The organism is Janthinobacterium sp. PSRC1-1 (genome assembly GCF_049897525.1).
GTDB classification, from domain to species: domain Bacteria; phylum Pseudomonadota; class Gammaproteobacteria; order Burkholderiales; family Burkholderiaceae_D; genus Janthinobacterium; species Janthinobacterium tructae.
The window spans coordinates 115,344-172,284 of sequence record NZ_JAFCWK010000011.1; the positions used below are offsets into that span (position 1 = coordinate 115,344).

Consider the following 56,941-nt stretch of genomic DNA (forward strand, 5'->3'; position numbering starts at 1 on the left):
CAGGTAATTGTCGGCAAAGGCGGGCACGGCAAGTACCGATAAAGCGTGTTCAGGGGAATGTGTCATGAGCAAAAGAGAAAACTGAATGGACAGTGTGGCATCCGAAAAATCCATTATAGCGCTTGATGGCTGGCTGCAGACCCCAGCCGGTCTGTACGTGCGCGCCTGGGAGCAGCAATGCCTCGACAGTTTGACCGTCGACATCTTCGGGTTTAACGCCGTGCAGATCGGCTTGCCCCAGCTCGATGCGCTGGCGGCCAGCCGCATGCCGAACAAATGGCTGCTCGATGCGCGCCTGCCGTCGCGCCCGCCGCAAGAGCGCCGTTTGACCCTGGTGTCGGCCTTCGACGAGTTGCCGTTCGACTCGCAAAGCCTGGACCTGGTGGTCTTGCCGCACGTACTTGAATTTGCCGCCGAGCCGCATCAGGTCTTGCGCGAAGTCGAGCGCGTGCTGATCCCCGAGGGGCGCGTGATCGTCTGCGGCTTCAATCCGGCCAGCCTGTGGGGCATGCGCCAGGGCCTCGGAAGAGTCACGGGACGCCATTACCTGCCGCAGGCGGGCGAGCTGATCTCTATGCCGCGCATGAAAGACTGGTTAAAATTGCTGAACATGGGCGTCAGCCAAAGCCACTTCGGTTGCTACGCACCTGCCTGCAGGACAGAAAAATGGCTGCGCCGCAACGCCTTCATGGACAAGGCCGGTGCGCGCTGGTGGCCATATCTGGGCGCAGTGTATATAGTGCAGGCGATCAAGCGTGTCAAAGGGATGCGTTTGATCGGTCCGGCGTGGACCAAGAAACCGGCGACGGCGCCCGCAGGCGCACCGGTCACGAATAAAAGGCGGGAACAGCAAGATGGATAAGGTAGAAATTTATGCCGATGGCGCATGCAAGGGCAATCCGGGCACAGGCGGCTGGGGCGCGCTGATGGTGGCCGATGGCGCCAAGAAAGAAATTTACGGCGGGGAACTCAATACGACGAATAACCGCATGGAATTGAAGGCCGTGATCGAAGCCTTGACGGCGCTCAAACGTCCCTGCCAGGTAGTGATGTATACCGATAGCCAGTACGTGCAGAAGGGCATCAGCGAATGGATCCACGGCTGGAAGGCGCGCGGCTGGAAAACGGCGGCCAAGGCACCGGTGAAGAACGTCGACTTGTGGCAGGCGCTCGACACGGCCCAGGCCGTTCATGAAGTGGAATGGCGCTGGGTACGCGGTCACAATGGCCATCCGGGCAACGAACGGGCCGATGAGCTGGCCAACCTGGGCGTGGAAACCGTGCGCGCGTAAGAATGTCCAAGGTCGCCGGTTGTCATCGCAGGGCACAGGTTTGCTATACTGTGCCCTTCGCTTTTTGCTTTTACGACTGAATCCGCCATGCGTCAAATTGTTCTCGATACTGAAACCACCGGCCTGAACCCGCGCACGGGCGACCGCATCCTGGAGATCGGGGCGGTCGAACTGAACAACCGCATGTTGACGGGGAATAATTTTCACCATTACATCAATCCCGAGCGCGATTCGGAAGAGGGCGCGCTGGCCGTCCACGGCTTGACGACGGAATTCCTTAGCGACAAGCCGAAATTCGCAGAAATCGCCGACGAATTCCGCGCCTATATCGCCGGCGCCGAATTGATCATCCACAACGCCCCATTTGATATCGGCTTCCTCAACGCGGAATTCAAGCGCCTGAATCTGCCGCCCGTGCATGAGCAAGTGCATGGCGTGATCGACACCCTGGTGCAGGCAAAGGAAATGCATCCCGGCAAGCGCAACTCGCTTGACGCCCTGTGTGACCGCTACGGCGTCTCGAACGCCCACCGCAAGCTGCACGGCGCGCTGCTCGACTCGGAATTGCTGGCCGACGTCTACCTGGCCATGACGCGCGGGCAAAACAGTCTGAGCATGGAAGAAGAAGTGGAAGTGGCTGCCGACGGCGCCGCCCTGGAAATCGTGCCGCTCGCCGAAGTCATCTTCCAGAGTGCCACGGCCGACGAGCTCGCCGCCCACGAAGCCACCATCGCCGGCCTCGACAAGGCTGCCAAAGGCCAGTGCATCTGGAGCGCCGTCACCGCGCCACCAGCGGCCGCCTGAGAAAAAAAGCGGGGCATGCTAAATTTCCTGTCGCCAGCCCTTGCAGATGCCGCAACACCTATGCGATAATTCGCCTCGCTTCGGGAGGTTAGCTCAGGGGTAGAGCACTGCATTCACACTGCAGGGGTCGCAAGTTCGAAACTTGCACTTCCCACCAAGAATTCGTTTGATATCAAAGGCTTACACTGATTTAGTGTAGGCCTTTTTTGTTTGGTATGAAAAAAGTATGAAAAATCCGCTTCGGACGCGCCTGGACGAGGCCGGACAGCGGACAATGCGACGATTGCATAAGTCCGGAGAGGAAGACTTTTCATTCAGCATTGCAAAGTCTCGGATAAGTTGATCGCATCTTTCCTTCTTCGCTTCGCACATAGCAAACATTTCGACCGAGACATTGCCAGTCTTGGCCGAGGTCGGTCATGTTGGCGTGCAGTGCTGCTTGCCCTTGCTTTCAAGGTGCCGCAGGCTTGCGGAGTCTACAAAGATTGCTAACGCGAAGACTACGGGAGACCTTCCCATTGTTCAGTTATAGAGCCGGGCATCCGAGTCGATCCAGTACGCGTGGCGCCACCGGTAACGGCGCTCGCTTCATATCTCCTGCGCCAATCGCAAGAAGCCGAACGTCAGGCCGGGCGTCGGCACGGTGCGTCTGGCACCTGACAGCGGCTCTACGGGGAGTCGTAAGGGAAGACGCAGGCCTTCAACAATCGAGTCGCACCCCATGTATCGCCTCGCTGCCCTCTTGCGCGACCTGTCTCAGAAAACATGTGGAGGTGCCTTCGCGCCCGAGATCCGATGACGTACAGGAGTTTCTTTGCACTGTCGTCTCCGGCGGCGTCGTTGAAGTGCGGTACCATCCCCTCGAGCAAGGTGTGAGCGATGACGACATCGAACTCGGCGCCTTTGACGCCGTGAATGGTGGATACCAATATCCCGGAGCGCGCCTGGAACGCTTTTTTGAAGAAGGAGACGTCGCTGGCAGCGGCGACTCCATCAGTTTGCAGTCGTTGCAATCGCGCCTCGGAACTGGCGAAGAACGCCTCGTGGTGTTCCCTCAGGCTCACGAACCCAAGGTAGGGCACTTGAAGGCGAACGAACAGGGAATCGAAGAACGTGCGCAGATAAAGGAGGCCGTCCGTCTCATCGATCACAACTGCGTTGCATTCCGCGAGAAGGTGCTTGCGGTTGAAGGCGGAAACGTCGACGCCTGCGCTGCTTAGATCCTGGATCACCTCGCCTGCCCATCGCAAGCGACGCAGATAGCCGCCAGGGGAAGGCTCGGTCAAGGCAAGCCGCGCCACTTTGTACCAAAAGTTCTCCGGGTCTCGGGCGAATGGCACGATGCCTGGGCCGTCAAACCGATATTCCGGCAACCGCACCACAAGCGCGCGCGTCATGGCCGTCAGATAAGGCCACTGGGGAGCGACGACGCAGATCTCATTGGGCGGCACACCCAGCACCTCGATGTTGTACTGAATCAAACGCGCGATTTCGTCGGCGAGATCGTCCTTATGGATGGTCGCGTCGTAGGTGATCAGGCTGGCAAAGTCTCGGTTTCGCCCCGAAGCCTCGATCACCGTCCCATACAGATTAAAGTTCCCGAAGTAATCAATGAGACGCTGGGAAGATCGATAGTTTCGCGACAACGCCCTCGGTTCGATCTCTAAACCCGTTAAAGCGCGCAGGCCGGCGAGGTCGATAGGGACGCCACCCAGCGAGCCAAAAATCGCCTGGTTGGGATCTCCCACCATCAGCAACTTGGTGGTACCACCGCCAGCTGACAGTATCCTTCCCAGAATCTCATATTGAATCTCTTTGGTGTCTTGATACTCGTCAACCAAGACAAATGAGAAAATTTTGGAAAGATTTCCACTGATCGCAGGATGGGCTGTCACGAGTCTATGCGCGTAGAAAAGGATCAGCTCGAAATCAATCTGCCGCCTGCACTTTAGCGTCGCAAAGAACTCGTCCAGGACATTTTCGATGACCGCATGCTTGTGCGTGTCGCGACACCCCAATACACGGTCGCGAGGCGTGAAGTAGTAGTCGCAATCCCAAATGGTGACGCGCTGAGCTCGGTATGGATAGCACAGCTGCTCCAGCATCTTTTCGCGCTCGTGCAAATCGATGATTCGGAATCCGTGAGCCAGATCGGGATGATAGAGACCGTAGGGCTTCAAAATCCATTCAAGGCAAAAAGCATGAATGGTGCCGATCCACAGTTGCTCAGTGTTGACTCCCAAATTCTCGATGCGCTCGCGGATCTCGTCGGCAGCACGATTGGTGTAGGTGATTGCAATGACAAACTTGCGGTCGGAGGGCAGTCGCGACAGTTCATAGGCGATCTTGTACGTCAGCGTTCGTGTCTTGCCGCTGCCCGGACAGGCAATGAGGAACTGACTGCCAGCGAAAAGCACCGCAGCCTCTTGTTCCGGGTTCAGCTCATGTCGGGACCAAGCGAACATAGACGCCCCCTTAATCCACATTCGCCAGCAATCGATGGATCTGATCGTTCGGCAGCATCTCCAGCAGCATAGCTTTGAGGTCGGCAAGAGGTAGGGTGCCGGAATGGTACTGCGCAATCCACTCATGCAATGCTTCGGCACCTGCTGCGGCTAGGACACCACTTTGCACAGCCTTGCTAACTCTGTAGCGATAGATGTTCGAGAACAACTCCTTTGACAGGGTCGGCTTGGCAAAGAAAATTGCGTCTCGAATATATAGCGGTATGACAGTGTCAGAATCCAAGCACCTGCCCAGCAGGATGGCAAACCAACCTTTACCCTGGTTAGCCGCCATCGTGAGAACGCGCCGCCCGAACAGTGCCTTGTCCCCAGATGTCAGCTCGGCGTCGGCCGCCACGAGCGTTGCTGGGTCGACATAGATGCTCGGCACCAATGCTCTAACTTTCGATGCGTTTCCAGCTGCGATGAAATCTACTTCGAACGTGTGATCGGCGTAATGGGGGGACAGCCAAGGGTTGCCTTGGACAAAGAGATCGAGAGCAAGCTTGCGTGTAAGCCCCTTCACGTCCGATCCATAGCACTTTCTTTTGTAGCGAACATCGGCATCAGAGTCGCGCGGTAAAGGGGTTGTGTCGATAATGGCTGCGTCACGATCAGTGAGGATCGCACAGCGCTTGCGGATTCGAGATTGGTGAAAGAGTACTGCCACATTCTGGAAACCTGTACTACGAATGTTGATTAGGCTGACGCCGACCTCGTCAAGGCTGAGCCCCGTCACCTGCTTGAACATCAGCGGAATCAGGATTTCTTCCGCGTCACCCTCAACCAGGATCACACTCTTGGCGAACAAGAGGTTGGTTCGAACCGCGTCTAGGTACCGCTGCACCGTGTCGATCGCGGTTGGATCGAGACCCGTTGTAGGTTGATAGGCTTCGCACGCTGCACCACATCGCCCCAGCACATTGACGCTGGAGACCTTGCTGACTTCGGAAATCTGGGTCGAGTGCGTAGAGTAGATGATCTGCGTGTCGGCATAGGCAATACGATCGAACAACGTCTTCTGGATGTGGGTGTGGATGTGCGCCTCGGGCTCCTCGATAACTAGGAAGTTGGCGATCGACTGATGCGTTCGTTGATACTGAAATTCGAGCAATTTCAGCGTCAGGAAGATCAGGTTGGCCCCGCCAAGACTCAGCTCGTGAATGGCACCCTCATAGTTCTCGTCCGACTCGCCCACGAAGAGCTTCAGCGACTGGAAAAGCTTGTCAGCCTCTTCTGGCAGGTCCGAGCGAATCGACAGGGAGCTTGGCGAATAGGTCTCGCCCGCAGCCGCCTTGATTGTGCTTCGAATGTCAGATCGGACGACCTGCACATCGTTCAGTGCCACGATCGATTCGTTGAGCTCGCGGACTCTGGCGACGATCGGATCCATGTCAGTCGCGGAGATCGCGCCGCTCTTGCTTTTTAGCAGCGTGAGCAGTGGGTTTGTTCTGTTGCTGTGGAATTCGGCCACGACGTCCCGTAACGCTTGGATGTAGGTAAACGATACCTCGCTTGCGACCGAAAGAAGGGGAGAAACGCGGGCGCCAATACGTGGATCATCAGTCTCGTCGCTGATTATGCAGTTCTCGAAGTCGCCCACGATCTCGGTGTACGTCGCGAGGTTGCCAAAGTCGGCCGTGCTTCTGCCGGTGATGACCGTTTCGTAGTCAGAAATTTCAATGGACTCCCTGACTGCAGCCAATCCAGCGATGTCTCTGTCTGCAAGTTGGGCTAGCTTGAGGCGGACATCCTTTTTTGGTCGAAAGATCAGGTTGTAGGTGGCCCGGCCTATTGGCGCTGCTCCTGCTACCACCCCTGTTCCATGTAAGAAGAGCGCCTGGATGGCCTCGTCCGGACCGATCTCGTCGAACTCAAGGCTAATGATGATCCAGTGACCACGCCAGTTGTCGAGGCCGCGGTGAAAGTCGGACTCTTCTAAGCGAGATGCTGATCGTGACATCGAGTCGTCGAGCAGCAGGCGGATGGCCCGAAACAGATTCGTCTTCCCCGACCCGTTTTCTCCGATGATGGTGTTCACACCCTTCGTGAACGTCAGGGCTGCGCTTGCGAAGTTTCGGTAATTGACGAGCGTCAGTTTTGAGATATGCATCAGAGTCGAGTCCAGGCCCAATAGTTCTTTGTTGTTGGGATCACAGTCGCGGGCCAAGCTCACGCTGCATCGCGCTGTTACGACCAAACCTCCGAATAAGAAGTTCGCTTCTTGCCGATAGCGGCACCAGAGCATAGCGGAATGTCAAGCAGAAATTCTCACACATTGTCACTCTTCTCCAAATGGTCGCTTCTGGCCGGTTGGAGGCTGCTGCATCCGGCTGCTATTGGGCCGACCTTAAGTAGGCTGGCGTCTGGCGCGCCTGTTTAAACCAGTCGCACCCACCGTTTGCATCGGAGGAGCCTGTATTGCAACAGTGACAGGATGCCGTGCGGCGACGCACAACTGCATCCAGTGCCGGATTTCACTCTTGAGCCAGGCCGATGAGCGGCCTTTAAGTTTTACCGGGGCAGGGAAGGTGCCTTCCTTGATGCCTTCATAAATGCTGCTGCGGGATTTCCCGCAGATTGCGAGTACTTCAGCCAAGCGGATGAAACGCTCTTCATTGAGCGTCGGAGCTGCGGGTGGCTCTGGGGTGGAAGGAAATGCGACTTTGGTCATGGTACGCTCCTTTTGCTCCTCAGCGAGTGAGACAGGTTCGGTGCCAGCATGGCGGCAATGACTCAGATCGGATCGTTGAGGTCGTATAGCCAGTGGCGGTCTGTCGACATTGTATTCACAATCATTATTCCGAAAATACGTAGTCAGTATCGATGGCGGATACGGCTAATGCAACTGGAATAGGTCGGGTACATCGACTAGATCAAAGGTGTTTGCAGGTGGCAGCCACAAGGGCATCTGATGGTCTGTGCAGTTTTAGCTGCTAAAAATAGGTGTATGCAAGTGCACCGGTTTAATCTAGATCAAGATGGGAGCAGCTGGGTCGCGCAACTATATATGCTGTGCTCCAGCGCGGCGATGAGTCGCGCGCAACAGGTGAGGAGGTCAGCATGGCTGACATTATTCAGTTTCCAGCTGTTACCAAGAGCAAGGGCAAGGCATGCTCGCCTGCGCCTGGACAACGATCTGCGTCACAGCCATCGGCAAATAGCCCTAGCGTACGCCAGATAATATGGGTTCTGACCGTGCTGTGCTGGCCAATGCTGCGCTTCATCATGGTGTGCGACGTGCTGTTCCAGCTGTTGCGCGCGCTGGTGCTGTGGGATACGCCGGGCGCGCATGCCGGATGGACCTTCCTGCTGCACTATGCCTTCTTCTGCTACCTGACCTGGTTCGTGGCGTACGGTAATCCGGACCAGTCGCGATGAAGAGGGCGTCCGCGCCGCCAGGTGCCGCCAGCGGCCGTGCGCCGGAGGGCAGGCCGATGGCGCTTCCGCTTGAGCATATTGATGAAGACCCGCTGCAGCCGCGCTCGGCCGAGAATCCGGGCTTTACGGCGAACAGCCTGGCCGAACTCGCCGCCTCGATCCGCCTGCGCGGCATCAAGACGCCGATCTCCGTGCGCCATCATCCCGAACGGCCCGGCCGCTACATCATCAATCACGGCGCGCGCCGCTACCGCGCATCGCGGCTGGCACAGCTGGCGACTATCCCCGGCTTTATCGACGACGACCACAGCGAGACCGACCAGGTGGTGGAAAACCTGCAGCGCAACGAGTTGACGGCGCGCGAGATTGCCAATTACATCGGCCGCGAACTATCGAAGGGGCTAAAGCGGGGCCAGATCGCCAGCAACATCAGCAAGTCCGCCGCCTTCGTGACGCAGCATGCGGCCCTGCTGGACCTGCCGGAACCCATTGCCCTGGCGTTCAACGAGGGCAGGGTGCGCGACGTGACGACCGTGAATGAATTGGTGACGGCCTATAAATCGCATCCGGGCGAGGTGGTGGCCTGGCTGCGCGAGGGCGAACCGGAGATCACGCGCAGCGCAGTCAAGCTCCTGCGCGCATTCCTCGGTGCGAAGTTTGGCGAGGAAGAAACGATTACTCCCGGTAGCGGCGACGCCACAGCCGTGCCATCTGCCGCCGGTCCGCCGACTTCCGCGCAGGCCGCTCCTGCCGCGCAGACTGGCTCCAGCCGCTGGCGCTGCACCGGCCTCCTGGTGCGCCATGGCCAGGGCGAAGGCGTGCTGGTGCTAGGGCGAAGGCCTGGCGGGGAAGGGCTGGCCTGGCTACGACGCGCCGACGGTGTCGAAGTGGAGGTGGCGCTTGCCGGGCTTGTGCCGCTCAAGCTGCTCGGTGCCGGGGATTGACGCAACCATGCCCTATGGCGCGTGTCGCGCGGATCAGGGCTGGTGCTACACTTTGGCTCTTGCGCGTTCCTGCAGCTGCCGCCAGCGTGTCTCGAAGTGCAGACGGAACCGTCCAATTATTTGCCACATGGCCATGAATGACTTGTTGACCTACATCGGTGCCATTTTCAAGCTGCCTAGCCAGGCCGTGATCGAGCGGCGCGACGTCGCGCAATCCTCCTGGCAGGAGGACGGCTTCGAAGTACGGCAGGAAGTGGCGACCTATTATTTCAGCAATGGCGTGGTGGTGCGGCGCACGTCCGAGGAAGACAGCTTTCCATCGCAGGCGGCCTGCGCGGAGTGCTGGATCACGTACGAGGTGCCATCGAACGGGCAGGCGCCGGTCGAGGTGCAGCCTGCGATCAGGCGCTTTGACAGTCGCTGCCGGGAAGCATTCTGGTTGAAATTCCACTGCGCCAACTGAGTCGCTACCTGCTTGGTGGTGTCCGCCAGCCATTCACTGGAATGTCTGTAATACAGTCTATGGGCTGTAAAATAGAATTACAGCCTGTTTCTTGTAATTGCGTTTCACAGGTCCTATACTGTAGATACACATCCCAAGACACGCCATGGACTATCCGATCCGATCCTTGCAGCAGTTGCGGCCGATTCTCGTCGGCTTTCGCAAACAGGCCGGCCTGTCGCAGCAGGCGCTGGCGGAACAGTTGGGCATCACACAGCAAAGCTATGCGCAGATCGAAGCCAATCCCGCCTCGACCAGCGTCGAGCGCCTTTACACGGTGCTGCGCCTGCTGGGGGCAGAACTGTTGCTCTCGCCAGCCGGGCAGCCATCTCCGGATGCCGCCATCGCGCAGGAAGCAGTCGATGCGGGGCCGCCCGCCGCCCGTCTCGCGCGCCAGCGTGCGCCCGGTCCCGCGCGGCCGGAAGCGCCAGCAAGGCAGGAACCTCCACCATCGGCCAGGGAGCGCTGGTAAGCCATGGGCCGGCGAGCGCATGCGCAGCGCCTGAATCTGTGGCTGAACGGGACGCCGGTCGCCTACTGGGATGCGTCCGCTGGCACCTCTTCACTGACCTACTTTGACGCCTGGATCGAGGACGAGGCCGGGCGGCCGCTGTCGCTGTCGATGCCCTTCAAGCCGCAGGGAGGCTCCTATCGCGGCCCGCTGGTGCAGAATTATTTCGACAACCTTCTGCCAGACAGCGAACAGATCCGGCGCCGCATGGCCCAGCACTTCCAGACTGGCGGCATCGCGCCATACCAGCTGCTCGCTGCGGCCGGGCGCGACTGTGTCGGCGCCATCCAGCTATTGCCGCCCAGCGAGGTTCCTACGGATCTGTTTAGCATCACGGGCGAGGCGCTCGACGAAGCTGGCGTGGCGAGGATACTGCGCAACACGGTCGCGGAAGCCCCGTTCGGGCATGCCGGCACAGAGCCGGACCTGCGCTTGTCGATTGCCGGCGCCCAGGAAAAGACGGCCTTGCTATGGCATCGCGGCCAGTGGCATCGTCCCACCGGCAGCACGCCGACGACGCACATACTGAAGCTGCCCATGGGGCTGGTGGGGAATATGCGGGCGGACATGCGCACCTCGGTGGAAAACGAATGGCTGTGTTCGCAGATCATGCACGCGTTCGGACTGCCCACGGCGCCATGCCGCATCGCCACTTTCGAGGACCTGAAGACGCTGGTGGTGGAGCGCTTCGACCGCAGGCTGTCTGGCGACGGCAGTTGGATCGTCCGGCTGCCGCAGGAGGATTTTTGCCAGGCGACCGGTACGCCGCCCCTGCACAAGTATCAGGCCGATGGCGGGCCGGGCATCAGCCGCATCATGGATATCCTGCTCGGGTCTGCGCAGGCCGAGGCAGACCGCCGCCGCTTCTTCAAGACCCAACTGGTGTTCTGGCTGCTGGCGGCGACCGATGGCCACGCGAAGAACTTCAGCATTTTCCATTTGCCGCACAGCCGTTTCCAGTTGACGCCGCTCTACGACGTGCTGTCCGCCCATCCCATTATCGGCCCCGGCGCGCACCAGCTGCCGCGCCAGAATGCCCGGCTGGCGATGGCCGTGCGCGGCGCCAGCAACCATTACCATCTGGAACAGATCCAGCGGCGCCACTGGCTGAGCCAGGCCCGCCAGGCCAGTTTCGGCGCGGCCGCGGCACAGGAAGTGATGGACGAGGTGCTAGGGCATGCCGATGCGGTGGTGGCCGCCATGTATGGCTTGCTGCCACCCGGCTTTCCCGCTGATCTTGCCGATGCGATCCTCCAGGGCATATCGCGCCAGGCGCGGCGGCTCAGGGATATGCCGGATGGCGAAGCAGGCGCTGGGCCAGTTTGATGTGTACCACATCGCAGGCATTTAGCTGCCCAGCGGCAAGTATCGCGTCTTAAAATGGCCCATCGCCGAACGATTCGGCCGCTGTCACGTCCTACCGATAAACAGGAGCGTATTGATGAAGCAAAGAGTCTTGGTCATGAACGGCCAGCGCCTGCTGCAAAACGAGCAGGGCGGACAGTGGGCCACCAGCAAGGTGGACAAGGCAGGGGCGATCAAGCCCGGCATTTACGATATTTATCTTGCTGGTGACGCGGACAAGGCCAAGACGTATGCTGGCGTCATCGTGCACGCCGATGGCGCCAGCGTGTATCAGCAAGTTGGCAAGACATTGGTCAAGCACGCCGCCAGCGATTTCGCTAAAGTACCTGGGACGGGTATTGATACCAGTGTCAGCTACGAGGACGGCCAGGCGCACAGCAGCAGCGCTAGCGTCAAACAGGGACGCAAGCTGAGCCGGTAGCGCAGAGCCCGCTGATAGGGGAGGCGGATTATGAAACTATCGATGGAGCGGCCGCAGCAAGGCAGGACTGCCAGCGCAGGCGCGCGGGGCGGCGCCGAGATGCAGGCTGACGCGCAGCGCTACCAGGCAGCGGACGAGCAGCTGGAGCAGGCGGCAATGCTGGATGCCGCCCCGCTGGACACACAGTATGGCGCGGCATTGGCGGCGCAGGTCGAGGCCAAGCACGAGCAGGTCGAGCGCATCGAGGACAGGCTGGAAAACCTGATCGAATCGCAGGCATCGCGCCTGCAGCGCACGCAGATGCAGCAGCCGGGCTTGCTGGCATTTCCCGCCACGCGCGCGCAATGGCAGCAGCAAGTGCAGCAGCAACAGAAAACCATGCAGCGCCTGCTGGGTCGCCTGGAACTGGTGCGCGAGGTCCGCGACAGCATGGGCGTGCACGCGCCGCGCATCGAGGAACTGGCCGCGCGCAAGCTGCGTACCCGGCATCCCGGGCTGGCCAGCGAGTGGGATGCGCTGCAGCAGGCACAGCGCTTGGAAAAGCTGCTGCAGCGGCAGCAGACGCAGCAGGGGGTTGAACGCAGCCACCAGCTGCAGGCCGGACGAGGCTCTCGGTTGGGCCTATCGCAGCACGGCCCATGAGGCCACGGCCGCAGCCAGCATGGCCAGGCAGCCGGCGGCGACATTCAATACCGCGATGGCATGCGCGGCGCGCACGGGACGGGCGAGCTGCAGCAGGGCACCGTCGATTTCCTGGCGCGCGGCCCTTGCCGCCTGCTGGCCTCCTTCCTGCATGGCGGCAGCGATGGCTTCCCGGGCTGTGGCCAGCGCCGCATTGACGATGCGTTCGGCCTTTTCCCTGGCGTCCGTGCTCCAGCGCCGCGACACATCTTCCGTTTCTTCCTTGAACTAATCCGGTTGGATCTGCTGGGCTCAGGCGCTTTCCTGCATCATGCCGAAGTGGTACTACTTACTCTCTTGATTTGATACCCATCAGGCGGATTGAGAATCTATTGGATGTTTCAATGCAATTTCTATTGCCAAAATGCATTATTAATGACACCATGCCATATCTTTCATTTGTTTGCTTTTAGTACAGGAAAACCATGGCCAGCATTAATATTTTTTTGCGCGAGAACCTTACGGTAATATCTAAAAAAAATCTATCGGTGGCGCCAGACATCCCAGAGAAAAAATTGAACAATGCGGTGGTGGCATTTGCTTATGCTGGGAGCGTATCGAATGTTGTTGGTCTGTACGATAACACCATGTTCGGAAGTGGGAAAGATGGATTGTTATTCACAGGGGAGCAAGTAATTTATCGGGCGGCTTTTAGTGATCCCGTCAGCATTCCCTTTGCAGAAATGGAATCTGCTGAGTATGTCGAGTTGCTAACCGGAAAGAATAACGATAAGTCGGAACCATGCGTGCGGATCCGCCGTAAAGACGGTAGAGCCATTGAACTTAAATCATTGATGGATTGCGATTACGTTGCGCTGTCGAAAGTACTGAGCGGTGCCATTGGTGGTTTCAATGAATTTAGGGAAGAGAAGCAAATTATTCCGATCTCTGAGATGCACGACGAATTGAAGGTCGCCTACGTCAAAGTGATGGTGAACATGGCCTACGATAATGACGGCGTGATCGATGAAAAAGAAATGGCAGAGATATTGTTGTTGATGACGCGAATTGATCTGCAGGTCGATTCGAGGTTGAATTTGCGTGCTTATATGGCAGACAAGATGGAAATTGTTCCAATGTCTCAGCTAATCGGCATCATCGATAGCGAGTGTCCGGAAGGCCAGATTAAGTCGGTGCATATATCGTTGGTCAAAGACTTGATTAATATTTATCTGAGTACAGAAGGTGGCGATGTCAAAAATTTCGCCTTCTTTAATAAACATCGTGATCTGCTGAAGGTCATCGACGCTGAGATAGAGTTGGCGACTCAGGCTATCACGCTTGATCGGCAGTTTTTACAGGAAGAGATTAGTGACGATCAGATCGTCGCTACGCTCAAACTGCTTTCATCAAAGGCTGCTGCTATTGGTACGCCATTGGCGGCCGTGTATTTATCTGGTTCGGTGATTGGTCTGTCGGCTGCTGGCATGACGTCTGGCCTGGCTACATTGGGTATGGGGGGTATGCTTGGCATGTCCAGCATGGCGACAGGTATCGGTGTAGCTGTATTGATTGGGGTAGGGACCTACGCAGGTGTGCGCAAGTTAACTGGTGCAGATGAACTTACCCGGTTCAAGCGCCGGGAGTTGATGCTCCATGAGGTGCTAAAACTGACGCAGTCGACCATCGCAATGCTGATCGAAGATGTTAATTTTATTACTGTCAGCTTGAATGCTGCAATTGAAATGCACGGTGCACAGGACGAGAAAATTCGTAGGCTCGCCGGTGCGCTCAAGCAACTTACTGGCGCAGGTACCGTGCTGACGGGGCGCAGTGATTCTGTGCAGGCCAGTACTGCTAAGCTTAAATGCGCTGGTCAGTTAGATGAAACCAAGCTTAAAACACTCACCCGTGATGCCACCAAGGCCGATTTATTTCAATTTATCCGTGACTTCTATGAGGAGCGCGCATTTGAAATCGAGAAGGATGGGCAAAAGCAGCGTGTGTTCAAGCTTGGGCTTAAGCCAGGGCTTCCAAAAAACAAATTGGAGGAGCTCGCGAAAGCCTTTGAGATCATCGGCTACTTTAAGGTTGGTGATGTGCTGAAAGGAGCCGCCAGTGATGCCGCGGACAAGGCAAAAGAAAAATTTGTTGGTCTTTTCTCGTGAGTGGGGAAAACCAGTTGCACAGCGAAGCTCAATTTCTCGTGGTGCAGCAGCATCAATTGAATGCCGTAGGTGATCAGTTAGGCGCGATATCGCTGACGCTCGCTCAGTTGCAGAGTAGCCAAGAGCAGAATGACAAACTGTTGGACCAGTTGCTTGCGCAGGCCTGTACTGTAGCGACTTCCGACGATGTCGTGGTGATTTTTGATAATCATGATATCGATATCGATATCGATATCGAGCCTTATACAGCCACTACGCCTCCAGTGCCGATGATAAAGCCGTTAAGTCTGCTGGATTGCGTACAAGTGGATTCCAGCGCTTGCTGGAACGATTATCTAGCCGCTGCGGACGCCTATTCTGCGCGAAATAACGTCCAGTTATTGGCGGACCCCTTCCGTCTTCTCATGAGTGATACCCAGCGCATTGCACTGGAGAAACGTATTAAGGAAGAGTTCAGCCTTAAGAATGCAAACTGCGATAAGTATGACTACATGATCGCAGGAACGTGTGGACTGATAGGCGGCTTGGTAGATATTTTCTTTGTCGGTTTGCCTGGTCAAGGTGCGGTCGGAAAAATGGCCGATGAAACCACGAATAAACTCGTGGAAAATTTTGCCAGGATGAATGGATGGGACGGGCCGCGTAATCCGGATCATGCTACGGCGAGTGCGATCGGTTTTCTGGAGCGGAATTTTAAAGTGAACTATGATCATCGCCACACCGCTGATGTAGGTGGAGCGTTCAAGATGAGTACTGGAAATCATCACATTAAGAGCCTCGCCCACTCCCCTGATCTGACCGGTTTGTTTTTTTCACTACTTAATCAGTTTACAAGTACTGCAAGTTTTATTTCGGATGGTAAGCTAATTACCATTGACACGACGACCTTCGAGTTACGTGGCACTAATCTGGTATCCAAGGTCTTTGCAGGTTTTGCCAATTGGTTGGGGCATCTGTTTTCCGATATGGCTGGGTCCTCTGGTACCTTGTCGTCGGGTGGGCGTGGAACGGGTATTCCCATGCCGTTTTTCTCTCTGCTTCAATTGCTTGAAGTAGGAGAGTTTGGGCAACATAGACAAACCTTCGCTACTATTGCTGTGCGGGTATTCGAGCAAGGCTATGACTTGCGTCATGGCTTTGCCTTGTCCATTCCGGTGCTCATTACGGAAATTTTGACTCGCCTGATGTGGACCGTCAAGCAGCGCTTCTATCACGACCAGCCATGGCTACAATGTGTGCCGTCCGCTGCGAATCCTGAATTGCGCCGTATGCTAATGATTGCGCATGGTTCATTATGCTTGGTCGACGCTGTGGATGCTGGCGTACGTTCTGGCGGAGAAATTATCCAGTTTATGTTGCGTAGTAACATGGTTGCCTGGGCTCGTTTTGGTACCTTGGCTTTGACGGAGATAAAAGCATGGTATGGAGAGGGAAACTTAGATATTGCTGCAGTTGATGATTATCTTGAGCGTGAATATCGGCGCATGGTTGCTTGACTCGCAATGTATGACCGGAATGTAGCGCGAAGTGCGCGACAGCATGGGCGTGCACGCGCCGCGCATCGAGGAACTGGCTGAGCGCAAATTGCGTACCCGGCATCCTGGGCTGGCCAGCGAGTGGGATGCGCAGCAGCAGGCGCTGCGCCTGGAAAAGCTACTGCAGCGGCAGCAGACGCAGCAGGGGCCCGAGCGCAGCCATGTGCTGCAAGCCGGTCGCGGCTCGCGGCTGGGCCTATCGCAGCACGGCCCATGAGGCCACGGCCGCCGCCAGCATGGCCAGGCAGCCGGCGGCGACATTCAACACCGCGATGGCTTGCGCGGCGCGCACGGGACGGGCAAGCTGGAGCAGGGCGCCGTCGATTTCCTGGCGTGCGGCCCTTGCCGCCTGCTGGCCTCCTTCCTGCATGGCGGCAGCCATGGCTTCCCGGGCGGCGGCCAGTGCCGCATTGACGATGCGTTCGGCCTTTTCCCTGGCGTCCGTGCTCCAGCGCCGCGACAGCTCCTCCATTTCCTCCTTGAACCGATCCAGCTGGACTTGCTGGGCCCTGGCGCTGTCCTGCATCAGGCGACTGTTGATGGTCTGCAAAACCAGGATGGGGTCGTCGCGCGCGACGGCGATGCCATGTTTCGCGGCAATTTCCCGCAGCAGCTCCTCGGTCTGGTCGCCCATCACAGCACCATCGCGGCATCGAGTTCGCCGTAGATCAGGCGCCGGATGATGCTCAGGCGCTGGCGCGTCATGATGGGCAGTGCGGGCATGGCCAGCGCCTCGTCGAAGGTCAGGCGCTGCTGCAGCATGCCGGCCAGGTCGCGTCCGAAGGTTTCCTTTTTCAAGACGGGCAGCCGGACGATGGCAGACAGGCGCTCCCTGTTGGCCAGATAGGTTTTCATCTGCTCGAAGCCATTGCCTTCGTGCTCGACCGGCCCCCAGTAGGGATTGAGCCAGGCGATGAAGCGGGTTTCCGGTGGAAACTGGCTGGCCAGGTGGGCAAAGCCGCTGATGGTATCGAGCAGGGCCTGGCCGCCCGTGATCACCGTGTGCACCACAAGCAAATGATCGAGTTCCGCCAGCAGGGCCGGGATCTGGTTGCTGATCAGGTAGTGCGACAGCGGCACGAAGGAACTGGCGCCGTTGTCGATGATGGCGTCCCCCTGGGCTTGCGCCACCAGGTCGATCAGGGCGTCGAAGCCGCGTGGATTGATTTCCTCCTCTTCCATCAGGTCGATGCGCCGGACCTGCAGCGCCTGGTAGCCATGGAAGGTGGCATTCACGGGATCGGTGTCGATGCACAGCGGCGTGCGGGCCTTGCTGAGCATGTACTGGGCGAGTAGGGCGGCGATTAGCGACTTGCCGACTCCGCCTTTACCCTGCAGCATCATATGGATATGGGCCATTACAGTAGCTCCTTTTTGTCCGGGATCGGGTTGAAATGGAAGCCGGCCGGCGCTGGCGCCGGGCGGGGTGCCACGGCGTCCGGTTTCCCGGATGCCGCGCGGGCCTGGCGGGATGACGGCCGCTGCGGCGCCACGCCTTGTCCAGCCGTCTCCTCGGCCGGTGCGGTGGCTTTCAGCATGCGGTGCACGTGCTTCAGGAACGTGTCGTAGCCGAACGGTACGCGCCCCGAGGCATACATATGGCGCCAGATGGTATTCATGGGAAAGCCCGCCGCCAGTGCGGCGCGTACATCGTCGCTGACGGCAAGGAAGGCGACCAAGTACTGGTCGCGCTTGGCCGGCTTGCTGCATTTGATCCAGTCACTCAGTTGTTCGGCATAGGGTTTCTCCATGGTATTTACTCCCCTTCACGTTATGTGGAAGATGCACGGTTACACCACAAAACTGGCACGGTTGAACCACCAATCTGACACGGTTGAAGCCTGATATGCCACGGTTCGAGGCAAATAAGGCCTTTAAAGGCCTTTTCGGAATAGTGACCGATAAAATCCGCTCCGTTTTGTGCCAGAACAAGGGTTAAATCGAAAGCCTGTCCTACGATTAAATGGCTCGGTCGCCGTGCGGGCCGGGGCAGGATAGGTGAAGTTAGCTAACCGGCGGGCCGGTTATCTCTCTTCACGGGGCCTTATTCGCGCCTGCGGCGCTCAACGGACATCCTGCTCTGCGAGGCCTGCGCGTGCCGCGCCAACCGCGAGGACGCCATGCAAGAACCAGGACACGCCACCACCCGCAAGGCCCGGCAGCTGCGCGTGCCGGTACTGCCCGATGAAGAAGCGCAGATCAAGCGGCTGGCAGCTGCGGCCGGGCTGCCGGTGGCGGCCTACCTGCGCAGGGTCGGGCTGGGCTACCGGCTGCCGGGCATCCTCGATCACCGGCGCGTCGAGGAACTGGCGCGCATCAATGGCGACCTGGGCCGACTGGGCGGCCTGCTGAAGCTGTGGCTGACCAACGACGAGCGCACTGCCGCGTTCGGTGAGGCGACGATCCGCGCCGTGCTGGCCAAGATCGCCGATACCCAGGATGAAATGCATGCCGTCATGCGCGCCGTGGTCTTGCCGCAGCAGGGGCGCGGACTTTAGCCGCTAAAAAATTGGCCGTGCCGGTCCGGGACAGGCGGCGGCAGGACAGCAGGGGGAGAGCAGCATGATTGCCAAGCATGTTCCCATGAAGGTCGCGCGGAAAAGCGGCTTTGCCAGCCTGCTGGCCTACCTGGCCGATGCGCAGGCCAAGCGGGAACGCGTCGGCAGCGTGACGGTCACGAACTGCCAGTCGGACCAGCCCGCAGTGGCTGTCACCGAGATCCTCAACACGCAGGCGCAGAACCAGCGCGCGCGGTCGGACAAGACCTATCACCTGATCCTCAGTTTCCCTGCTGGAGAGGAACCGCCCCCGGCCGTGCTGCAGGCTGTGGAAGCGCGCATCTGCCACGGGCTGGGCTATGGGGCGCACCAGCGCATCAGTGTCGTGCACCACGATACGGACAACCTGCACGTGCATATCGCCATCAACAAGATCCATCCCAGCCGCTACACGATCCACCAGCCTTACCGCGACCATGCCACGCTGGGCCAGCTGTGCGCGGCGCTGGAGGACGAGTTCGGCTTGCAGCGCGACAACCACCAGGCGCGGCAAACGGGCGCCGCCAGCCGCGCCATGGACATGGAGCGCCACGCCGGCATCGAGAGCCTGCTGGGACTGGTACGCCGCGCATGCCATGCGCAGATGCGGGATGCGGCCTCGTGGCAGGAACTGCACGGCGTGCTGCTGGTGCACGGCTTGGCGCTGCGCGAACGGGGCAACGGCCTGGTGATCCTGGCCGATGACGGCACGGCCGTGAAGGCCAGCTCCGTGCACCTCGACTGTTCCAGGGCGCGCCTGGAAGCGCGGCTGGGGCCATTCACTCCCGGGCCGGCCGGGACAGGGGGCCATCCCAGCCAGGCGGGCCAAATTCGCCAGCCGCTGCGCCTGCGCGTGGCAACGGCCGCACTGTATGCGCTCTACCAGGAACAGCAGCAGGATGCCGTCCAAGTGCGCGTTGGTGCACTGGCGGGTGCGCGCGCACAGCACCAGCGCCTGATTGCCGAGGCGAAGCGCCGGGGCAGGCTCAAGCGGGCGGCCATCCGCATGCTTGCCTGCGGCCCGTTTGCCAAACGCATCCTGCATGCGGCGGCCGCGAAGACGCTCATGGCGGACATCGAACGCATCAATAGCGGCTACCTTGCCGAGCGCCGCGCCATCCGCAGCCAGCACGGCCGCCTTGCCTGGGCGGACTGGCTGCGCACCCGTGCCGGGGCTGGCGACGCGCAGGCGCTGGCTGCCTTGAGAGCACGCGGCGGCAAGCAGGGCCTGGCAGGCAACACGCTGGCTGGCAGCGAGCTGGCAAGTGAGGCAGGCGGGGCGCAGGCGCCGAATGGTTTGCGGCAGGACAGCGTCACCAAGCATGGCACGCTCATCTATTGCGCTGGCGCGACCACGATCCGCGACGACGGGCATAAGCTGAAAATCACGCGCGGCGCCACGCAGGCGGGCCTGCTGCTGGCGCTGGACATGGCGGTATCGCGCTATGGCCGCTGCCTGCATGTCGATGGCAGCGCCGCGTTCCAGGACCAGGTCATCCAGGCGGCGGCTGCCGCGCACCTGGCGGTCACGTTCGACGACGCCGTGCTGGAGCGGCGCCGCCAGGACCTGTTGCGTGCCGTGGGCACGAAGGAGAAGCAGGATGAACAGGCAACGCACCCGCGCCGGGGCGGACAGCCCGGTGAAGGCGCAGCGCGACGCGCTGCTGGAGCAGGCGCTGGAGTCGCTGGAGCGTGCGCCGCCACCACGTCCGGCGAGCCCCGCGCCGGACCCCGGCGCGGCTCCCACTCCCAGTCCGACCCTGGCGGCGTTGGAGGCCATCCGCCGCCCGCAGCCAGGAACCGTCTGCGAAAGCTGTCCCAACTCGGTATGGTTCGCATCGGCAGTGGAACTGAAGTGCTATTGCCGCGTGATGTACCTGGTCACATGGAGCAGCAAGGAGCCGCAGCAGATCAGCGCATGCGACGGCATGTTCCTGGGCGGGGAGGCGTAGCGGACAGGCGGGATACCGGCTCGGCGGCAGTGGATGCCTTCCTCCTTGAGCAGGAACAAACAAGGCCGCGATTGTCCGATATACCGAAATTTGAACGATATGATGGTGTCAAGGGGCCGGCTGTCTTTGCCGGGCTGCGCGAGGCGGGCGGCCAGGTGCTGGCGCTGCTGGAGCGGGGCGCGGCAACGATGGTCCTGCCGGTGAGCGGCGCAGCAGCAAGGCGCTTGCGCCAGCTGGCCCCCGGTGATGCCGTCACCGTGACGCTTGACGGCGTCATCAAGACGAAAGGACGGACCAGATGAAAGACAGGTTCAATAATGCCGTCGGTCCCCAAGTGCGTAGCGCGCGGCGGGGCGCCCGCAAGGCCATCCCCGCGCTGGCCGCGCTCACCCTCGTTGGCGGCTTCCAGGCGGCCACCCAGTTCTTTGCCCACACCTTCCACTACCAGAGCGCGCTGGGCTGGCATGCCAGCCAGGTCTATCCGCCATGGGCGATCGTCGGCTGGGCTGCCAGATGGCGCGGGCAGTATCCGGATGCGCTGATGCAGGCGGGCAGCGTGGGCATCAGCGTCGCGGGCGTCGGACTGATCGGGCTGCTGGTAGCCCGCATGATCTCGGTGAATTCGGCCCGCGCCAGCGAGTACCTGCACGGCTCGGCGCGCTGGGCGAACATCACGGACATCCGCGCCGCCGGCCTGCTGCCCGCGACGCGCTCGCTGTGGCAGCTGCTGGCCGGAAGGGCGCAGCCGGCCAGCGCCGGCGTGTACGTGGGTGCCTGGCTGGACCGGGCTGGCAGGCAGCACTACCTGCGCCACGACGGGCCGGAGCACGTGCTGACGTACGCGCCGACCCGCTCCGGCAAGGGTGTCGGCCTGGTGGTGCCGACCCTGCTCGCGTGGCCGCACAGCGCCGTCGTCACCGACCTGAAAAGCGAGCTGTGGGCGCTGACCTCGGGCTGGCGCCAGAAGCATGCAGGGAACAAGGTGCTGTACTTCGAGCCGGCCGCCGCCAAGGGCAGCGTGTGCTGGAATGCGCTCGACGAGATCCGCCTGGATACGGAGCACGAGGTGGGCGACGTGCAGAATCTCGCCACCCTGATCGTCGACCCGGACGGCAAGGGGCTGGAGACGCACTGGCAAAAGACCAGCCAGGCGCTGATCGTGGGCGTGATCCTGCATGCGCTGTACAAGGCGCGTGCCGAAGGCACCACGGCCACCTTGTCCGTGGTCGACGCCATGATGGCGGACCCGAACCGCGGCATCGGCGAACTGTGGATGGAAATGATCACCTACAGCCATGCTGACGGACGCAATCATCCGGTGGTGGGTTCGGCCGCGCGCGACATGCTCGACCGGCCCGAGGAGGAAGCCGGTTCCGTGCTGTCCACGGCCAAGTCCTATCTGTCGCTGTACCGCGACCCGATTGTCGCGCGTAACGTGAGCCGCTCGGAATTCCGCATCCGCGACCTGATGCACCACGACAGTGCCGTGAGCCTGTACATCGTCACGCAGCCGACGGACAAGGCGCGCCTGCGCCCGCTGGTGCGCGTGCTTGTCAACATGATCGTGCGCCAGCTGGCCGACCGCGTCAGCTTCGAGAACGGGCGCCCCGTGGCGCGCTACCGGCACCGCCTCTTGATGATGCTCGACGAGTTTCCCAGCCTGGGCAAGCTGGACATCATGCAGGAGTCCCTGGGTTTCCTGGCGGGCTACGGCATCAAGTGCTACCTGATCTGCCAGGACATCAACCAGCTCAAGAGCCGCGAAACGGGCTATGGTCCCGATGAAAGCATCACTTCGAGCTGCCATATCCAGAATGCCTATCCGCCGAACCGGCTGGAGACGGCCGAGCACCTGTCCAAGCTGACGGGCCAGACCACGGTGGCGAAGGAACAGGTCACGACGAGCGGACGCCGCACCAGCGCCTTGCTGGCCCAAGTGTCGCGCACCATCCAGGAGACGCAGCGCCCGCTGCTCACGCCGGACGAGTGCCTGCGCATGCCCGGCCCCGTCAAGTCGGCCAGCGGCGACATCGAGAAGGCCGGCGACATGGTCGTCTACGTGGCCGGCTATCCGGCGATCTACGGCCGCCAGCCGCTGTACTTCCAGGATGCGGTCTTCCAGGCGCGTGCCGCCATCCCCGCGCCCACGAAAAGCGACAAGCTGCATCACGCGCACCGGCCTGCGGACGGGGAGGGTATACGGCTATGAACCGGACATGCGTGAAACTCGGCGCCTGGAGCGCCTCGCTGGGCGCCGCGCTGCTGGTGCTGGGCGTGGCAGCCCACCTGGCTGGCGCGCGCATCAACAGCAGCCATAGTATTCCGCGCGGCTTGTACTGGACCAGTTCAGCCCCGGTGACGCCCGGGCGCTACGTGATGTTCTGTCCGCCCCAGCTGGGGGTGTTCGAAGAGGCGCGCCGGCGCGGCTACATTGGCGCGGGTTTCTGTCCCGGCGGCTATGGCTACATGATGAAGAAAGTGCTTGGCGCGGGCAATGACGCGGTCAGCGTGGCGCCGGACGGCGTGCGCGTCAATGGGCGCCTGCTTGCGCACAGTGCGCCGCTGGCCGCCGATGGCAATGGCCGTCCCATGGCGCGCTTCCAGGCCGACCGCTACATCCTCAGCGAATTCCAGCTGCTGCTGATGGCGGACGCCAATCCCCGGTCTTTCGACGCGCGCTACTTTGGCCCCGTCCAGCGTATACAGGTCCGCACGGTGATCGTCCCGGTGCTGACTTGGTAGCACGTCCGACTTTCAACCGCGTAGAAGAGGAGGAAAACGATGAAGAATGAGAATGCACGAGACAGGCAGACCGGTGGCGCGATGGCCGAAGAACAGGCCATGGCTGCCATCCTGCGCGAGAAGCTGGGCGACGCCGCCATACCTGGCAGCCGGGCCGAGTTTGCGCCGGATGAAGCCGAACAGGCCGGCTCCTTTGCCGAGGATGCCGTGGATGAACACGATGCGGCGGCAGGCGTCATTGACCTGGCCGATGCCAGCGCGCCGCTGCCCCTGACAGGGAGCACGAACCATGAACGACCTGCCCAAGTCACTGATTGAAACGATCGCCGAGAAGCTGGTGGCGCAGCTCAGGGAAGGGACGGCGCCCTGGCAAAAGCCATGGAAGCCGGGCGAGCCGGGAGTGTTCCTGCCATTCAATCCCACCACGGGCAAGCGCTACAAGGGCATCAACGCCCTGCACCTGATGAGCGAAGGCCATGAAGACCAGCGCTGGATGACCTACAAGCAGGCTGCTTCCGCCGGTGCGCAGGTGCGCCAGGGAGAGAAGGGCACGCCCATCCAGTACTGGAAATTCAGCGAGGAGCAGGGCCAGACGGATGCCGACGGCAAGCCGGTGCTGGGCAGCGACGGCCGCCAGGCGCGGCAGTCTGTCAGGCTGGAGCGGCCGCAGATGTTTTTTTCCACGGTGTTCAACGCGTCGCAGATCGACGGCCTGGCGCCGCTGGCGCCACGGCCTCCTGCTGCCTGGGCGCCGGCCGAGCGGGCGGAGCGGATACTGCAGGCATCGGGTGCCACCATCGAGCATGGTGGTCGCGAGGGCCGCGACAGCGCGTTCTACCGGCCGTCCACCGACACCATCCACCTGCCGGGCAAGGAGCAGTTCCCCACGGCGGACAATTACTATGCGACGGCGCTGCATGAACTCGGGCACTGGACCGGGCACGCCAGCCGGCTGGGCCGCGACCTTGGCCATCCCTTCGGCAGCGAGGAATATGCGCGGGAAGAGCTGCGGGCGGAAATCGCCAGCATGCTGCTGGGCGACGAGCTGGGCATCGGCCACGATCCCGGCCAGCACGCGGCCTATGTCGGATCATGGATACGCGCGCTGCAGTCCGATCCGCTGGAGATTTTCCGCGCCGCGTCCGGGGCCGAGAAGATCCAGGCCTATGTGCTGGGGCTGGAACAGGTGCAGGCGCTGGGGCAGGCTGCGTCGCCGCAGCAGGCGCCTGTTGCAGAGGATGCTGCCAGTTTCACTGTCAGGGAGCGGGTGGGCGGCAAGGACCTGTTTTCGCAGTCCTTCGCCACGCTGGACGAAGCGGCACGCTGCTACGTGACAAAGTCGCAGGCCGCCAACCGCAGCATGGAGGCGGCAGACGGGCGGCAACTCGCCGGCGTCGCGTGGGGGCCGGATGGCGATTTCGCATGCGAGCGCTTTGCATCGCCGGAAGTGTCGCAGGCCGTGGCAGAGGCCCAGGAACAGCACTGGAAGGGGTTCGACGCCGCCAAGGTGGAGAAGCGCACGGAAGTGGAGGAAGGGGAGGCCATCGTGAAGGTCGATATGGAAAATGCAGACGACAGCGACGTGGTTCTGGCGCGGCTGCAGGTAGTGCGCGGTAGTGGCAGCGAAGCCGGTGCCGTGCTGGACGCCGCCGCCATGCGGCACCTGGGCTTTACCTTGCCGCACGACTGGAACGGCCGCGTGATGGTGCAGGGCATGGCCACTGGCGAGGTGGATGGGGAGCAGCAGGAGGCATCGGCCGATCAGCTTGGCCTCAGGCCGGAATTCTGGAGCGTCTACGCGCAGCAGGCCGATGGCCGCCACCAGTGGCTGGTCGACCGTGGCACCCAGCGCGAAGCGGCGCAGCTGGCGGGCAGGCTGGCGCTGATCGACGCGCACTCCGAAACGGATGAGCGCGAGAAGGCCGTGAAACTGGCCCGCCTACATGAAGAGCGCGTGCGGCGGGATCCCGCCAGCGCCGCGGAAGACCTGGTTGCGGCACGCGAAGCGCGCAAGAGCGCGGAACTGGCTGCCGTCACCGGCAGCGCGGACCTGCAGCGCCGGGTGGCGCAGCTTGAACAGGGCAGCGGCCAGGCCGCACTTGGCGCCGGCGTGCTGCTTGCCGTGCCGTTCAGGGAAAAGGAAGAAGCCAAGGCCCTGGGTGCGCGCTGGGACAGGGCGGCGCAAGCGTGGATGGCACCGCCTGGGGCCGATTCCGCCGTGTTCGGGAAGTGGCACCGGCAACCCGCAGCCGAGGGGGCTGGCGGACAGGAGTCGCGAGACGGTACGCCAGCCGCCCCGCGCCAGCCGCGCCAGTACCTGGCCGTGCCCTACGGCGAACGCAAGCTGGCCAAGGCGGCCGGCGCGGCATGGGACAAGGTGGCGAAGTCCTGGTACGCGGGAGCGAAGGCGAACATGGCGCGGTTGGCACGCTGGATGCCCGGCAAGACAGGTCCCCAGCAAGGGCCCGCCATGACGGCGCGGGAAGAGTTTGCCGATGCGCTGCGCAGCATGCGCTGCGTGGTGAGCGGCGAGCACCCCCTGATGGATGGACAGAAGCACCGGATCACCGTGGAGGGCGAAAAGCACAGCGAGCATTCCGGCTCCGGCTTTTATGTCGCCCACCTGGATGGCCATCCGGCAGGCCATATCAAGAACAACAAGACGGGAGAGGCGATGGACTGGAAATACAAGGGCTATGCGCTGGACCCGGAACAGAAGGCCCGGCTGCAGGCCGAAGCGGCCACCAGGCTGCAGGAACGCCAGGCCGCCCAGGCGCAGCTGCAGGAGGAGGCGGCGAGCCGCGTCGTGCGGCAGATGGCCAGCCTGCTGCCGATGGCGGAACCGACGCCGTACCTGGTGTCGAAGGGGCTACTGCCTACCACGGGTATTTTTACCGACACGGCAGGCAAGACCAGCTACATTCCGGCCACCGACGCCGATGGCAAGCAATGGAGCATGCAGTACATCGGCGAGGATGGCAGCAAGCGCTTTGCGCGCGACAGCCGCAAGACCGGCTGCTTCCACGCCGTCGGCGGCCTGGAGGCGCTGGCCCGTGCGCCTGCGCTGGTCATTGCGGAAGGCTATGCGACCGCCGCCAGCATGTCCAAGTCACTCGGCTTTGCCACCGTCGCCGCCTTCGACTCGGGCAACCTGCCACTGGTGGCGAAGGCGTTGCACGGCCGGTTTCCGGGCAAGCCGGTGATCATCGCCGGGGACAACGACCAGCACTTGGAAGCGACCCAGGGCATCAATCCCGGCAAGGCCAAGGCGCAGGAAGCGGCCCGGCTGACTGGCGGCCGCGTGCTGCTGCCCGTCTTCGCTCCGGGCGAGCAGGCGGCCGATCCGAAGGGATACACCGACTTCAATGACTTGGCCAGCAAGAGCCGGCTGGGCATGGAAGGCCTGGACCGACAGGTGCGGCCAGCCGTGCAGTCTGAAATTGAAAGCCGGCAGGCCAATGCCAATCAGGATGCCTTGTCTCTTGCGCGGGAACCGCTGCAGCGCCGGTTGGCCAGGTCGGGACCGCAGTGACAGCATGCGGTTTGCAGCCCATGCTGACGGTAGCAGGAAACAGGAAACAGGAAACGATTGAACGGAGGTCCAAAATGAATGTCTTGCCGATCAAGGCCGCGCCGCTGGTTCTTCATGCAGGCGGCGCGCGCAGCCATCCGGATCTGCCATTTTTTGACGATGGAGATCTTCAGTCATGGGCCAATTGGCTGCGATCGCATCGCTTGGAGGTGATGCGTGTATGGATGGAGGACGATGCACGAGCTAGAGATAATTACGTGAGGTACCTGTCTGGTGACTACGCTGGAGCACTTGCAGCATGGCATCCTGTGTCACCTAATGATGATATAAACTGGTTTATTCTGGCTGTTTTCTATAGTGGGAATGGCCCTTGTACATACTTTGCAAGGGGTATCCCATAAGTGCATTCTAAAATGCAGGTTCTGCAGTGTATTTTCATATAACAGTGAATGTTGTTTTATTTTTGTTTAGTTATTTAAGTGAAATACACCTGTGCTTGATGTTAAAAGAATAAACTTTAAATTTTCTTCTCCATGTTGAACGTCCTATGAAATTGCTTATTCATCCAAGTTTTCCATCTAATTTCATGTATTTTGAAAATTCCACCGCGGCTTGGTCATCTACACATTGGACCACGATTGGTAGAAGTGACGCGACAGATGTGGAAGTTTTTGAGTACGCATCGTTTTACGAACTAGTAGTAATTTGTGCTGATATTGGATTGCGGAGAATAGTATTTTCATTGCCCGCGGGATGCGCACGCGTTCTTCAGATACGAGGAGTGGGGGTGGAGTTGGATTTCACTTCCTTGAGCAGGGATGTTATGGGGGCTCTTCTGCAGATGAAAGGCGAACTGGAGTTGGGGGCAGTGGTGACGTTGACGTTTAGCCAAGTCGGAAAAAGTCTTCGGGCACTACCGTTCGGTAGACGTGCTGAAATTTCGGAAACGACCGAAGGGTCTGTGTTTGTCAGTGATGGATTTCTACCTGAAAGCTTGATGCAGCGAGCGGAATGGCCTGAGGCAGTACGATCCCTGGGTAATCTTTGTATACGTATCAATCGACTGTCGTTAATGCGATTGGGTGATGTCAAAGTGGGTGCATTCGATGCACACGCTGCGTTGTGTCTTTTACTTTTTTCCCAAGCTACAACTGGCTTTGAAGCAGCATGCTTACTTGCAGGAACTGGGATGGAGGGGGAGGCAAGAGCGCAAGCGAGGAATTGTCTTGAAGCCGCGATCATATGTTATGCCCATGCTTTCAAGCCGGAACTTGATATTGTGAAGAAGCTCGACGCTGGGTACAGACGTCACTACGTTACTTGGTTGAAGGCACTTAAGGATAATATAGGGCTTTGCGAAGGTGAGCCGCTGGAAGAACAAATCAGCGAAATTATTGCAACTGCCGCCGATTCTGGTGGAGCTTCGATTAATTTGGAACAGCTCTGTATAGCGCCATTTTTGATTTGTGATGGGCGAAGATCGTCAGCTTCACCCCAGCGCGTTCAAGTCGCAAGAAAAATATGCGCGCCACCAAGTATATGAGTGCAATGGCGTTACGTCTACGGAGCCTACATGTCTACCGTTTGATATCGCGCAACCTTATTAGCATGCAGCTCGATTTTAGATGCTATTGCAGACTGTTCTTTTTCTCAAAAACTAGCTATAACGCATTTCCATTAGTCAATATTGGATATTGTCGTATATACTTTTATAGATAATTATGTTGATTGTTGGTCGCTTCGGCCAGTTACTCAGTACCCTGTCTTGCAATGGGAACATCCACTTACGTGTCGTCGGACTGTTCATTGTTTGTTTTCTGCGGACGCATGGGGCTTAAGAAGGGATGAACTTGAATAAGTCGAAGTTGGCAAAGTCTAAACACAATGCGCCAGGCCAGTACTTAGGATTTGCGCTTCAACCGCTCAGAATGTTTTATCACCTTTTGACCGCACCGAAGGATGCATGCGTGTCCATGGAGTTAGTTGACGACGTTGCCGTGCATTACGCAAATGGCGAGATGTTGGTGGAGCAGACAAAGAGCGCTCTATCCCACAATCCTTTATCGAACTGGGCGGTTGACCTTTGGAAAACGATCGCGAACTGGATTGATGATATCGATGCCGGTCGTCTAAATGTGGAGAGTACGGTATTCCAGCTTTATGTTACCCCCGCGCACGAGGGCCAATTTAGTTCCTCGATTTCCAAGGCGAGCACTCGCGAAGATGTGGCAGCGGTTGTCGCGTCGGTCTCTGCGAGCCTTGCCGCCGCCCCACCCGCAGATGACTGCCTGAAGCACGTACAAAAGTTTCTGAGCTTTGCCGAGGACATAAGGTGGAAGTTCGTGAGGCGGATTCAGATTGCGTCGACGGATCGAGATCCAGTTGAGGCGTTGTGCCGGCTGCTAATAGCGACGACAGATGAAAATTTGCACGAACTGCTTTGTGCAACTGGCATTGGACTCGCTAAGGAACGTGCTGATTCGCTGATAAGGCAGCGGAAGCCTGCGAAGATTGAATGTGGTGAGTTCCAACGGGAGTTCAGAGCGCTCGCCCGCAAGAGTAATACGCCTGCCTATATTCATTCCATGTCGCCAGTCCCTGATCCCACAGAGGTGAATGCACTCCTTCTCAGTAGGCCTGATTTTGTAGCCCAACTTGACTTTGTGGGCGCGCAAGAGTCTCAGAAACTACGGGCAGTTAGCGACTTCTTACGTACCAAATCCGACAAGGTAAAGTGGGCTGACGACGGATTGGTATTCAAGGGAAGCTTCGATGAGTTGGATGACGATCTGCTTAGGGAGCACGAATCAATCGAGTCGTTGGTCAGTGACGAGCACTCAGGCAAAGATGAAGCCACACGAGGAAGAATGGTTTATGTCCGTTGTACCTCATTGAAGCCACCCGTCGAAGGAAAACTTGTTCCCCAACATTTTACTCCTGGTAGCTTTAACGCGTTAGCCGACTCCCGACGCCTGGGATGGCATCCTCGATATACAGAATTATTTTTGAAAGACGAAGAGTGATGAACGAAGGATTTCTGGAGTATCCCAATGAGATTGAGATGGTACAAAATCCAGTTATTGGGGCATATGCGATATGGCGGTTTATCCAGGCTTATCAAAACCGCGAAGGTATCGCTCCGTCGTTCGCTCTGGCGTTCTTAATTCTTCCCATTGTGCTCCATAAGGCGACTCGCGATGTAGCTAATTCTACCCAAAAGGCATCAGGTTTAGCGTTGTTCGCTGGGAAGCTTGGAGAGGTGCGCGAAAATCTCTTCGCGATCCATAACAGGGCGTTGGAATACCGTGCACTTACTTTGGAGTCGATTGCACTAGGTGAACAAGCTGGATTGTTTTTGATTGACGCCAACGCTGCCACAATGGCCGCGCTCAATTCAGATGGACAAGCAAGCATCCCAAAGCTACCGGTCAAAATTAAATGGCTGTTGCCAGTCAGCGAGAAGCTTGGCGACTGGTTCTCTGCACTGACAGATGAGCAGGTCTTACGAACTCTTTGCGTGGAATTCTAAATGTATTTTCAGATAAAAAAAGTGATTCTTTGGCCTAAGAAAAATGGCGAAAAACCGCGCGTGCTCCCTTTCGAAACAGGTAAGGTTAATGTTATTAGCGGCCGCTCGAAAACTGGCAAGTCTGCGGTGATTCCAATCATCGACTATTGCTTGGCAGCCGATAAATGTGCGATACCTGTTGGCGTCATACGTGAGAAGTGTGCTTGGTTTGGTGTGGTAATCGATACGGTTGAGGGCGAGAAGCTTTTAGCACGACGTGAGCCGGGCAAGCAACAAAGCACGGGTGATATGTTCGTCCTAGAAGGAGCGCAGGTAACTATCCCGGATGAAATAGTGCAGAAAAACAGTAATGTTGACTATGTGAAGTCGACATTAAATCGCCTCTCCGGCCTGTCCAATCTAGAGTTTGAACCCGGTGGAACTGATAGCTTCAAGTCCCGCCCTAGCTTTCGAGATCTGGTCGCCTTTACTTTCCAACCACAGAACATTGTCGCCAATCCGGATGTGCTGTTTTTTAAGGCAGATACGAGCGAGCATCGAGAGAAGCTGAAAACAATCTTTCCGTATGTCTTAGGTGCAATTACTCCGCAGCTGCTGCAGGCGCGCCATGAGCTTGAACAGTTGCAACGAGGCCTTCGGCGTAAGGAGGGTGAGCTGCGTACGCGGCAAGCGGCAGGAGCTCAATGGCAACGTGACGGTCAAGGATGGCTTCGACAGGCGATTGAGTACGGTCTGTTACCTGCGGAAACGGCAATCCCCAAAGAGTGGCATCCCACTCTTGAGCTGTTACGAGCGGTTTTACGCGCCGAGCCTACGGCAGGTGAAGAAACAATTGGGGCGATGGATGTAGCCTTGGCGCGTCTGAAAGAACTACGTGTCCAAGAGACTGACCTTACCGCTGAACATAACATCAACAAGGAACGTAGAGTTGAACTGCAACAGTTAGAAGACAGCACTGCTGCATATGCCGATTCACTAAAAATCCAACGAGATCGGTTATCCCTTTCAAAGTGGATTCGCGGTCTGGTAGCTGATCGCGACAACACTATATTTGAGCAGAGCGAAGAAGGGCGTTCCCGTCTCAACAATTTGTGTACGGCCCTGGATGCAACGGAGATGCGGTTGCGGTCGCATCCGCGAGCGGTCGAGAGTCTTGGGCGTGAGACGTTAAGGCAGCGCGAGGCAACCAAAGAAATTTTGTCGAAGCTGAAGGCTGTCCAAAAGGAAATCGAGGCCATTGAGGAACGATCAAAAATTGGTAAGCAGATTGCATTGCGGCGGGAGCGTAATGCAAGGTTCTTGGGGAGGTTGGAGGAGTCGGTGCGTCTGTTCGAAACGCAAGAGCCGTCATCCGACCTCAGTAAAGAGATTGCTAGCGTCAGGGGCCGTGTAGAGCAGCTTCAACGTCTTGTCGAGGAAAGCTTGATTCGTGCTAAACAAGAGCGGGCATTGGAAAAAGTTGAGGGTTTTGCTGCCAAGCTTATTCCTCAGCTCGACGGCGAGTGGCCCGAGGCGCCAATTAAGCTTATTGTTAAGGACTTGACGATTAAAGTTACGCGAGATGGCCGTGATGATTTTTTGTGGGAGATTGGTAGCGGAGCGAACTGGCTTGCCTATCATGTGGCAGTAACGCTTGCCCTTCAAGGACTGTTCCTTAACGAGCGTAATCACCCCGTTCCAGGAATGCTTATCTACGACCAGCCTAGCCAAGTTTATTTCCCCACACGTCGGGCGTTACCGGCAAATGAGAAAGCCGAATCGGATCATAAGTTTAAAGATGAGGATTTGGAGGCAATCCGAAAAGTGTTCAGACTATTTAGTAAGGTAGTGAGTAAAAAACAGACGGACTTGCAGATTATTGTTCTAGACCATGCCGATGAGGATGTATGGGGCGAACTGCCGAACATCCACCTAGTAGAAGAGTGGCGCGGAAAGGCGTTAGTGCCACTTGATTGGGAGTGATGGCTTTTTTTTGCGCGGGATTAGCCTGGCAAGCCGATCATAGCAGCAGTCGCACCAGCAACATTGTTATCGTCGCCGAGTTGACTTGGCCCTCCTGGCGCAGCTGGACGTGGCCCACGCTGAGCACGATAACCCCGGTACGCCGCTGGTGACCGGTGCTCTTGCGGGCTGGGTTTCGAGCACTGTGACTGCCACTATTTGGCTTGGAGCATTGGGGCAGGTAAGCGCCTCGTCACGGAAACGATTGCGTCAATTGAACAACTGATTAGTGTTGATCTTGAGCTCACGGGCGATCTGCGAGACGGAGGTGCCATCGACCTGCCCACGTGGCACAGCGGCACGCTTGAATGTGACGGCGATACGGCTTGCGTTTCGCCCTGGTTGTAACTGCTTGAATTATTGTGTCCATAAATAAATTTGTGGACACAATCAGTTTGTGCCCCAAATTTAATCATGTCATCGTGTGGTGCTTGAGGATAGACGGCGGTGGGCAGACGCTTACGAATCACTGATCCGCTTGGATTCATGGCGATTCACTTGAGGATGGTAAGCGGCACGAAAGGGATGTTGCATTCTAGCCAATGTTCCCATTTATCTCCTTTTTTGATCAGATCTGTCCGATAGGGTAAATTGTATTGGATTGTGCGCGAATGGTAGTTCGCTGCTCTGGCCCACAAATTTCCTTTATCGTGCAGCAAATGCTGCCTCAGCCGCCATGCTGCTAGATCATAGGGATAGCAACCTTTCATCGCCACATGGGCTGGAACGATTCCATGCTTTCTGAGCTCACGGAGATAGGCGGAGTTGAATTGCATCGGACCGATGTCATAAGTACCGTTCTTGTTAGCGATGATCATGCCTGGCTTGCCACCTTCCTTCTCGGCGATTGCCAGCATAATATTGGCGGGCACCTGGTATTTGATTGCGGCCGTGATCGAGCACACGATGCGCTCCTGCTGCAGGGGAGGGAGGTCGAGCATGCTGTTTCTCCTTTGTTCCGTTGGGGCGTACAGAGCTATTCGGGCTTGCGGTCGCGGAATGCCGCCACCTCCGCTGTTGGATCTGCGGAAGTGCTCTCCCCGGCGGAGAGGCTGCCGTCTTCCATTGCTGATGCGCCGGTATCCTGCACTCCAGCCTGATCTCGAGACTTGATGGCGGCAGCAATCTGGCCGCCGATGGTTTTGCCTACGCGCCCACCGGCCGCAGCAAGACCTTGTTTGATCTTTGCCTTGCCGACATCCCAGCTTCCCTGCGCCAGATTGCCCGCCGTGCCTGCCGCAATCCTGCCCGTTTTCGCCGCCAGTGCGGCTGCGGCGGCCGGGCTACCCATGCCGGGCGCCGTTTTTGCTGCACGTTGGCCCGTTTTGCTTTCGCTGCCAGCGTTGGCTGGTCCGTTTGCACTTTGCTGATTGGCGGGTGAGGCGGGAGGCTGCGATTGCTGTGGTGCGCTGCCTGCTGGCTGTGTTTCTGCGCTACCACTTCCAGCGTCGGCACTGCTGCTTGCCGCCTGTGCAGTGTCGCCCATGGCTGCGGCGAGCGCGCCGGTGCCGGTGCCTGGATCGGCTCCTGTTCCACCGCCGCTTCCGGCCGAGGTCATGAAGTCGCGAGTACCGCTTCCTGCGCTTTCTGCAGCATTTGCCTTGGAGACGGCCGCCATCAGCGCCTGAACCCCTCCGGCAATGTTTGCCGTACCCGCGACAGCTGCGGCACCGGCGGTTGCTGCGGCCGTCGCGGCCATGGCGGCTGCACCCAGTGCCGTTCCTGCGCCGAAGCCGCTGCCAAGTGCGCCGGTGCCACCACCCATTGCCAGCCCACCTACCAGCGACGGGACTTTGTTGACCAGGGCGAGCAAAACGATGGCGACAACCATGATGACTGCCAGTTCATTCATCTTGTAGGCAGAACTCATATTGTTATAAAACTGGTCGATGAATGACTTCCCTATGCCGACGAGTAGTACCATCGTAAAGAGCTGTGCGCCAATGCTCAGCACGGTTTTGTAGTAGTTGATGGCCATGTCTGATGTCCAGCGCGAACCGCCAAAGCCTAGAAAGAAGATGCCTGCATAGGCCAGTATCCACCCGCTGATCAGGAGCAGCAGCATGTTCACGCCGATCAGGGCAAGTGAAATGAGCGTGATCAGGCTGATTGTTACGCCGACGGCGCTGCTTAACGGGGACCAGAGCGATGATTTTTCGAGGACATTGGCGAAGAGCCCGAATCCGATGTCAACGATACCTGATGGGGATAGGCCCGCACCGGTACCAGCGGCGCCGGCTCCTATCGCGCGCATCGAGTCGATGATGGACGTTGCAAAGCTTGGGCCATTGCGCAGCAGCCACCAGTAGAAACCTGTAAAAATGGTGAAGCGCACGAACTCGGCAAAGAACTCGCCGATATCGGATTTTCGCAAGGCCATCATGCCAAACGTCCAGACCATGCTGATGGTCGCCAGGGTCCAGAACAGGCGCGTGGCATGTGTTGTGATCGTCGCCGCCCATGTCGCTGCAATGGCAGAGTACCGAGCAAGGACGTTGTCCAGCACACCTGTGTTGTCGATCTCTGCCCTGGCCGTGCAGGACAGCAGTGCCAGGCACAGCAGGAGCGCGGCACAAAGTGCTACCTTAATGAATGGGCTGGCTGCCGGAGGATTGGCTTTCATCAGAATGCCTCACCATTCACGCTTGGGGCTTGGGCGGAAGGTATTGCGCCGCACGCAGAGGTCCGTGAACTGGCTGCGCGCCGTCCGGTCCTTGATCTTCGCGATCGCCTCCGGCTCGCAGTTCTCTGCCGTCACGGGCGGCAGGGAGTCCGCGGGATCGCCAGGGGTGCAGGCCGCCAGCTGGATTAATACGGCGAACAGTATGATTGACTGGCGCATGGCTGCCTCCCTACCAGCCGCGCGCGGGGCTGGGACGATAGGTGTTGCTGAGCACTACTTCGTCGGAGGCGCGCTGCATCGCCTCGCGGTCGGCCAGGCTCTGGTAGCGCGTGGCGATGACGTTTTGCTGGGAAATCAGCAGGCCGCGTATCTGCAGCAGTTGCGTGGCTTGCTGGCTGGCCAGCTGGTTGGCGTAGCCGATGGCCTGCATCTGGCCGCTGGCGCCTTGCGCCGCCGCCTGCAGTTTCATCAACTGGCGCGCGTCCGCCTCCATGGCGTCCTGCTGGCGGTCGAGTCCCCGGAAGAGGGCGTCGGTCGAACGTTTTTGGGCGTCCGAGCCAAGGCGCTGGGCGTCGCTCATCGCATTCCACTCGGCTTGCGTGCAGCCGCGCACCGAGAAGCAAGGCGATCCGCGGTAGTCGCTGGCGCTGCGGTACTTGCGCAGATAGGCGTCAATGCTGCCCAGGCTGCTCTTGTAGTAGCCGAGGGTATCGATTTCGCGCCGTAGCAGGTTCATGGTCTGGCTGGCCTGGTCCCAGATGAAGGCGGGCGGCGCGGCGGTATTTTGCAGCATGTTCTGGTACTGCTGCAGCTGCGTGCGGTACTGCTGGATCTGCTTGAGCGTATGCGCCACGTTTTCCAGGGCGCTCACGCTGTTCTGCGACAGGTTGCTGGCATCGATGACCGGCAGCCCCGCACGTGCCGGCTGCACGGCAATCGGAATGCAGAGCACCATGCCCGCCATGATTTTAGCCGCTAAAGATTTGTCCATGATTGCTGCTCCTTGCCGTCAGTAGTCGAATGCCTTGTAGGGGCGGGAAAAGGTCAGGTCCTTGGTGACGATCACGTTGAAGCGGTAGCCGGGCCGGATTTCCAGCGTAGGTGCGACGTTCATGTTCCGGGCGATCAGCTGGGCCGTCACCTGCCCAAGCTGCTGCCCCAGCGCCTCGCTCATGGCGCTGCTGGCGCTCTGGCGCGTGCCCAGGCTCAGTGTCTGCGGCTGGCTCATGGCGATGCCCGCCGTGATGCCTGACATCAGGAAGGCCGAGGAAAACAGGCGGAAGTAGTGGTTGTTGACCTGGTCGCGGAAGCCCGCATAGCCGGCGCTGTCCGCGCCGGGCATGCTGCCGATGTCCATGGCCTTGCCATCGGGGAAGACGATGCGCTGCCACGCGACCAGCACGCGCGACTGGCCATAGGCGATGTCGCTCGAGTACTGGCCCACCAGGCGCGAGCCCTGCGGGATCAGCCGCCATTTGCCCGTCGCGGTGTCGAACACGTCCTGGCTGACCTGGGCGACGATCTGGCCCGGCAGGTCGGAATTGACGCCGGAAATGAGGACGGCTGGGACGATGAAGCCGGCGCGCAGTTCGTACGGCGAGCGGGGCGCTTCCGCACGGGAGTCTAGACGCCAGCGGTCGCCCTGGCCCTGTACGTCGAACTGGCGGTAGTCCTTGCCGCCCGCCGCCGGTTCGGCTGGCGGCACTGGCCGGGACGCTGTGTCTCCCAGGCTTGCGGCCTGCAGCTGCTGCAGCCGGGCCAGGTAGGCAGCTGCAGGATTGTCGCGGCCCTGCGCATCGGCCTGCTGCTGCAGCGCCGCCATTTGCGTCAGGGCTTCCTCTCTGCTGAGCGGGACGCCGCCAGGCGCGGAACCCGCGCTGCGCGGAGCAGCGGCCTGCACCGTGGTGCGCGAGCGGACCGCTTCGTCGAGCTGGCGCAGTTTGTCCATGCGGCTGCGCTCGCGTTCCTCCATGCCGCGCTGCTCTTCCAGCGGCAGCGCACCGCCGGGCGGCCGCGGCGGTGCTTCGAGGTCATCGGGGCGCGCCACGATGATGGCGCCGGGCGGGGGGATCTCTGGCATTGGCGGGGCCGCGGCCTTTGCAGGCGCGACGAAGCCGTCCTTTTCGCTGCCCGCGATCTCGCTGGCGAACATGCTGGTGCTGCCTGCCTTGGCTTCCAGCTCGTCTGCCGGGCGGTTCTGCTGCGCCGAGCGGTCCCAGGCTACCAGGGCCATCACCAGCAGGAAGATACCCATGGCGCCGCCAACCACGTAGACGGGCAGGTTGTTGACCCTGCGCACGCCGGTTTTCCTGCGGACGCTGCCGGGCGAGGCATCCGGCGACATGTCCTCATCGCTGCTCATGGCGCAGCCTCTCTGCGTATCCACACGCTGGCCGGCCGCGCCGCGCCGCCTAGTAGCAGGTAGGCGCGCGTTAGTGATTCGCCGCCCGCATACAGGGTCAGGCGAATCAGATCTGGCTCGGCAGCCATGTCCAGCACGTAGCGCAGCGCGGTGGCGCCGGCTGCCGATGGCAGCGGCGGTGCGGCGTCCGGCGGCTGGTTGCTGAACTCCCCGATGGCGTAGCCCTGCGACCGCAGCCGCTCCAGCAGTTCCCTGCCGAAGCCGTCCTGCGCCGCGTGCTGCAGCGCAAAGCGCGTGCGGGCAGGCGGATAACTGGCGATGAGCCGCGTGGCAGCGTCGGCGGCGATGCCGTTTTCCTGCGCTGGCACCGGCGCGGCCAGCAGGTTGCCGTAGGCGGGCGCGTCAGCCATGCGGTTTGCGGCGCAGCCCGCAAGGCAGGCCAGCAGGAGGTGTGTAAAAATCAGGCGTCCAAGCATCAGGGCGTGCATGCTATTTCTCCCGCGTGATGGTGATCTTGTCCTGCGTGCGGCCGGCGCCGGCTATCAGGATGGCCTTGTCGAACACCGTGTCGACGATGTAGCGGTCGCCCTGCAGCCGGTAGTTCACCATGGCGGTTTCATCTTCGCTGAACAGGCCTCCGTCCCTGCGCACCACCAGCAGGGTGGGTGCTTCCGTCTGGGCCATCGCCTGCGGCATCTGTATGATGGTCTTGCTGCCGTTGTTGTACACGCGCACGGGTTTCCAGGGGGCCGACCCCGTCACGGCATAGGCGAAACTGAGGTCACCCAGATACTCGCCGGTCTGCGCGATGGTGCGTTCCTGCTTTTCCCTGGTATCGCGGGTCTTGATGGCGTCCCACTTGGCGGCTGCGTCTTCGGCATAGGTGAAGGCGATGCGCGGCATGAACTCGCTGCGGTGCGAGCGCAGGCGGAAGTGGTAGGTACGCCTGTTGGTGGTGACGATCAGGGAGGTTTCCAGCCCCACGTCGAGAGGCTTGATGATGAGGTGCTGGACTTCTGCGGGGCCGCTGCCCGTGATGGCCGGTTCTACAGTCCAGCGCGCCGTGTCGCCGAGGTGGATGGAATTGACCTGTTCACCCGCCTGCAGCTCGATATCGCATACCTGCAGCACGGCGCACACGATGCCGGGCTGCTGCGCACCAAACAGGAAGCGGATTGTGCCGTCTTCCCCCGGGACGGGCTGCATGCCGGTGCCGCTGCCGGTGCGCCAGCGCTGCGCGATGGCGATCGCATCTTTTTCCTGCCTGGTCAGTACCAGGTCCTTGCCCGAGAAATAGCTGTCGGCGACGCTCTTGCTGTCGGGCGCGGCCTGGGCCGCAGCCTGGACGGCGGCGAGTGCCAGCATCAGCAGAAAGGGGATGGGTTGCATGGCTGGCCTCCTCAGAGCTGTTTTGCCCAGGAAAAATCGCGGACATAGATGCCCAGCGGGTTGTTGCGCAGCTGTTCTTCCGTGGTCTGGGGCGTGGCGGCCACGGTGTACACGGTGAGCAGCGCGCGCATGCGGAATGGCGGCGCCTTCAATACGCCTTGGCGGTCGCGCACCGTTTCCGTCCAGTCCACCTGCCAGGTATCGGCCGTTTGCGGCAGGGCGGAAATGATCTCGGTGCTGACGGTTTCCCTGGCGGCCCGCTTGAGCGGGCTGCTTTCATCGGTGCCGTTCAACCATTCGTTGGCCTTGGCCGTCGCCGGGTCATTGGCCGCCAGCATCGAATACAGCCGGTAGACGGCCTTGCGCTGCAGCGCGATGTCCGGCGTGACCAGGCGCGCGTCGCCCACGAACGACGCGACGGCGGCGCGCACCACGCGCTGGTCTGCTGCCGCTGCCTGCTGCGCCGGTGCTACCGCCACCGGCTGACCCAGCTTGTCGACCTCGACCACATAGGGCACGAAGCGGGACTGGCTGGCGACATGGACCATGCCGCCGACGGCAGCGAGGGCGACCAGCAGCGACAGCACGGCCAGCAGCTGCCAGGCCTGGCGCGAGGACGCGGCCTGGGCTGCGTGGTCGTTCCAGGTGCGCCGCGCGGAAAGGTAGGGATTGTCGCTTTCGCCGCTGCGCCGCCCGCCGTCAAGGAATCCGTCCTGTGCAGGCGCCTTGCGGCTTCCGGCCGTGCGCAGCGATCTGAATATGCGGGCAAGGTTCATGCTGCGCCTCCATAGTCGTTGAGGTTCAGTCCCCGGCTGGCCAGCCATGCGCCGGTCCACGCAGCGCCGTGCCTGGCCTCCAGCGCCTTGACAGCCGCCACCGACTCCTTGTCCGTGGCACCGACGAAGGCCATGGCCAGCGGCCCGAGCGCCAGGTCGTACAGGCGGCGTCCGTGCTCGGAGACATAGTAGTACTGGCGCTTCGGGATGGCCGTGGCGAGGATGTCGATCTGGCGCGCGTTCAGGCCCATGCGGCGGTACAGCGCCGCCGTGTCTTCGTCGCGCGCATACACGTTGGGCAGGAAAATCTTGGTGGCCGTCGATTCCACCATGACGTCGAGGATGCCCGAGCTGGCCGCGTCGGACAGGCTTTGCGTGGCCATCAGCACCAGGCAGTTGGCCTTGGCCAGCACCTTTAGCCAGACCCGGATGCGGGAGCGGAACGCCGGGTGGCCCAGAGCGAGCCATGCCTCGTCGAGGATGATGGCGGCGGGCTGGCCCCGCAGGCTGCGCTCGATGCGGCGGAACAGGTACAGCAGGGTGGGGAGCGCATATTTTTCGCCCATGCCCATCAGTTCCTCGATTTCGAAGACGGTGAAGTCGGATAGCGACAGGCCATCGTCCTCGGCGTCGAGCAAGTGCCCCATGCTGCCATCGACCGTGTAGGGACGTATCGCCTGGCGCACGGCTTCATCCTGGATCGTCAGCGCGAATTCGGACATGGTCTTCGCGCCGCTGGCATGCATGCTCATGATGGCGTTGCCGATTTCGTTGCGCTGGGCGGGCGTCGTGTCGACATTGTTCAGGGCCAGGATGGTATCGATCCACTCCATGGCCCAGGCGCGGTCGCTGCGCGTAGCCAGGAACTGCAGTGGGCAGAAGGCGAGGCTGTCGCCGTCGCCCGCCACCGTAAAGTGGCTGCCGCCCATGGCTTTGGCCAGCGGATACATGGCCATGCCCTTGTCGAACACATACACCGACATGCCTTGGTAGCGGCGCAGCTGCGTGGCGATCAGGCCTAGGTGCGCCGATTTCCCGCTGCGCGTGGGACCGAACATCAGCGCGTGGCCCAGGTCGCGCACATGCAGGTTCAGGCGGAATGGCGTGTCGCCGTGCGTCACGCAGTGCATCAGGGCGGGCGCCAGCGGCGGATACAGGGGGCAGGGCGCCTTGTCCAGTCCTGTCCAGATGGTGCTCGTGGGGAGCAGGTCGGCCAGGTTCATGGTGTTGATCAGCGGGCGCCGCACGTTTTCCACGCCGTGCCCGGGCAGGCTGCCCAAGTAGGCATCCATGGTGTTGACCGATTCCACCCGCGCCGCGAAGCCGGTGCGGTTGATGGCTTTCTCGACCTGGCGCGCGGCGGCGTCGAGCCTGTCCCGGTCTTCGTCCATCAGGATCACGACGCTGGTGTAGTAGCCCTGCGCCACCAGGCCGCTGTTGACTTCCGCGATGGCCGCTTCCGCATCGGCCACCATCGACAGCGCATCCTGGTCGACGGGGCCGGTGCTGGTGTTGAATACCTGGTCGAAGAAGCCGCGTATCTTCTGCCGCCACTTCTTGCGGAACTTGTCCAGGTGCCTGACCGCTTCGTGGGCGTCCATGAAGATGAAGCGCGAAGACCAGCGGTACTCGCATGCCAGCTCGCCCAGCGCGGTGAGGATGCCGGGCGTGGACTCCAGCGGGAATCCCTCGATGGCGACGGCCTGGATGAACTTGCGGCCGATCCGGGGAACCACACCGCCGAACAGTTCCTGGCCACCGATGACGGCATCCAGGTACATGGGATTGCGGGGCAGGATGACCGGATGGTTGAGACCGGTGACGCAGAACTGCAGCCAGCGCAGCAGCGAGTCGTGCGTGGCGCTGCTGCCATCCTCGCCAACGACCTGCGTGCCGCGCAGGCGCTCCAGCGCCACGGCCGACGACAGGCGCGACTCGATGCTGGCGCATTCGCGGCTGAAGAAATCGATCAGGCCCTGCGTGCGCGCCCGCTGGCCGGGCACCGCCGCTTCATCGTCGAACATCAATTCGACAAACCTGCTCTGTGCCAGCAGCGGCGGAAGATAGGTGGCGCTGAGGACGAAGTAGCCTTCATACATGGTGCCCATGCTTTCGAACAGGCGGCGGCGCTCTTCATCGATGGCGGCGGAAACCGGGTCCGGGAAGTGGGACAGGCCCGCTGGCGCATAGCCGGGCGCGGGCCGCCGCACCGCGTCGACGTGGATCATCCAGCCGCTGCCCAGCCCCGACAGGGCCTGGTTGATGCGGAAGGAGACCAGTTCGCGCTGTTCTTCCGTGCTGCTGGCGTTGTCCCCGCCACGGTAGATCCAGGCCGCCATGAAGGCGCCGTTCTTGCCGACGATGATGCCATCGTCGACCATGGCGGCATAGTTCAGCAGGTCGGCCAGCCCTGCATCGCGCGAGCGGTGCTTTTTTAGGCGCATGCCGGCGCCAGCCGCGCGGATGCGCGCGTACAGGATGGACAGCATCAGGCAGCCGCACGCCGCCATGGCGATGGAAATCGTCTCGGTCATTTGTACTGCCTCCCCTGGCTGCCCGTATTGACGCGGAAGGGCGTGCTGCGCGCGGCATAGTAGCGCCGGTAGCGGCGGTGACGCAGATACACCTGGCGCAGCCGCGGATCGTGTGCCGCCATCAGCCGGCAGGCGAAGAGGGCGCCCGTCCACAGCAGCAGCCCCACCACCGATGCCCGCAGCTCCTGCGCGCCGAAAATGAGCGCGAAGGCCAGGAGGCCGGAAAACATGACGAGTTCCCGGTCTCCACCCATGAACAGGTTATGCCGGTTGCCTGCCCGGCGGATGGGGATGGCGCGCAGGGCCATGGCTATGCCATCCGCGTGCCGGTGCAAAGAATGGCATGGCGGATGCCGCCGCACAGCGCCTCGCCTGCCGCCGCGATTTCTGCGCCGCGCCCGAAGAAGGTGCTCATCACGTTTTGCGCACCCACCAGCAGCGCCATTACCAGCACGATGAAGATCAGGGTACGGAAGAAACCATTCAGGTCGCCGCCGAAAATGAGCACGCCGCCAGCGATGACGATGCCGATGATGGACAGCGCGAACGCCACGGGGCCGGTGACGGAGTTGCGCAGGTTTTCCAGCCAGCTCTCATAGGGCAGCGAGCCGCCGGTACCGGCAGCGGCGTAGGCCTGGTGCGGCAAGGACAGGAACAGCAGGACAATGACGGCAGCGCACAGCCAGAACTGCGCCTTGGCGTGCATGTGGCCCGGCGGGCCAGGCAGGAATGTAGGCATCGGGAGCTCCTCAGAGTAGGTGGGTGAGATAGCGGCCGTCCGCGTAGCCGGAAACCTCTAGGATTTCCTGCACGCGGCGGCCAGCGGGTGTACGGGCGATATGCACGACCATGTGGACCACCTCGCCGATCAGTGGCTCAATGTCGGCCGGGGCCGATGCGTTGCGGGTGATGAGGGACTTGAGGCGCACTGGGCCTGCCGCCGGATTGTTCGCATGCAGGGTGGCGGCGCCTCCCTCGTGGCCTGTATTCCAGGCGTCGAGCAGGTCCAGCGCCTCGGGGCCGCGCACCTCGCCGACCAGGATGCGGTCGGGACGCATGCGCAGGGCGGCTTTCAGCAGGGCCGTCATGGAGACGTCGAAGGAGGTGTGGTACTGCACGAAGTTCTCGGCGGCGCACTGGATTTCCCCCGTGTCTTCGATGATGAAGACGCGTTCGCCGGGATCGCAGGCCACCATTTCGTTGATGATGGCGTTGACCAGCGTGGTCTTGCCGGAGCCGGTGCCGCCCGTGACAAGGATGTTGCGGTGGCCGGCCACTGCCTGCCGCAGGATGCTGCAGTGGTGCGCTGTCATGGTGCCAGCAGCGGCATACTCGTCCAGCGTGTAGATCGCCACGGCCTTCTTGCGGATGGCAAAGGTGGGGGAGGGGACGACAGGCGGCAATTGGCCAGCGAAGCGAGAGCCATCAAGCGGCAGTTCGCCTTCCAGCAGGGGCTTGCCGCGCGTGACTTCCTTGCCATGGTAGCCCGCTACGGTCTTGACGATGGCCTCGGCCTGCGCCGCGCGCAGGGTGCCGATGCACTGCATCCGTTCGCCGAGCCGCTCCTGCCACAGCCTGCCATCGGCATTGAGCATGACCTCCACCGTGCGCGGATCGTTCAGCGCGGCCATCAGAAGGGGACCCATGTCGCGTTCCAGCTTGCGCCGGGCCCGGTCCTTCAGTGTGGAAAAGTCTTCGGTTTCAGCCATGATCGGTATACCCCTGTTGCATTTATGCCATGCCGCATATGCAAAGGATATATCGTAAAAAATCGGCTGAATTAGACCTAGCGCAAACCCTATCGGCAAATTTCTTGATGAGTTCGGTGTTTAATGCGCGTATTGCTTGACTATTTCACGCAGGATATGGATTTCCGGCGCATTTTGCGCCTTGGGCGCTACCTGGCGTCAGCCGTCTTCCGGTTTGGCGCCAGCAATATGCTTGCGGTTCGCATCATTCCACTGGCGCACCTGGAATGCCTGGTATTCCGTGAGCACGGCTGCCACGCGCACATAGCCGGGAGGCAGGCTGCTCGGCGCCTTGCCGCCGGCGAGCATGTTCAGCGATTCTTGATCGAGGTCGGTAATTTCCAGCAGGGCTGGAAGCGCGACGTCGAGGGCCCTGGCGATCGATTCCATGATCTTGAGCGAAGGATTGGCCTTGCCGTTGGTCAGGTCGGACAGGAACGACACCGACATGCCCGCACGGTCGGACAGTTCGTTCTTGGAGATGCCCATTTCGTCGAGCACGCGCAGGACGTTGGTGAAGAAGATTTGGTTGTACATGAGCGCAAAATGCACTAGTTTTTGATTCAGAACGCAACTTTACATCAGATTCAAGGTTTGTAATCTAGTTAATACCACTATTAGGGAACCACTGACTTATTCATTGGGGCGGTTCCCTGCTGCAACATGACCTGAGACAATAGCACTACGTTCACCGCCCGCGATCCATCATGCATAATAGCTTTTTCGACCTCGAATACGCCGCAAAGAAGAAACTCATGCGACGAGACCGCTTTCTAGCCGAGATCGACAGCGTGACGCTGTGGGACATTCTACTCCCTTGTGCAACTCAGCATTTACTGCGCTACGGGTTGGAGGCGTCTATTGCATTCCCTATATTTTGGTCTGAGGCACAAAGCATTTTTTTTTGACCGTGAGCGGCTACTGATAAATGAGGCTGTCAGTATAAATGGATTCTCTAAAATTGCACTTGCAAAAAACTGGACGCAGCTATTAAATAAGTCGAGGTGCGGAAGATGAGGGATTCAGGCACACTTTTGCCACGCCGTCGTTGAAGTGCTAGTCGCTTCATGCTGTTCACCGCTGCAGGAGATTGAGTTGTGTCAGTATATCTGTTCTGTTGTTTCACGTTAAATTGTCTGGATAAATATGCATCGCAATGATTTCACAGTACTACCTTCTAAGCGTAATGAGTCCGAGATTGCGACAGAGATCTTTAAAGCAGTTCGTGGTACTCCTCCAAATCGGCAGGGTAACTGGGACGAAGTATTTCGCCTGCTAGATCAACACAACCTCCATCCCGACACAGTTTTTCAGTCGGAGGGTTCAGCAACTTCCGACTGGTCACTTTTGCTCTTTGCTGCAACGGAGGCTAGTCCGGAGGGGTGCGAGGGTCTTCTGCGGCGAGGGGCGAATCCGCGTCTGGCTAGCACGGGATGCCGGCCTCCGATTGTTGAAATGGTGAGATTGCGGACCCAGCGGTGGGGGACTGCTCAGAATGCCGTGCTTAACTTGTTGAAAGGCACCGTCAACATTGGCGACAGCGCCGGGATGACAGCGTTGATGTTTGCATCAATAGGTGCAGGTGCATTTTCTTCAAAGAGGGGCAACACTCGCCTTATTGAACGACTTATGCAATTGGGCGCTGATCCGACAATTAAAGATAATAGGGGGCGAACAGCGCTGATGCATGCTGTTCGTGCTAATAAGCAATCGAAAACTCAGGCAAATGATAGTGTTGAGGTATTGCTGAAATCACGCATGTTCACTTTTTTAGCTGAACAGAAGTTTTCAGCTGACTATTTTCAGGATTTCTCGGATGATGGAACGCTGACAGTCACGAAAAAACCTGTACTATCAATGCGGCCAGTTGTGACGCCGGGGGTGACCGAAAAAACCAAGGAAAGAGCAATCCGGGCTGATGCAGGTGTGGGTACAGTCAGTAAAAGAATAGAAAAAACATTCGGCTTGCCTGCAAATTCTGTGGCTCTCGTTGATACAAGGGGGAGGGCGTTGCAAGAACACCGAACAATCGCTGATCTCCGCAGGGGGCGTCAGTAATAAGCGAAGTTGCGAAGGGGGAGGTGTTGCTGTATGCGGTCGTCAAGTAATTTCGGACACAACGATAAGTTCACGATCTGCCATTTTCTGTTCGTAGACAGAGGGTGGCAGATTGCCCAATGCTGAATTGATGCGCTTCCAGTTGTAGAAGCCGACGATGTGGTCGGTGATGTCGGCTTTTGCCTCGGTGTGGTTGGCGTATTGACGCTGCTAGACCCGCTCCATCTTGATGTTCAAGAAGAAGCGTTCAGCGACAGCGTTAACGCTCCTATGTCAAGAAGTGCCTTTTGCTGTCGCCAAGTCGTTCAAAATGAATGGATATAGCTCCCTGATAATGTAGCGCTTTAAATAGCGCTGAATTTCATTGCTGGACATGCCTTCCGTTGTTCGCTCCTCGACTTAAGCACGTGTTCGTGGCTCACTTCTTATCCTGACCATGGCAATCCTCCACAACGCGTTGTTGGCTTGCCGGTCACCCCCCCCTCGGTTTAATCGATGGCGTATCGTTTTTCCAGGCGATGCAGGAAGTGGATTCACTCCGCATAGCGCCGCAAGCGCTGCCTCGCTGCGCAGGCATTCAGGGTTGTCACCGGCGACAGTGATCAAGATTGCTGCGGTCTGAGGTCCGACACCAAATTGTTCCCATAGGTGGGGCGCAAACTGATTCGTCAGTTTTTCGAGTGCGGCATCTAGCTCTGTGACTTCGGCCGACAGCATCAACCAGCGTTTCGCCAACAGGCGCAATGTGTTCGTTAGTGCCTGCAGGAGCGTGCTTGCCCCAAGTTGCCGAAGATGGCCACTCAAATTTACTCTAACCTTAAATCAGTAAGAATTTCTTGGACTATCTCTGCGATCATCTTGCCTAATCTTGGAGGAACCGCGTTGCCGACTTGGTGGTACTGTTCTGTACGATTACCTTCAAAGAAGTAATTGTCAGGAAACGTTTGCAAGCGAGCAGCTTCACGCACCGTAAGGCTACGACACTGAGTTGGATCGGGATGGATAAAGTAATGACCATCCTTGGCAATATGGCTAACAATGGTGTTGGCAGGTGCGTCGTAGCACTGCACGCGAAAGCGATCAGCAAATTTTCCGCTTTTCCAGTTTGCGTGGTCAGGGGACAGGCCAGCAAGTGAAAATTGGGCGTGTCCTTTGGGTGAACGCTTAAAAAGCTCCGCGTAGGTTGCTGCATAACCATAGCGCCGGAGATCGCTGGTCATGTGGCTGCGCGCGTCGTGATTAAGACACACTCGTAAATTTGGATCGAGATACCAATCTGCAGGATATGGTTTTTTGTCAGAACTCATGTTCCTCGGATAACGATTCGAACCAGACGACAAGTTCAGGGTTATATCGTCGGAGGCTCGTTTTAACCATGAAGAGAGCCTTATCATGTTCTTTTTCTTTGCGTCATCAGCCAGCTCGAGCAGGTGTCGTTTGACCGTAGCTTCCCATTTTTCTTGCGAGTCGGAGCCTCTGCTCAATTGGCTGCGCAACGCAGGAAGGTCACTTATGACATCGCGTACATGCACCTCTTTTTGATTTTTCAAACGGGTGAAGTTTGCAGCAAGATCAGCACGAACACCCAATAAAATGACGCGATGTCGCGCTTGAGGAATGCCAAATTTCTCAGACCTTACGATGAAATCCCGTAGATCCATTGTTGTTGCGTCCATTCCGCTTTTGTAAACGGTATTCGTCACGAGCGAGTGAATGTTGTAGCCGGGAACATATCCTTCGTCTCCGGATAGACCATCCGGCGCCGAAAGTTCACGCAAAATTTCAGGGAATATCTTTTTGCCACCAACTCTTGCAGAAAGTATGCCCTCCACGTTTTCCATGACAAAAACAGGCGGGCGACGACTTTTTACAATGCGAAAATACTCTTTGTACAAGAAAAACCGATGGTCATCTTCGGCGCGATAGGTTGATGTCCCCATATTTCTGTTGCGCCCAACCAGTGAATAGGCTTGGCACGGAGGACCCCCTATCAGTACCCATTGATCAAGTTCACGTAGCTTTTCATCAAGTGCATCATCAAGACTCTTGTTGTCTTCAGGCTTGCCCAGCTCAAGTTGCCGTGCCTCCAAACCAGACTCATCCCACGCGCATCTTGACTCTTCGTCGTATGCCTTGTCGACTTCGCCATTGCAAAACTGATAATAGTGCGCAAGAGCACGTTTGTCATTGCGAATCAGTCGAAAGAAGCTGCGAAGCCGCAGTGTCTTGTGAGCGGATGACTCCATTTCTGCGGAAATCAATATCTTGAAGGCATTGCCATCTGACAATGCTGAGAAGCCCTCTCCTAGTCCTCCAGGTCCTGCAAACAAATCGACAATCTTAATGGTCATGAAATAAATCAACAATCAAAGAGTATAATTTTTTTAATCAAACGGGTAGTGCATGCATATGGTTGATATTGTCAACAAAGCTGTCAGATCGCAGATGATGGCAGCGGTCCGCGCTCAGAATACTCTGCCGGAAATAATTGTCAGAAAATTTCTTCACGCGAGCGGGTTCCGATATCGATTGCACAGCCGTAGCTTACCAGGTAGCCCAGATCTAGTGTTGCCTAAATACGAGTTGGCAATTTTCGTGCATGGATGCTTCTGGCACCGCCATGTGGGTTGCCGATATGCAACTACTCCTGATCAGAATAGTGAAAAATGGCAACGTAAGTTCGCTCAGAACATCGAGAGAGACAAACGCAACATTATCCTGCTTCGTGAAAGAGGATGGCGAGTGATTGTGATATGGGAATGCGGGCTTCGAACTGCGCAAAAAAGGGCCGACTTGAGCTCACTCCCGAACCTGATCATGAACAGGAAAATTTCCTTACACGAATGGCCTCCAACATGTTCAGAAACGGAGCCAAGGGCCCGATGATCGCTGCAATTTTTTGCCCTACCTCCACTTCATTGCCACGAGACTTAGGGGCCACTCATCCAGTCGTTGCCAACAAATTTTTGACTCAATGAATTGATTATTACGATTGAGGGTTCGAGGGCCAGCCGTCACTCTGATGCAAATACTTTCTTTATGTCATCAAATTTATTATATGATATGTATTTTTGAGCATGCAATGTAATATTATAAATGAGAATTAATCCGTTTTCTTGTGCGCAACTCGTTTTATTGCATATTGGGTTTCTTGGATGGAGCCAATCTAAACACTTGGACCTCATCAAATTTCGCCTCTTTTTCTTTGGCATGGTGAGTCGCGTCCACGTCTGCAAGTGCTTCGTTGCCGATTTCGTCTCACCTTTTCGTAATTGCTCTCACGCGCAAGTTGGTGATACAAAACCAAATGCCCAACGGCACCGTAGTGCAATATCATCTCACAAAAAAATTGTTCTTTTAGCCTCGAATATTGGAAGCCGAACACAAGAATCCTTATCCGTTGCCTCTATTGACATGATTGGTGCCAGTGGGGATGCGTCTTTTTTTGCAAACTATTGCCTTCAATCAATCATGCGAAGATCCTTGTTTGAGGTTCTGTTGCCTATGAAAGCTTGCTCAATCAGGCCCGCAATTTCTTATCTTTTAAAGTCAATCATAAGCGCGAATCATCAATCTGATGGTGATTTTAGCATTCAGCCAAGCAAACAATGGTCAAAATGGTTAAGTTTCACTGCGCCGGAACTCGCGCAGCTGCAGTTTCTCCAGCATTCGAGAATTGCGGAAAGATTTCTTCCACCATCGGCAAGGCGCCAAAAAATTGCAATGCGAACAGCAGTAGCAGGACATTTACTCATGGAATTGAATAATAAGCGGTTTGCAACGTCATGTTAATAGAGATCTGTTTTTCCTCCAGTTGCGGTATTCGCGTCTCCTTTGAAGCGGAAAGTGGCGCAGCATGGGCTCTTGGACTTGTGCATATCGCGGAAGCGGACAAGTGATTTCCATGCATAAACCAAACAGGCTTAATCCTTTATTCCGCCTGGCAATCAAGACTGGAGCCATTGCTGCGGTCGAAGTGTATGTCCGTCGGGGAGAATCACTTGATGTGAAGGATGTCGGCGGAATGACCCCATTGATGATTGCGGCAGTTCATGGCCGCCATGAAATATATAGTCTTCTGTTGGCGGCTGGGGCCGACGTGACACTGACCGATCCGGACGGTAATACTGCTGCAAAGCTTGCAGAGGGTATGTGCGCCAGCGAGGCTGAGAACAATTCGCAAGAAGACAGTAGGCGAACTGCGGAGCTTGGAGTTTATGGAAATTGCGGTACCGAAATCGATTATATAGCTGACTTGCGTGAACAAGTGGTTGCCGAGCAATCTGATGATTTTTCAATCGATGAAAAATGCATGGTTTCCGAAACAGTGCAAACTTGGTGTCCGCTGGAAGGCCCTAATGTCGCGGACGCAACTTTTTCACAATTGGATCAAAATATTTATAATGTTGTTAAAATGCCATCAACATTCCGTGCTGTCGAACCCACCAAGCAGTGTGAAGTCGGGGGTGCGGGACTATTGTTGCAATCGGGAAATGCAGAGCGGATGCAAGAAGAGACGTTGAGCGAAGGAGATTTAGATATTTCCCATGGATGGCAGGCTGAAGTGCAAGTGCGGATACCGGAGCATGATGTCTCATGCTTAGTTGCTGCAGAAGCTACACAACGAACGCTAGCCCTTCATCGTCCAATTGACTCCGATGCAGACTGGTCCGACATTGAAATGGAACTTCCGGAGATCGACAACAGGATATTCACGAGGGTCGAAGGCGAGTTTACTGCGATTGCCCAATTGTTGAGTCAAGGAATGCTCAGTGGCACTCTCTCATACGGAAAAGTCTATGGGGCAATCGATGATGATTGCGGTGTAGATGCCACCATCATGCTGCCACATGTTTTGCGAATGATCCAAGATCTTGGCATCCTCATTGATGAGCACGACATGGGAGCGAAGTGTTCGTCATTTACTCTTGCTAGTTGCCAAGAGGATCTCATTGACGAGGCAATTCTCCGGCTGAAGAATGACATTTCCCAGCTATCGGATCCATTACCCAACTATCTTTCGGCGGTGAAAATCTTTGATCGATTGGATCGAGTCGGCGAGGAGCGGCTGGGGCAGCGGATGGACAGTGCACTGATTGCCTTGTCCAAGGAGTTGGTCCGATTATCCGCAGCGACATGGAAGGTTATTGAGAAAAAGTGTGTCAATGAATTTTCGAAAGTCGCCTCGGGTGAAGATTTCCCTGCTGATATGGAGGTCAGTGATGATGTCAAACCAGTCGAGCCCATCGCGCAGGGAAATTTCTTGGAGTATGTCGAGTTTCTGCGCTCAGACCGAAGGAATGGGGTAAACAACCAGCAAATTCCCCGTCCGTCGACTCATGCGCTGACTAATTTGCTGAGCATAATGGCGAACAAGGTTGACGAAAATGCAGTTCTGATTAGGAAATTAATTTTCACCTACGAAAAAGCTCGGGATCAACTGATTCATGCCAACCTTAGATTGGTAATATTCACGGCTAGGCGTTACTCCTATCAAGGACTCCTTCTGGAAGATCTAATTCAGGAGGGGAGCATCGGCTTGATGCGTGCGGCAGAGCTTTTTGATTACAAGCTCGGATTCAAATTTTCCACGTATGCGACCTGGTGGATTCGTCAGGGTATGACTCGTGCCATAGCTGATCAGGCACGCACCATTCGGGTGCCGGTTCACATGGTTGAGACCATCAATAAAATGAATCGCATTGTGCGGGAAGTCGAACAGAGGACGGGGCGGGAGCCGGACCAGACAGCCATAGCGCTGAAAATGGAGATATCTGAAGACAAGGTCCGCCAGATCATGAAAGTCGTCACGGAACCGATTTCACTTGAACTCATGGCCGCCTCCGATGAGGATTCGCAACCCGGGGACCTCATCGAGGACAGCGTAACTCCAACCCCTGAAGAAGTCGCGTTGCATGCATCGATGTACCAGACTACAAAGGAAGTACTCGATACTCTACTGCCGCGTGAAGCTAAAGTGCTACGTATGCGATACGGTATTGAGATGTCGAATGATCACACTCTTGAGGAAGTAGGCAAGCAGTTCGATGTGACACGCGAACGAATCCGGCAGATTGAAGCCAAGGCCATGAACAAGTTACGACAACCGAGTCGCTTTGATCGACTTAAGTCTTTTCTTGCCAGCGACTGAATCATCTTAGATTGTAGTTTTGGTACAGACTACATGAACACTTTGCTTGTCAATTTCACCGGACTTTGAATGAATATTGCGAATTCTCGCCACGCTCCTCCGCGAGCAAGTGCAATGATCGAGGCCCTGCGCGGTTTGGGTTATAGCGTCGCCACAGCGCTGGCCGACATAATTGATAACAGTATCGCAGCAGGTGCTCGGGTTGTCGATCTACGCTTCAAATGGAAAGGCGATGAAAGCCACGTCGAGATTCAGGACGACGGACGCGGCATGAGCGCCATCGAAATCGACAAGGCCATGCGTTTGGGTGAGAAAAACCCACTGGATACGCGTCACGCAGATGACCTCGGGAGATTCGGACTCGGGCTGAAAACCGCTTCATTTTCACAGTGCCGTCGGTTGACGGTCGCATCTATCGGAGTTGACGGGTTGCAGTGTCTGCGCTGGGACCTGGATGTATTGGCGTTGAGCAAGGACGATGGCTGGCATCTGCTCGAAGGACCAGATCCTGGCTCTGTGGAATTGTTGGCACCGTTAACGGCCGCAGGGCACGGCACATTGGTCCTTTGGGAAGTACTTGATCGAATCGTGACTCATGGTTTTGGCGAACAGGATCTGCTCGACTTGATTGATCGGGTGGAGCGGCATCTTGCGATGGTATTTCACCGGTATCTGGAAGGTACCAGGCCTAGGATGAAGTTACATATTAATGGCAAATCAGTTGTGCCTTGGGATCCATTCCTTTCGGGGCATCCTTCGAAGCCATGGCATTCGCCGGCAGCTGGCTTTCCTTCGTCACCCGGCGTTACCGTCGAATGCCATGTGCTTCCACACAAGGATATGTTGACAGCAAAGGAGTACGAATCGGCACAAGGTCCGGACGGATGGACAGCTCAGCAGGGTTTTTATGTTTATCGCAATGAGAGGTTGCTTGTAGCCGGGAGTTGGCTAGGACTCGGACACGGTCGTTCTTGGACCAAGGACGAGGCACACAGGCTGGCACGAATCCGGCTCGACATTCCCAATTCGTCGGATTCTGACTGGAACATCGACATACGCAAGTCGACCGCCCGGCCACCGGTTGCTCTGCGCGGCTGGCTGAGCCGGTTGGCCGAAGACACCCGCACAAGGGCGCGCAAGGCATTTGCCCACCGGGGTCAAGCGCCACGAGCACCTAACGGGGCACCCGTTACACAAGCTTGGAGATCGGAGAAGTTTACAGGAGGAATGCGCTATCGCGTTGATACCGATCATCCCGCCGTACGAGCAGTACTCGACGATGCGGGCAGTCTATTACCCCAGCTTAAAGCAATGCTCAGAGTGATCGAGGAAACGGTGCCTGTACAGCGTATCTGGCTGGACACTGCTGAAAATCGTGATACGCCAAGAACAGGCTTTGCAGGTGACGTTCCCGCCGCCGTGACGAATGTGCTGTACGTGATGTATCGAAATATGGTCATGCTCAAGGGAATGTCGCCAGCAATGGCTCGCGATCGTCTTCTTCACAGCGAGCCGTTTCAGAACTACCCGGAACTCATAGCAGCCTTGCCCGACCAACCTTTGACACAGGATGAAGAATGATATCAATCAGTGAAGCCAATAAGATCAGCGTGGTTAAAATCGTCCAAGAGCTCTTGCAGGGAGAGCCAGATAAGGCAGGCATCACTCCATCCCTCATCGCTGAAAAAATCACGCTTGTTCTGATGATGAATCCTCGCTGGGCGGAAGAACTTGACCGAGATGCGGTGACGGATGAGTTGATCCGGCGCTTCAGCGTTTGGCTGGGGCAGGATACCTCGCTTGTCAATACCGAGGGTCATGTGGCGTGGCTGACGCCAGAGCGCAAGTCAGATTGGCGTTATTGGCAGCGTTACCGGGAGTGGCAAGAGGCTAGTCTGCCATGGATCGCTGTGGATGGTCTTGATAGGTCCTCGGACAAGATTTTAGGCATGCTCGAGGATCCGCTCCGCGTGGGTCCATGGGACAGGCGCGGACTAGTGGTCGGCCACGTACAGTCAGGAAAAACCGGAAACTACACGGGACTGATCTGCAAGGCAGCCGATGCGGGTTATAAAATTATTATTGTCCTCGCGGGCATGCACAACAATTTGCGTTCGCAGACACAGATGCGGCTGGACGAAGGCTTTCTGGGGTATGAAACAAACCCGCTTCCAGATGACATTCGGATTATCGGCGTCGGTGAAATCGACGGTGACCCGGCAATTCGTCCCAATTATGCGACCAACCGTTCTGAAAAAGGTGATTTCAGTACCAAGGTTGCCAAAAATCTTGGAATATCTCCAGAGCAACGTCCATGGTTGTTCGTGGTTAAGAAAAACAAAACGGTGCTGCAGCGCCTGTTCACTTGGATACTGAACCACGTGGCGAACACCACAGATGTGGCAACAGGACGCAAGATAGTAGCTCACCTACCGTTGCTAATCATTGATGACGAAGCTGACAATGCTTCTGTTGACACAGGGGAGCAACTTTTCACCGAAGACGACAAGCCGGACGATGAACACCAGCCGACTGCAATCAACAGCCTGATCCGCCAGATTCTTCATGCCTTTCAGCGCAAGGCGTACGTGGGTTATACCGCGACACCGTTTGCCAACATCTTCATCCATGAGCGCGGAGAAACCCCAAATCAGGGACCGGATCTCTTTCCTGCGGCCTTCATCCATAACCTAGGCGCACCGTCCAATTACATTGGACCAGCCCGTGTGTTCGGCTTGAATACCGGTGAACGAAGGGAAGGTAGCTTGCCACTAGTGCGCGAAATCGAAGATCACTGCGCTTCAGACGGCACGATCGGCTGGATGCCGACCAAACACAAGTCGACACACAAGCCGCTGCATGTTTCATTGCATGGAATGCCTTCTTCCTTGGTTGAAGCCGTTGATGCCTTTATCCTCGCCTGCGCGGCGCGCCAGTTGCGTGGCCAGAAGCATAAGCACAGCTCGATGCTGATTCATGTGACACGTTTCAACTCCGTTCAAAAGGACGTACACGAGCAAGTCGAAAATTATGTCAGACATGTCGACCAACGACTATCGCGGGGGATCGGAGATGAGGAAGTTCTCGCCCGTCTTGAAGACCTGTGGTTGCACGATTTTGAGCAAACCACCAATCGGATGCGTGAAGCAGTGCCCGAGATCGTGCGTGACGTCGATCTCGCATGGGGTCAAATTGCTGGCATTCTGTCGTCTGTCGTAAGCGAAATTAGCGTCCGGATGATCAACGGTACTGCCAAGGATGCGCTGGATTATGCGGATAGTGCCGATGGGCTCAAAGTAATTGCAATCGGCGGCGACAAATTGGCACGGGGACTTACGCTTGAGGGCTTATGTGTCAGCTACTTCCTGCGTGCCTCGCGTATGTATGACACTTTGATGCAGATGGGGCGTTGGTTCGGTTATCGACCTGGCTATCTTGACCTCTGTCGACTCTATACGACCACTGATCTTGTCGAGTGGTTCGAACACATCGCTGATGCCTCTGAAGAATTGCGCGAGGAGTTCGACATGATGGTTGACAGCGGAGGGACTCCTCGGGATTACGGTCTAAAGGTCGTATCACATCCCGTATTGATGGTCACTTCGCGCCTCAAGATGCGCTCGGCGCGCAGTCTATTTTTGTCATTCAGTGGTCACGTCATCGAAACGGTCTCGATGCACCAAGATCCACAAATTCTTCGTACGAACACCAAGGCATTCGAAAACTTGGTAACTGCGATGGGTACACCTCAAAGTATCCCGGAACGGCAGCGCGACGGTTCAGTCGACAAATGGAACGGGGTGTTCTGGGATGGCATACGGTTCCCACACATTGCTGAATTTTTGGGAAGTTACCGAACACATCCAGAGGCCCTTAAAGCCAATAGCATGCTGTTAAAAGAGTTCATCGAGTCCATGGCAAGGGATGGTGAGCTTACTCGTTGGTCCGTTGCGGTCATCGGCGGAAGCGTTGAAGAAAACCCATGGAATTTCGAGGGTGGATATTCGGTTCAGCGTTCAGTACGCTCCAGAAAGCAAGGGATCACTGATCGTTACACATTCGGGCGACTATTGTCACCGAAAGACGAGGGTATTGATCTTGATAGAGAGGCGTGGGGAGCCGCGCTCGCCGAAACCAGAAGAGTCTGGCGTGACGATCCAGGACGTTTGAAGAACAAGACCGAGCCAGAAGTACCAAACGGTCCCGCTTTGCGCAGGGTGCGCGGCTTTGGTGCAGAGGGCGTCGCACCTCATCCGGAACGCGGGGTCCTGCTGATTTACTTGCTTGATCCTGCAGCTGCAGAAATTTCACCCGAGGCAGCTCCGATTGTAGCGTTCGGCATTAGCTTCCCCGGTAGCGATTCCGGTACCAAGGTCGAGTACAAGGTCAATAACGTGTTATGGGAGCAGCAATATGGCGCTGCCAACTAGAGAGGAAATTGCCGCTGCCTGGCGTGCATTAGCTAACGGAGGAGCGGAGGAAGGATGGCGTAGCATTGCCATATCCGGCTTGAGTGGCAACCGGCTACTGGCTGCTCGCCGTTTTCCCAGCAATGAGGAGGCATTGCTGGTCTGCTTCACATCCATTATGTTGCCGCAGGCCGGGCAACTGCCACAGGGAAGTGGCTTCAGGGTCGAACGGACGTCTCCAAGCGATTCAGGAAAATGGCTTGCATTGGTAAGGCAACCGGCTGGCAGCTTGGACCTGTTCTCGCGGATGGTGGCGGACATCGTGGCAACGCTTGTGATGGCCAATGATTTGAACGACGAACCCCGTATTTTTCAACTCTTCCTCGGACGCATTCGTGCTTGGCAGGAATTCATGAGAAACGACAGCGAAGGGCTTGAACCTGCGGCTGAGTTGGGATTAGTTGGTGAACTGGCGTGCATGGAAAAGTTGCTTGATGTTGACCTGCCCCTACAGCTTGTCGTAGACAGCTGGATGGGCCCGATGGATGGT

52 protein-coding genes, 1 tRNA gene and 2 pseudogenes (2 of these 55 only partly in view) are annotated in these 56,941 nt (G+C 58.2%); 31 read left to right on the forward strand and 24 right to left on the reverse strand.

Features of this window, described 5'->3' with window-relative positions; genetic code table 11:
- On the reverse strand, window positions 1-66 hold the 5' end (the start) of the coding sequence (gene gloB / locus ACP7DW_RS21790) for a hydroxyacylglutathione hydrolase (protein ID WP_426056605.1). It extends 744 nt beyond the left edge of the window; the window shows 66 of its 810 coding nt (coding positions 1-66); the start codon lies at window positions 64-66; the stop codon falls past the left edge of the window.
- Window positions 67-85: 19 nt separating this feature from the next.
- On the opposite strand from gloB, the gene ACP7DW_RS21795 reads away from it, so the two are divergent.
- The 4 genes from ACP7DW_RS21795 (at window position 86) to ACP7DW_RS21810 (ending at window position 2,253) form a co-directional block, all read left to right on the forward strand.
- Complete coding sequence (locus ACP7DW_RS21795; protein WP_298405751.1) at window positions 86-862, forward strand: class I SAM-dependent methyltransferase; 777 nt, start codon at window positions 86-88, stop codon at window positions 860-862.
- The gene (gene rnhA / locus ACP7DW_RS21800; protein WP_092800349.1) at window positions 855-1,292 is read left to right on the forward strand and encodes a ribonuclease HI; all 438 of its coding nucleotides are present in this window, start codon (window positions 855-857) and stop codon (window positions 1,290-1,292) included. The genes ACP7DW_RS21795 and rnhA overlap by 8 nt, the downstream gene beginning before the upstream one ends.
- Before the next feature lie 87 nt (window positions 1,293-1,379).
- Entirely contained in the window at window positions 1,380-2,096 is a 717-nt protein-coding gene (gene dnaQ / locus ACP7DW_RS21805) for a DNA polymerase III subunit epsilon (protein ID WP_298405755.1), read from the forward strand.
- Window positions 2,097-2,178: 82 nt separating this feature from the next.
- Window positions 2,179-2,253 (forward strand) — tRNA-Val (locus ACP7DW_RS21810).
- A gap of 511 nt (window positions 2,254-2,764) precedes the next feature.
- On the opposite strand, the gene ACP7DW_RS21815 is transcribed toward ACP7DW_RS21810, so the two are convergent.
- The 3 genes from ACP7DW_RS21815 to ACP7DW_RS21825 form a co-directional block, all read right to left on the reverse strand.
- Window positions 2,765-4,561, reverse strand: a complete 1,797-nt coding sequence (locus ACP7DW_RS21815) for a UvrD-helicase domain-containing protein (RefSeq protein ID WP_426056604.1) — start codon at window positions 4,559-4,561, stop codon at window positions 2,765-2,767.
- Between the two features lie 10 nt (window positions 4,562-4,571).
- The gene (locus ACP7DW_RS21820; RefSeq protein WP_426056603.1) at window positions 4,572-6,713 is read right to left on the reverse strand and encodes an ATP-dependent nuclease; all 2,142 of its coding nucleotides are present in this window, start codon (window positions 6,711-6,713) and stop codon (window positions 4,572-4,574) included.
- Between the two features lie 237 nt (window positions 6,714-6,950).
- Entirely contained in the window at window positions 6,951-7,274 is a 324-nt protein-coding gene (locus ACP7DW_RS21825) for a helix-turn-helix transcriptional regulator (protein ID WP_426056602.1), read from the reverse strand.
- A 389-nt stretch (window positions 7,275-7,663) separates the two neighbouring features.
- Between ACP7DW_RS21825 and kleE the strand changes: the two genes are divergently transcribed.
- The 7 genes from kleE (at window position 7,664) to ACP7DW_RS21860 (ending at window position 12,366) form a co-directional block, all read left to right on the forward strand.
- The gene (kleE, locus tag ACP7DW_RS21830; protein WP_426056601.1) at window positions 7,664-7,981 is read left to right on the forward strand and encodes a KleE stable inheritance protein; all 318 of its coding nucleotides are present in this window, start codon (window positions 7,664-7,666) and stop codon (window positions 7,979-7,981) included.
- Window positions 7,982-8,037: 56 nt separating this feature from the next.
- Window positions 8,038-8,925, forward strand: coding sequence for a ParB/RepB/Spo0J family partition protein (locus ACP7DW_RS21835; RefSeq protein WP_426056600.1), 888 nt, complete (start codon window positions 8,038-8,040; stop codon window positions 8,923-8,925).
- Between the two features lie 142 nt (window positions 8,926-9,067).
- A complete protein-coding gene (locus ACP7DW_RS21840; RefSeq protein ID WP_426056599.1) occupies window positions 9,068-9,388 on the forward strand; it encodes a hypothetical protein in 321 nt (106 codons plus the stop codon).
- A gap of 145 nt (window positions 9,389-9,533) precedes the next feature.
- Entirely contained in the window at window positions 9,534-9,899 is a 366-nt protein-coding gene (locus ACP7DW_RS21845; protein WP_426056598.1) for a helix-turn-helix transcriptional regulator, read from the forward strand.
- Window positions 9,900-9,902: 3 nt separating this feature from the next.
- A complete protein-coding gene (locus ACP7DW_RS21850; protein WP_426056597.1) occupies window positions 9,903-11,264 on the forward strand; it encodes a type II toxin-antitoxin system HipA family toxin in 1,362 nt (453 codons plus the stop codon).
- 115 nt (window positions 11,265-11,379) lie between these two features.
- Complete coding sequence (locus ACP7DW_RS21855; protein WP_426056596.1) at window positions 11,380-11,724, forward strand: KfrB domain-containing protein; 345 nt, start codon at window positions 11,380-11,382, stop codon at window positions 11,722-11,724.
- Between the two features lie 30 nt (window positions 11,725-11,754).
- Window positions 11,755-12,366, forward strand: a complete 612-nt coding sequence (locus ACP7DW_RS21860; RefSeq protein ID WP_426056595.1) for an IncP plasmid survival protein KfrC family protein — start codon at window positions 11,755-11,757, stop codon at window positions 12,364-12,366.
- Here ACP7DW_RS21860 and ACP7DW_RS21865 read toward each other — a convergent pair.
- Window positions 12,346-12,612, reverse strand: a complete 267-nt coding sequence (locus ACP7DW_RS21865; RefSeq protein WP_426056593.1) for a hypothetical protein — start codon at window positions 12,610-12,612, stop codon at window positions 12,346-12,348. The two genes, ACP7DW_RS21860 and ACP7DW_RS21865, sit on opposite strands and share 21 nt — an antisense overlap.
- A gap of 218 nt (window positions 12,613-12,830) precedes the next feature.
- Between ACP7DW_RS21865 and ACP7DW_RS21870 the strand changes: the two genes are divergently transcribed.
- The 3 genes from ACP7DW_RS21870 to ACP7DW_RS21880 are packed head-to-tail and all read left to right on the forward strand — an operon-like array spanning window position 12,831 to window position 16,265.
- Window positions 12,831-14,513, forward strand: a complete 1,683-nt coding sequence (locus ACP7DW_RS21870; protein ID WP_426056592.1) for a hypothetical protein — start codon at window positions 12,831-12,833, stop codon at window positions 14,511-14,513.
- 14 nt (window positions 14,514-14,527) lie between these two features.
- Window positions 14,528-16,009, forward strand: coding sequence for a hypothetical protein (locus ACP7DW_RS21875; protein WP_426056591.1), 1,482 nt, complete (start codon window positions 14,528-14,530; stop codon window positions 16,007-16,009).
- Window positions 16,010-16,040: 31 nt separating this feature from the next.
- Window positions 16,041-16,265: a hypothetical protein gene (locus ACP7DW_RS21880; RefSeq protein WP_426056590.1), complete on the forward strand. Its 225-nt coding sequence runs from the start codon at window positions 16,041-16,043 to the stop codon at window positions 16,263-16,265.
- On the opposite strand, the gene ACP7DW_RS21885 is transcribed toward ACP7DW_RS21880, so the two are convergent.
- The 3 genes from ACP7DW_RS21885 to ACP7DW_RS21895 are packed head-to-tail and all read right to left on the reverse strand — an operon-like array spanning window position 16,245 to window position 17,799.
- Window positions 16,245-16,682 (reverse strand): conjugal transfer protein TraM, encoded by a 438-nt coding sequence (locus tag ACP7DW_RS21885; protein WP_426056589.1) that lies wholly within the window; start codon window positions 16,680-16,682, stop codon window positions 16,245-16,247. The genes ACP7DW_RS21880 and ACP7DW_RS21885 overlap by 21 nt on opposite strands.
- Entirely contained in the window at window positions 16,682-17,407 is a 726-nt protein-coding gene (locus ACP7DW_RS21890; protein WP_426056588.1) for a conjugal transfer protein TraL, read from the reverse strand. The genes ACP7DW_RS21885 and ACP7DW_RS21890 overlap by 1 nt, the downstream gene beginning before the upstream one ends.
- Window positions 17,407-17,799, reverse strand: a complete 393-nt coding sequence (locus ACP7DW_RS21895; protein WP_426056587.1) for a TraK family protein — start codon at window positions 17,797-17,799, stop codon at window positions 17,407-17,409. Before ACP7DW_RS21895 ends, ACP7DW_RS21890 begins: the two co-directional genes overlap by 1 nt.
- 369 nt (window positions 17,800-18,168) lie before the next feature.
- On the opposite strand from ACP7DW_RS21895, the gene traJ reads away from it, so the two are divergent.
- From traJ to ACP7DW_RS21945, 10 genes are all read left to right on the forward strand, one after another.
- Window positions 18,169-18,546, forward strand: a complete 378-nt coding sequence (gene traJ / locus ACP7DW_RS21900; RefSeq protein WP_426056586.1) for a conjugal transfer transcriptional regulator TraJ — start codon at window positions 18,169-18,171, stop codon at window positions 18,544-18,546.
- Between the two features lie 64 nt (window positions 18,547-18,610).
- A complete protein-coding gene (gene traI, locus ACP7DW_RS21905; RefSeq protein WP_426056585.1) occupies window positions 18,611-20,839 on the forward strand; it encodes a TraI/MobA(P) family conjugative relaxase in 2,229 nt (742 codons plus the stop codon).
- Window positions 20,836-22,746: a type IV secretory system conjugative DNA transfer family protein gene (locus ACP7DW_RS21910; protein WP_426056584.1), complete on the forward strand. Its 1,911-nt coding sequence runs from the start codon at window positions 20,836-20,838 to the stop codon at window positions 22,744-22,746. The genes traI and ACP7DW_RS21910 overlap by 4 nt, the downstream gene beginning before the upstream one ends.
- Window positions 22,743-23,279, forward strand: coding sequence for a conjugative transfer signal peptidase TraF (traF, locus tag ACP7DW_RS21915; RefSeq protein ID WP_426056583.1), 537 nt, complete (start codon window positions 22,743-22,745; stop codon window positions 23,277-23,279). Before ACP7DW_RS21910 ends, traF begins: the two co-directional genes overlap by 4 nt.
- A gap of 39 nt (window positions 23,280-23,318) precedes the next feature.
- Window positions 23,319-23,597 (forward strand): hypothetical protein, encoded by a 279-nt coding sequence (locus ACP7DW_RS21920; RefSeq protein WP_426056582.1) that lies wholly within the window; start codon window positions 23,319-23,321, stop codon window positions 23,595-23,597.
- Entirely contained in the window at window positions 23,569-26,811 is a 3,243-nt protein-coding gene (locus ACP7DW_RS21925) for a zincin-like metallopeptidase domain-containing protein (RefSeq protein WP_426056581.1), read from the forward strand. Before ACP7DW_RS21920 ends, ACP7DW_RS21925 begins: the two co-directional genes overlap by 29 nt.
- Window positions 26,812-27,358: 547 nt before the next feature.
- Complete coding sequence (locus ACP7DW_RS21930) at window positions 27,359-28,354, forward strand: hypothetical protein (protein ID WP_426056579.1); 996 nt, start codon at window positions 27,359-27,361, stop codon at window positions 28,352-28,354.
- Window positions 28,355-28,661: 307 nt separating this feature from the next.
- Window positions 28,662-29,834, forward strand: a complete 1,173-nt coding sequence (locus ACP7DW_RS21935) for an ABC-three component system protein (protein WP_426056577.1) — start codon at window positions 28,662-28,664, stop codon at window positions 29,832-29,834.
- Window positions 29,834-30,340, forward strand: a complete 507-nt coding sequence (locus ACP7DW_RS21940) for a three component ABC system middle component (protein WP_426056576.1) — start codon at window positions 29,834-29,836, stop codon at window positions 30,338-30,340. The genes ACP7DW_RS21935 and ACP7DW_RS21940 overlap by 1 nt, the downstream gene beginning before the upstream one ends.
- Entirely contained in the window at window positions 30,341-32,302 is a 1,962-nt protein-coding gene (locus ACP7DW_RS21945) for a DUF3732 domain-containing protein (protein WP_426056575.1), read from the forward strand.
- A 533-nt stretch (window positions 32,303-32,835) separates the two neighbouring features.
- Here ACP7DW_RS21945 and ACP7DW_RS21950 read toward each other — a convergent pair.
- The 13 genes from ACP7DW_RS21950 to ACP7DW_RS22010 form a co-directional block, all read right to left on the reverse strand.
- A complete protein-coding gene (locus tag ACP7DW_RS21950; RefSeq protein ID WP_426056574.1) occupies window positions 32,836-33,282 on the reverse strand; it encodes a conjugal transfer protein TrbN in 447 nt (148 codons plus the stop codon).
- Between the two features lie 35 nt (window positions 33,283-33,317).
- Entirely contained in the window at window positions 33,318-34,964 is a 1,647-nt protein-coding gene (trbL, locus tag ACP7DW_RS21955; protein ID WP_426056573.1) for a P-type conjugative transfer protein TrbL, read from the reverse strand.
- A 9-nt stretch (window positions 34,965-34,973) separates the two neighbouring features.
- Window positions 34,974-35,183 carry an entry exclusion lipoprotein TrbK gene (gene trbK, locus ACP7DW_RS21960; protein WP_426056572.1) on the reverse strand — a complete coding sequence of 70 codons (210 nt, stop codon included), beginning with the start codon at window positions 35,181-35,183 and terminating at the stop codon, window positions 34,974-34,976.
- Window positions 35,184-35,193: 10 nt separating this feature from the next.
- Window positions 35,194-35,955, reverse strand: a complete 762-nt coding sequence (gene trbJ, locus ACP7DW_RS21965) for a P-type conjugative transfer protein TrbJ (RefSeq protein WP_305059332.1) — start codon at window positions 35,953-35,955, stop codon at window positions 35,194-35,196.
- An 18-nt stretch (window positions 35,956-35,973) separates the two neighbouring features.
- Window positions 35,974-37,326: a TrbI/VirB10 family protein gene (locus tag ACP7DW_RS21970; protein ID WP_426056571.1), complete on the reverse strand. Its 1,353-nt coding sequence runs from the start codon at window positions 37,324-37,326 to the stop codon at window positions 35,974-35,976.
- The gene (locus tag ACP7DW_RS21975) at window positions 37,323-37,814 is read right to left on the reverse strand and encodes a conjugal transfer protein TrbH (RefSeq protein ID WP_426056570.1); all 492 of its coding nucleotides are present in this window, start codon (window positions 37,812-37,814) and stop codon (window positions 37,323-37,325) included. The genes ACP7DW_RS21970 and ACP7DW_RS21975 overlap by 4 nt, the downstream gene beginning before the upstream one ends.
- Before the next feature lies 1 nt (window position 37,815).
- Window positions 37,816-38,715 carry a P-type conjugative transfer protein TrbG gene (gene trbG / locus ACP7DW_RS21980; protein WP_426056569.1) on the reverse strand — a complete coding sequence of 300 codons (900 nt, stop codon included), beginning with the start codon at window positions 38,713-38,715 and terminating at the stop codon, window positions 37,816-37,818.
- Between the two features lie 11 nt (window positions 38,716-38,726).
- Window positions 38,727-39,491, reverse strand: coding sequence for a VirB8/TrbF family protein (locus ACP7DW_RS21985; RefSeq protein WP_092800425.1), 765 nt, complete (start codon window positions 39,489-39,491; stop codon window positions 38,727-38,729).
- Entirely contained in the window at window positions 39,488-42,025 is a 2,538-nt protein-coding gene (locus tag ACP7DW_RS21990; RefSeq protein WP_426056568.1) for a VirB4 family type IV secretion/conjugal transfer ATPase, read from the reverse strand. The genes ACP7DW_RS21985 and ACP7DW_RS21990 overlap by 4 nt, the downstream gene beginning before the upstream one ends.
- Window positions 42,022-42,333, reverse strand: coding sequence for a conjugal transfer protein TrbD (locus ACP7DW_RS21995; protein ID WP_426056567.1), 312 nt, complete (start codon window positions 42,331-42,333; stop codon window positions 42,022-42,024). The genes ACP7DW_RS21990 and ACP7DW_RS21995 overlap by 4 nt, the downstream gene beginning before the upstream one ends.
- Window positions 42,334-42,335: 2 nt before the next feature.
- Entirely contained in the window at window positions 42,336-42,731 is a 396-nt protein-coding gene (trbC, locus tag ACP7DW_RS22000; protein WP_426056734.1) for a conjugal transfer system pilin TrbC, read from the reverse strand.
- Window positions 42,732-42,774: 43 nt separating this feature from the next.
- Entirely contained in the window at window positions 42,775-43,734 is a 960-nt protein-coding gene (trbB, locus tag ACP7DW_RS22005) for a P-type conjugative transfer ATPase TrbB (protein WP_426056566.1), read from the reverse strand.
- Between the two features lie 198 nt (window positions 43,735-43,932).
- Window positions 43,933-44,310 carry a transcriptional regulator gene (locus ACP7DW_RS22010; protein WP_426056565.1) on the reverse strand — a complete coding sequence of 126 codons (378 nt, stop codon included), beginning with the start codon at window positions 44,308-44,310 and terminating at the stop codon, window positions 43,933-43,935.
- Window positions 44,311-44,919: 609 nt separating this feature from the next.
- On the opposite strand from ACP7DW_RS22010, the gene ACP7DW_RS22015 reads away from it, so the two are divergent.
- Window positions 44,920-45,831 (forward strand): ankyrin repeat domain-containing protein, encoded by a 912-nt coding sequence (locus ACP7DW_RS22015; protein WP_426056564.1) that lies wholly within the window; start codon window positions 44,920-44,922, stop codon window positions 45,829-45,831.
- Window positions 45,832-45,873: 42 nt separating this feature from the next.
- On the opposite strand, the pseudogene ACP7DW_RS22020 reads toward ACP7DW_RS22015, so the two are convergent.
- From ACP7DW_RS22020 to ACP7DW_RS22030, 3 genes and pseudogenes are all read right to left on the reverse strand, one after another.
- Window positions 45,874-46,092: pseudogene (locus ACP7DW_RS22020) on the reverse strand (IS3 family transposase); the annotation flags it as partial.
- 12 nt (window positions 46,093-46,104) lie between these two features.
- Window positions 46,105-46,623: pseudogene (locus ACP7DW_RS22025) on the reverse strand (transposase); the annotation flags it as partial.
- 14 nt (window positions 46,624-46,637) lie between these two features.
- Complete coding sequence (locus ACP7DW_RS22030) at window positions 46,638-48,182, reverse strand: DNA cytosine methyltransferase (protein WP_426056563.1); 1,545 nt, start codon at window positions 48,180-48,182, stop codon at window positions 46,638-46,640.
- Between the two features lie 97 nt (window positions 48,183-48,279).
- On the opposite strand from ACP7DW_RS22030, the gene ACP7DW_RS22035 reads away from it, so the two are divergent.
- The 6 genes from ACP7DW_RS22035 to mzaD form a co-directional block, all read left to right on the forward strand.
- The gene (locus ACP7DW_RS22035; protein WP_426085232.1) at window positions 48,280-48,717 is read left to right on the forward strand and encodes a very short patch repair endonuclease; all 438 of its coding nucleotides are present in this window, start codon (window positions 48,280-48,282) and stop codon (window positions 48,715-48,717) included.
- Between the two features lie 288 nt (window positions 48,718-49,005).
- Window positions 49,006-49,623, forward strand: a complete 618-nt coding sequence (locus ACP7DW_RS22040) for a hypothetical protein (protein WP_426056560.1) — start codon at window positions 49,006-49,008, stop codon at window positions 49,621-49,623.
- 112 nt (window positions 49,624-49,735) lie between these two features.
- The gene (locus ACP7DW_RS22045; RefSeq protein ID WP_426056559.1) at window positions 49,736-51,982 is read left to right on the forward strand and encodes a sigma-70 family RNA polymerase sigma factor; all 2,247 of its coding nucleotides are present in this window, start codon (window positions 49,736-49,738) and stop codon (window positions 51,980-51,982) included.
- 114 nt (window positions 51,983-52,096) lie between these two features.
- Window positions 52,097-53,563 carry an MZA anti-phage system associated ATPase MzaB gene (gene mzaB, locus ACP7DW_RS22050; protein WP_426056558.1) on the forward strand — a complete coding sequence of 489 codons (1,467 nt, stop codon included), beginning with the start codon at window positions 52,097-52,099 and terminating at the stop codon, window positions 53,561-53,563.
- Window positions 53,560-56,412 carry an MZA anti-phage system associated Z1 domain-containing protein MzaC gene (gene mzaC / locus ACP7DW_RS22055; protein ID WP_426056557.1) on the forward strand — a complete coding sequence of 951 codons (2,853 nt, stop codon included), beginning with the start codon at window positions 53,560-53,562 and terminating at the stop codon, window positions 56,410-56,412. The genes mzaB and mzaC overlap by 4 nt, the downstream gene beginning before the upstream one ends.
- Window positions 56,396-56,941, forward strand: partial view of an MZA anti-phage system associated PD-(D/E)XK motif protein MzaD gene (mzaD, locus tag ACP7DW_RS22060; RefSeq protein WP_426056556.1) — the 5' portion only. It continues 462 nt past the right edge of the window; only the first 546 of its 1,008 coding nucleotides appear in the window; the start codon lies at window positions 56,396-56,398; its stop codon lies off the right edge, out of view. The genes mzaC and mzaD overlap by 17 nt, the downstream gene beginning before the upstream one ends.

What these genes read in the sequence shown, in the direction of transcription:
- ACP7DW_RS21795 (WP_298405751.1), top strand. Translation starts at nt 86, where the DNA reads ATGGACAGTGTGGCATCCGAAAAATCCATTATAGCGCTTGATGGCTGG.
- rnhA (WP_092800349.1), top strand. Translation starts at nt 855, where the DNA reads ATGGATAAGGTAGAAATTTATGCCGATGGCGCATGCAAGGGCAATCCG.
- dnaQ (WP_298405755.1), top strand. Translation starts at nt 1,380, where the DNA reads ATGCGTCAAATTGTTCTCGATACTGAAACCACCGGCCTGAACCCGCGC.
- ACP7DW_RS21815 (WP_426056604.1), bottom strand. Translation starts at nt 4,561, where the DNA reads ATGTTCGCTTGGTCCCGACATGAGCTGAACCCGGAACAAGAGGCTGCG.
- ACP7DW_RS21820 (WP_426056603.1), bottom strand. Translation starts at nt 6,713, where the DNA reads ATGCATATCTCAAAACTGACGCTCGTCAATTACCGAAACTTCGCAAGC.
- ACP7DW_RS21825 (WP_426056602.1), bottom strand. Translation starts at nt 7,274, where the DNA reads ATGACCAAAGTCGCATTTCCTTCCACCCCAGAGCCACCCGCAGCTCCG.
- kleE (WP_426056601.1), top strand. Translation starts at nt 7,664, where the DNA reads ATGGCTGACATTATTCAGTTTCCAGCTGTTACCAAGAGCAAGGGCAAG.
- ACP7DW_RS21835 (WP_426056600.1), top strand. Translation starts at nt 8,038, where the DNA reads ATGGCGCTTCCGCTTGAGCATATTGATGAAGACCCGCTGCAGCCGCGC.
- ACP7DW_RS21845 (WP_426056598.1), top strand. Translation starts at nt 9,534, where the DNA reads ATGGACTATCCGATCCGATCCTTGCAGCAGTTGCGGCCGATTCTCGTC.
- ACP7DW_RS21850 (WP_426056597.1), top strand. Translation starts at nt 9,903, where the DNA reads ATGGGCCGGCGAGCGCATGCGCAGCGCCTGAATCTGTGGCTGAACGGG.
- ACP7DW_RS21855 (WP_426056596.1), top strand. Translation starts at nt 11,380, where the DNA reads ATGAAGCAAAGAGTCTTGGTCATGAACGGCCAGCGCCTGCTGCAAAAC.
- ACP7DW_RS21860 (WP_426056595.1), top strand. Translation starts at nt 11,755, where the DNA reads ATGAAACTATCGATGGAGCGGCCGCAGCAAGGCAGGACTGCCAGCGCA.
- ACP7DW_RS21870 (WP_426056592.1), top strand. Translation starts at nt 12,831, where the DNA reads ATGGCCAGCATTAATATTTTTTTGCGCGAGAACCTTACGGTAATATCT.
- ACP7DW_RS21885 (WP_426056589.1), bottom strand. Translation starts at nt 16,682, where the DNA reads ATGGGCGACCAGACCGAGGAGCTGCTGCGGGAAATTGCCGCGAAACAT.
- ACP7DW_RS21890 (WP_426056588.1), bottom strand. Translation starts at nt 17,407, where the DNA reads ATGGCCCATATCCATATGATGCTGCAGGGTAAAGGCGGAGTCGGCAAG.
- ACP7DW_RS21895 (WP_426056587.1), bottom strand. Translation starts at nt 17,799, where the DNA reads ATGGAGAAACCCTATGCCGAACAACTGAGTGACTGGATCAAATGCAGC.
- traJ (WP_426056586.1), top strand. Translation starts at nt 18,169, where the DNA reads ATGCAAGAACCAGGACACGCCACCACCCGCAAGGCCCGGCAGCTGCGC.
- traI (WP_426056585.1), top strand. Translation starts at nt 18,611, where the DNA reads ATGATTGCCAAGCATGTTCCCATGAAGGTCGCGCGGAAAAGCGGCTTT.
- ACP7DW_RS21910 (WP_426056584.1), top strand. Translation starts at nt 20,836, where the DNA reads ATGAAAGACAGGTTCAATAATGCCGTCGGTCCCCAAGTGCGTAGCGCG.
- traF (WP_426056583.1), top strand. Translation starts at nt 22,743, where the DNA reads ATGAACCGGACATGCGTGAAACTCGGCGCCTGGAGCGCCTCGCTGGGC.
- ACP7DW_RS21920 (WP_426056582.1), top strand. Translation starts at nt 23,319, where the DNA reads ATGAAGAATGAGAATGCACGAGACAGGCAGACCGGTGGCGCGATGGCC.
- ACP7DW_RS21925 (WP_426056581.1), top strand. Translation starts at nt 23,569, where the DNA reads ATGAACGACCTGCCCAAGTCACTGATTGAAACGATCGCCGAGAAGCTG.
- ACP7DW_RS21930 (WP_426056579.1), top strand. Translation starts at nt 27,359, where the DNA reads ATGAAATTGCTTATTCATCCAAGTTTTCCATCTAATTTCATGTATTTT.
- ACP7DW_RS21940 (WP_426056576.1), top strand. Translation starts at nt 29,834, where the DNA reads ATGAACGAAGGATTTCTGGAGTATCCCAATGAGATTGAGATGGTACAA.
- ACP7DW_RS21945 (WP_426056575.1), top strand. Translation starts at nt 30,341, where the DNA reads ATGTATTTTCAGATAAAAAAAGTGATTCTTTGGCCTAAGAAAAATGGC.
- ACP7DW_RS21950 (WP_426056574.1), bottom strand. Translation starts at nt 33,282, where the DNA reads ATGCTCGACCTCCCTCCCCTGCAGCAGGAGCGCATCGTGTGCTCGATC.
- trbL (WP_426056573.1), bottom strand. Translation starts at nt 34,964, where the DNA reads ATGAAAGCCAATCCTCCGGCAGCCAGCCCATTCATTAAGGTAGCACTT.
- trbK (WP_426056572.1), bottom strand. Translation starts at nt 35,183, where the DNA reads ATGCGCCAGTCAATCATACTGTTCGCCGTATTAATCCAGCTGGCGGCC.
- trbJ (WP_305059332.1), bottom strand. Translation starts at nt 35,955, where the DNA reads ATGGACAAATCTTTAGCGGCTAAAATCATGGCGGGCATGGTGCTCTGC.
- ACP7DW_RS21970 (WP_426056571.1), bottom strand. Translation starts at nt 37,326, where the DNA reads ATGAGCAGCGATGAGGACATGTCGCCGGATGCCTCGCCCGGCAGCGTC.
- ACP7DW_RS21975 (WP_426056570.1), bottom strand. Translation starts at nt 37,814, where the DNA reads ATGCACGCCCTGATGCTTGGACGCCTGATTTTTACACACCTCCTGCTG.
- trbG (WP_426056569.1), bottom strand. Translation starts at nt 38,715, where the DNA reads ATGCAACCCATCCCCTTTCTGCTGATGCTGGCACTCGCCGCCGTCCAG.
- ACP7DW_RS21985 (WP_092800425.1), bottom strand. Translation starts at nt 39,491, where the DNA reads ATGAACCTTGCCCGCATATTCAGATCGCTGCGCACGGCCGGAAGCCGC.
- ACP7DW_RS21990 (WP_426056568.1), bottom strand. Translation starts at nt 42,025, where the DNA reads ATGACCGAGACGATTTCCATCGCCATGGCGGCGTGCGGCTGCCTGATG.
- ACP7DW_RS21995 (WP_426056567.1), bottom strand. Translation starts at nt 42,333, where the DNA reads ATGGCCCTGCGCGCCATCCCCATCCGCCGGGCAGGCAACCGGCATAAC.
- trbC (WP_426056734.1), bottom strand. Translation starts at nt 42,731, where the DNA reads ATGCACGCCAAGGCGCAGTTCTGGCTGTGCGCTGCCGTCATTGTCCTG.
- trbB (WP_426056566.1), bottom strand. Translation starts at nt 43,734, where the DNA reads ATGGCTGAAACCGAAGACTTTTCCACACTGAAGGACCGGGCCCGGCGC.
- ACP7DW_RS22010 (WP_426056565.1), bottom strand. Translation starts at nt 44,310, where the DNA reads ATGTACAACCAAATCTTCTTCACCAACGTCCTGCGCGTGCTCGACGAA.
- ACP7DW_RS22015 (WP_426056564.1), top strand. Translation starts at nt 44,920, where the DNA reads ATGCATCGCAATGATTTCACAGTACTACCTTCTAAGCGTAATGAGTCC.
- ACP7DW_RS22030 (WP_426056563.1), bottom strand. Translation starts at nt 48,182, where the DNA reads ATGACCATTAAGATTGTCGATTTGTTTGCAGGACCTGGAGGACTAGGA.
- ACP7DW_RS22035 (WP_426085232.1), top strand. Translation starts at nt 48,280, where the DNA reads ATGGCAGCGGTCCGCGCTCAGAATACTCTGCCGGAAATAATTGTCAGA.
- ACP7DW_RS22045 (WP_426056559.1), top strand. Translation starts at nt 49,736, where the DNA reads ATGCATAAACCAAACAGGCTTAATCCTTTATTCCGCCTGGCAATCAAG.
- mzaB (WP_426056558.1), top strand. Translation starts at nt 52,097, where the DNA reads ATGATCGAGGCCCTGCGCGGTTTGGGTTATAGCGTCGCCACAGCGCTG.
- mzaC (WP_426056557.1), top strand. Translation starts at nt 53,560, where the DNA reads ATGATATCAATCAGTGAAGCCAATAAGATCAGCGTGGTTAAAATCGTC.